This window comes from Flavobacterium sp. UBA4197 (assembly GCF_002379575.1).
GTDB lineage: Bacteria > Bacteroidota > Bacteroidia > Flavobacteriales > Flavobacteriaceae > Flavobacterium > Flavobacterium inviolabile.
This window is the reverse complement of record NZ_DFUB01000021.1, coordinates 57,672-115,342: the sequence shown is the minus strand read 5'-3', so window position 1 is coordinate 115,342 and position 57,671 is coordinate 57,672. Positions and strand designations below refer to the sequence as shown.

At 40.1% G+C, this 57,671-nt stretch carries 48 protein-coding genes and 2 tRNA genes (2 of these 50 cut by a window edge); 20 read left to right on the top strand and 30 right to left on the bottom strand.

What is annotated here, in order from left to right; all coding sequences use genetic code 11:
• The 6 genes from B3394_RS12450 to mutS all read right to left on the bottom strand — a co-directional run.
• Window positions 1–301: the 5' portion of a DUF1508 domain-containing protein gene (locus B3394_RS12450; RefSeq protein ID WP_177731948.1), read on the bottom strand. 38 nt of this gene lie to the left of the window's left edge; only the first 301 of its 339 coding nucleotides appear in the window; it begins with the start codon at window positions 299–301; the stop codon falls past the left edge of the window.
• 70 nt (window positions 302–371) lie between these two features.
• A complete protein-coding gene (locus B3394_RS12445; protein ID WP_262888438.1) occupies window positions 372–506 on the bottom strand; it encodes a hypothetical protein in 135 nt (44 codons plus the stop codon).
• A gap of 4 nt (window positions 507–510) precedes the next feature.
• Window positions 511–2,067 (bottom strand): OmpA family protein, encoded by a 1,557-nt coding sequence (locus tag B3394_RS12440; RefSeq protein WP_177731951.1) that lies wholly within the window; start codon window positions 2,065–2,067, stop codon window positions 511–513.
• Between the two features lie 238 nt (window positions 2,068–2,305).
• Window positions 2,306–2,391: transfer RNA gene (locus B3394_RS12435), tRNA-Leu, on the bottom strand.
• A gap of 15 nt (window positions 2,392–2,406) precedes the next feature.
• Window positions 2,407–2,479: transfer RNA gene (locus B3394_RS12430), tRNA-Gly, on the bottom strand.
• Window positions 2,480–2,624: 145 nt separating this feature from the next.
• Window positions 2,625–5,231 (bottom strand): DNA mismatch repair protein MutS, encoded by a 2,607-nt coding sequence (mutS, locus tag B3394_RS12425; protein ID WP_273245529.1) that lies wholly within the window; start codon window positions 5,229–5,231, stop codon window positions 2,625–2,627.
• Between the two features lie 159 nt (window positions 5,232–5,390).
• Between mutS and B3394_RS12420 the strand changes: the two genes are divergently transcribed.
• A complete protein-coding gene (locus B3394_RS12420; protein WP_286924091.1) occupies window positions 5,391–5,927 on the top strand; it encodes an RNA methyltransferase in 537 nt (178 codons plus the stop codon).
• Here the strand turns inward: B3394_RS12420 and folK are convergent.
• The gene (gene folK / locus B3394_RS12415; RefSeq protein WP_286924087.1) at window positions 5,924–7,060 is read right to left on the bottom strand and encodes a 2-amino-4-hydroxy-6-hydroxymethyldihydropteridine diphosphokinase; all 1,137 of its coding nucleotides are present in this window, start codon (window positions 7,058–7,060) and stop codon (window positions 5,924–5,926) included. The two genes, B3394_RS12420 and folK, sit on opposite strands and share 4 nt — an antisense overlap.
• 148 nt (window positions 7,061–7,208) lie before the next feature.
• On the opposite strand from folK, the gene sppA reads away from it, so the two are divergent.
• Both sppA and B3394_RS12405 read left to right on the top strand, forming a co-directional pair.
• Window positions 7,209–8,975, top strand: a complete 1,767-nt coding sequence (sppA, locus tag B3394_RS12410) for a signal peptide peptidase SppA (RefSeq protein WP_177731964.1) — start codon at window positions 7,209–7,211, stop codon at window positions 8,973–8,975.
• 190 nt (window positions 8,976–9,165) lie between these two features.
• A complete protein-coding gene (locus B3394_RS12405) occupies window positions 9,166–11,769 on the top strand; it encodes an AsmA family protein (protein WP_286924079.1) in 2,604 nt (867 codons plus the stop codon).
• 31 nt (window positions 11,770–11,800) lie between these two features.
• Here B3394_RS12405 and B3394_RS12400 read toward each other — a convergent pair whose 3' ends face one another.
• Window positions 11,801–12,595: a DUF2797 domain-containing protein gene (locus tag B3394_RS12400; RefSeq protein ID WP_177731970.1), complete on the bottom strand. Its 795-nt coding sequence runs from the start codon at window positions 12,593–12,595 to the stop codon at window positions 11,801–11,803.
• Between the two features lie 147 nt (window positions 12,596–12,742).
• Here B3394_RS12400 and B3394_RS12395 point away from each other — a divergent pair, with 147 nt between their 5' ends.
• Window positions 12,743–14,269 (top strand): GH3 auxin-responsive promoter family protein, encoded by a 1,527-nt coding sequence (locus tag B3394_RS12395; protein ID WP_177731973.1) that lies wholly within the window; start codon window positions 12,743–12,745, stop codon window positions 14,267–14,269.
• Between the two features lie 4 nt (window positions 14,270–14,273).
• A complete protein-coding gene (locus B3394_RS12390; protein ID WP_286924075.1) occupies window positions 14,274–14,423 on the top strand; it encodes a hypothetical protein in 150 nt (49 codons plus the stop codon).
• A 46-nt stretch (window positions 14,424–14,469) separates the two neighbouring features.
• Here B3394_RS12390 and B3394_RS12385 read toward each other — a convergent pair whose 3' ends face one another.
• The 4 genes from B3394_RS12385 to B3394_RS12370 form a co-directional block, all read right to left on the bottom strand.
• On the bottom strand, window positions 14,470–14,718 hold the full coding sequence (locus B3394_RS12385; protein ID WP_273245541.1) for a hypothetical protein: 249 nt from the start codon (window positions 14,716–14,718) through the stop codon (window positions 14,470–14,472).
• Window positions 14,719–14,924: 206 nt separating this feature from the next.
• A complete protein-coding gene (locus B3394_RS12380) occupies window positions 14,925–17,066 on the bottom strand; it encodes a S46 family peptidase (protein WP_286924067.1) in 2,142 nt (713 codons plus the stop codon).
• A gap of 103 nt (window positions 17,067–17,169) precedes the next feature.
• Complete coding sequence (locus B3394_RS12375; RefSeq protein ID WP_273245545.1) at window positions 17,170–17,619, bottom strand: GNAT family N-acetyltransferase; 450 nt, start codon at window positions 17,617–17,619, stop codon at window positions 17,170–17,172.
• Window positions 17,603–18,847, bottom strand: a complete 1,245-nt coding sequence (locus tag B3394_RS12370; RefSeq protein ID WP_286923896.1) for a 3-deoxy-D-manno-octulosonic acid transferase — start codon at window positions 18,845–18,847, stop codon at window positions 17,603–17,605. The genes B3394_RS12375 and B3394_RS12370 overlap by 17 nt, the downstream gene beginning before the upstream one ends.
• A gap of 177 nt (window positions 18,848–19,024) precedes the next feature.
• On the opposite strand from B3394_RS12370, the gene B3394_RS12365 reads away from it, so the two are divergent.
• Both B3394_RS12365 and galE read left to right on the top strand, forming a co-directional pair.
• Complete coding sequence (locus tag B3394_RS12365; RefSeq protein WP_177731987.1) at window positions 19,025–20,155, top strand: DegT/DnrJ/EryC1/StrS family aminotransferase; 1,131 nt, start codon at window positions 19,025–19,027, stop codon at window positions 20,153–20,155.
• A 36-nt stretch (window positions 20,156–20,191) separates the two neighbouring features.
• A complete protein-coding gene (gene galE / locus B3394_RS12360) occupies window positions 20,192–21,211 on the top strand; it encodes a UDP-glucose 4-epimerase GalE (RefSeq protein WP_286923888.1) in 1,020 nt (339 codons plus the stop codon).
• 29 nt (window positions 21,212–21,240) lie between these two features.
• Here the strand turns inward: galE and accD are convergent, their stop codons facing one another.
• Genes accD through B3394_RS12345 form a run of 3 tightly spaced genes read right to left on the bottom strand, consistent with a single transcriptional unit; the run spans window position 21,241 to window position 25,811 of the window.
• Window positions 21,241–22,095 carry an acetyl-CoA carboxylase, carboxyltransferase subunit beta gene (gene accD, locus B3394_RS12355; RefSeq protein WP_177731993.1) on the bottom strand — a complete coding sequence of 285 codons (855 nt, stop codon included), beginning with the start codon at window positions 22,093–22,095 and terminating at the stop codon, window positions 21,241–21,243.
• 42 nt (window positions 22,096–22,137) lie between these two features.
• Entirely contained in the window at window positions 22,138–23,205 is a 1,068-nt protein-coding gene (fbaA, locus tag B3394_RS12350) for a class II fructose-bisphosphate aldolase (protein ID WP_177731995.1), read from the bottom strand.
• 47 nt (window positions 23,206–23,252) lie between these two features.
• Complete coding sequence (locus tag B3394_RS12345; RefSeq protein WP_286923864.1) at window positions 23,253–25,811, bottom strand: BamA/TamA family outer membrane protein; 2,559 nt, start codon at window positions 25,809–25,811, stop codon at window positions 23,253–23,255.
• A gap of 36 nt (window positions 25,812–25,847) precedes the next feature.
• On the opposite strand from B3394_RS12345, the gene B3394_RS12340 reads away from it, so the two are divergent.
• Complete coding sequence (locus tag B3394_RS12340; protein ID WP_286923863.1) at window positions 25,848–26,576, top strand: TrmH family RNA methyltransferase; 729 nt, start codon at window positions 25,848–25,850, stop codon at window positions 26,574–26,576.
• Between the two features lie 3 nt (window positions 26,577–26,579).
• Here B3394_RS12340 and B3394_RS12335 read toward each other — a convergent pair whose 3' ends face one another.
• Window positions 26,580–27,281 (bottom strand): porin family protein, encoded by a 702-nt coding sequence (locus tag B3394_RS12335; RefSeq protein ID WP_177732004.1) that lies wholly within the window; start codon window positions 27,279–27,281, stop codon window positions 26,580–26,582.
• A 1-nt stretch (window position 27,282) separates the two neighbouring features.
• On the bottom strand, window positions 27,283–28,014 hold the full coding sequence (gene ubiE, locus B3394_RS12330) for a bifunctional demethylmenaquinone methyltransferase/2-methoxy-6-polyprenyl-1,4-benzoquinol methylase UbiE (protein WP_177732007.1): 732 nt from the start codon (window positions 28,012–28,014) through the stop codon (window positions 27,283–27,285).
• A gap of 184 nt (window positions 28,015–28,198) precedes the next feature.
• On the opposite strand from ubiE, the gene B3394_RS12325 reads away from it, so the two are divergent.
• Complete coding sequence (locus tag B3394_RS12325) at window positions 28,199–28,513, top strand: hypothetical protein (protein ID WP_177732010.1); 315 nt, start codon at window positions 28,199–28,201, stop codon at window positions 28,511–28,513.
• Window positions 28,514–28,595: 82 nt separating this feature from the next.
• Here B3394_RS12325 and B3394_RS12320 read toward each other — a convergent pair whose 3' ends face one another.
• The 6 genes from B3394_RS12320 to B3394_RS12295 form a co-directional block, all read right to left on the bottom strand.
• Window positions 28,596–29,081 carry a dihydrofolate reductase gene (locus tag B3394_RS12320; RefSeq protein WP_286923841.1) on the bottom strand — a complete coding sequence of 162 codons (486 nt, stop codon included), beginning with the start codon at window positions 29,079–29,081 and terminating at the stop codon, window positions 28,596–28,598.
• Window positions 29,078–29,419, bottom strand: a complete 342-nt coding sequence (locus B3394_RS12315) for a 2TM domain-containing protein (RefSeq protein WP_177732016.1) — start codon at window positions 29,417–29,419, stop codon at window positions 29,078–29,080. The genes B3394_RS12320 and B3394_RS12315 overlap by 4 nt, the downstream gene beginning before the upstream one ends.
• Window positions 29,420–29,464: 45 nt before the next feature.
• Window positions 29,465–30,289, bottom strand: a complete 825-nt coding sequence (locus B3394_RS12310) for a thymidylate synthase (RefSeq protein ID WP_286923840.1) — start codon at window positions 30,287–30,289, stop codon at window positions 29,465–29,467.
• Window positions 30,290–30,322: 33 nt separating this feature from the next.
• The gene (locus B3394_RS12305; protein ID WP_177732020.1) at window positions 30,323–30,949 is read right to left on the bottom strand and encodes a bifunctional nuclease family protein; all 627 of its coding nucleotides are present in this window, start codon (window positions 30,947–30,949) and stop codon (window positions 30,323–30,325) included.
• A 226-nt stretch (window positions 30,950–31,175) separates the two neighbouring features.
• Window positions 31,176–32,144: an electron transfer flavoprotein subunit alpha/FixB family protein gene (locus tag B3394_RS12300; protein ID WP_177732023.1), complete on the bottom strand. Its 969-nt coding sequence runs from the start codon at window positions 32,142–32,144 to the stop codon at window positions 31,176–31,178.
• 34 nt (window positions 32,145–32,178) lie between these two features.
• A complete protein-coding gene (locus B3394_RS12295) occupies window positions 32,179–32,925 on the bottom strand; it encodes an electron transfer flavoprotein subunit beta/FixA family protein (protein WP_177732026.1) in 747 nt (248 codons plus the stop codon).
• A gap of 252 nt (window positions 32,926–33,177) precedes the next feature.
• Here B3394_RS12295 and B3394_RS12290 point away from each other — a divergent pair, with 252 nt between their 5' ends.
• From B3394_RS12290 to B3394_RS12260, 7 genes are all read left to right on the top strand, one after another.
• Window positions 33,178–34,179: a pyruvate dehydrogenase complex E1 component subunit beta gene (locus B3394_RS12290; RefSeq protein ID WP_262888440.1), complete on the top strand. Its 1,002-nt coding sequence runs from the start codon at window positions 33,178–33,180 to the stop codon at window positions 34,177–34,179.
• 63 nt (window positions 34,180–34,242) lie between these two features.
• Window positions 34,243–36,756 (top strand): DUF5686 and carboxypeptidase-like regulatory domain-containing protein, encoded by a 2,514-nt coding sequence (locus tag B3394_RS12285; RefSeq protein WP_177732032.1) that lies wholly within the window; start codon window positions 34,243–34,245, stop codon window positions 36,754–36,756.
• A 112-nt stretch (window positions 36,757–36,868) separates the two neighbouring features.
• Complete coding sequence (locus B3394_RS12280; protein ID WP_177732035.1) at window positions 36,869–37,402, top strand: inorganic diphosphatase; 534 nt, start codon at window positions 36,869–36,871, stop codon at window positions 37,400–37,402.
• Between the two features lie 80 nt (window positions 37,403–37,482).
• Window positions 37,483–39,756, top strand: a complete 2,274-nt coding sequence (locus B3394_RS12275; RefSeq protein ID WP_286923827.1) for a family 20 glycosylhydrolase — start codon at window positions 37,483–37,485, stop codon at window positions 39,754–39,756.
• Window positions 39,756–40,751, top strand: a complete 996-nt coding sequence (locus B3394_RS12270) for an isoaspartyl peptidase/L-asparaginase family protein (protein WP_286923820.1) — start codon at window positions 39,756–39,758, stop codon at window positions 40,749–40,751. The genes B3394_RS12275 and B3394_RS12270 overlap by 1 nt, the downstream gene beginning before the upstream one ends.
• On the top strand, window positions 40,752–41,420 hold the full coding sequence (locus B3394_RS12265; protein WP_286923817.1) for a copper homeostasis protein CutC: 669 nt from the start codon (window positions 40,752–40,754) through the stop codon (window positions 41,418–41,420). It abuts the gene before it with no gap.
• Window positions 41,420–43,903 (top strand): beta-mannosidase, encoded by a 2,484-nt coding sequence (locus B3394_RS12260; RefSeq protein WP_286923811.1) that lies wholly within the window; start codon window positions 41,420–41,422, stop codon window positions 43,901–43,903. The genes B3394_RS12265 and B3394_RS12260 overlap by 1 nt, the downstream gene beginning before the upstream one ends.
• A 247-nt stretch (window positions 43,904–44,150) precedes the next feature.
• On the opposite strand, the gene B3394_RS12255 is transcribed toward B3394_RS12260, so the two are convergent.
• From B3394_RS12255 to B3394_RS12240, 4 genes are all read right to left on the bottom strand, one after another.
• Window positions 44,151–44,747, bottom strand: coding sequence for a DUF6705 family protein (locus tag B3394_RS12255; RefSeq protein WP_177732050.1), 597 nt, complete (start codon window positions 44,745–44,747; stop codon window positions 44,151–44,153).
• Window positions 44,748–44,758: 11 nt separating this feature from the next.
• A complete protein-coding gene (locus B3394_RS12250; RefSeq protein WP_286923806.1) occupies window positions 44,759–46,231 on the bottom strand; it encodes a hypothetical protein in 1,473 nt (490 codons plus the stop codon).
• Window positions 46,232–46,717: 486 nt separating this feature from the next.
• Entirely contained in the window at window positions 46,718–47,332 is a 615-nt protein-coding gene (locus tag B3394_RS12245) for a deoxynucleoside kinase (protein ID WP_177732056.1), read from the bottom strand.
• Entirely contained in the window at window positions 47,332–48,123 is a 792-nt protein-coding gene (locus B3394_RS12240) for a hypothetical protein (RefSeq protein ID WP_177732059.1), read from the bottom strand. Before B3394_RS12240 ends, B3394_RS12245 begins: the two co-directional genes overlap by 1 nt.
• Window positions 48,124–48,245: 122 nt before the next feature.
• Between B3394_RS12240 and B3394_RS12235 the strand changes: the two genes are divergently transcribed.
• The gene (locus tag B3394_RS12235) at window positions 48,246–49,124 is read left to right on the top strand and encodes a GLPGLI family protein (protein ID WP_273245580.1); all 879 of its coding nucleotides are present in this window, start codon (window positions 48,246–48,248) and stop codon (window positions 49,122–49,124) included.
• Window positions 49,125–49,225: 101 nt separating this feature from the next.
• Here the strand turns inward: B3394_RS12235 and B3394_RS12230 are convergent, their stop codons facing one another.
• Window positions 49,226–49,906, bottom strand: a complete 681-nt coding sequence (locus B3394_RS12230; RefSeq protein WP_286923802.1) for a response regulator transcription factor — start codon at window positions 49,904–49,906, stop codon at window positions 49,226–49,228.
• Entirely contained in the window at window positions 49,899–51,320 is a 1,422-nt protein-coding gene (locus B3394_RS12225; protein WP_286923795.1) for a sensor histidine kinase, read from the bottom strand. Before B3394_RS12225 ends, B3394_RS12230 begins: the two co-directional genes overlap by 8 nt.
• A gap of 142 nt (window positions 51,321–51,462) precedes the next feature.
• Between B3394_RS12225 and B3394_RS12220 the strand changes: the two genes are divergently transcribed.
• Window positions 51,463–52,308, top strand: coding sequence for a GLPGLI family protein (locus B3394_RS12220; protein WP_286923793.1), 846 nt, complete (start codon window positions 51,463–51,465; stop codon window positions 52,306–52,308).
• A 132-nt stretch (window positions 52,309–52,440) separates the two neighbouring features.
• Window positions 52,441–55,152 (top strand): TonB-dependent receptor, encoded by a 2,712-nt coding sequence (locus B3394_RS12215; RefSeq protein WP_286923776.1) that lies wholly within the window; start codon window positions 52,441–52,443, stop codon window positions 55,150–55,152.
• 55 nt (window positions 55,153–55,207) lie between these two features.
• Here B3394_RS12215 and metK read toward each other — a convergent pair whose 3' ends face one another.
• A complete protein-coding gene (metK, locus tag B3394_RS12210; RefSeq protein ID WP_177732074.1) occupies window positions 55,208–56,458 on the bottom strand; it encodes a methionine adenosyltransferase in 1,251 nt (416 codons plus the stop codon).
• Between the two features lie 311 nt (window positions 56,459–56,769).
• Here metK and B3394_RS12205 point away from each other — a divergent pair, with 311 nt between their 5' ends.
• Window positions 56,770–57,671, top strand: partial view of a T9SS-dependent choice-of-anchor J family protein gene (locus B3394_RS12205; protein WP_177732077.1) — the 5' portion only. The gene runs 97 nt beyond the window's last position; 902 of the gene's 999 nt are visible here — the first part of the coding sequence; it begins with the start codon at window positions 56,770–56,772; its stop codon lies beyond the right edge, outside the window.

The window sequence follows — 57,671 nt, the reverse complement described above, 5'->3', positions numbered from 1 at the left end:
CGGCTTCAACATTGCGCTGTATCTCTTCAATACCTTTCGCAATACGCAATTCGGTGGTGAATTTTCTGCTGGTAGCGCAAATCTGATCCTGAACCACCACTCTGAAAAAATACTTGCCGCTGGAAGTCTTAAATCGGAGAAATAACATCTTCTCAAAATAGATCTTCATGATCTGGATGTCTCTCACGCATTCTACTTTCTGATTGTAGCTGGCTCCGGTTAAAATTATCTTACCTTTCCTGGAAGTGTAATTAAAACGATACTGTCCGTTTTCTCTTTTTGTAATAACAAATGCTCCCATTTAGTGCTGCTTTCTTGTAAAATTCGGACGGCAAAACTAACAAAAAAGTCCCGATTTACGGGACTTTTCTTTATGCTTCTTTCTGCATTTCTTTCTTTTTCGCTACGTCGTTTTTAACATAACTTGATTTGCAGTTCCAACCTCCTGAGCATGATGCTGATAAAACGGAAACAGAAATAATTCCCGCTAAAATTAATTTTTTCATGATTCTATTTTTGTATTATAAATTCTACTCTTCTGTTTTTGCTTTCCTGCTCTTCGGAACAATTCCCTTTGCATTTAAACTTTAATTGTGTTTTACCGTATCCTTTGTAAGCCAGGCGGTTCTCACTAACACCGTGCTGTATAAGATAAGCGTAAGCTGCTGCAGCACGTTTTTCGGATAAGGTCATGTTGTAATCTGCTTTTCCTTTGGAATCCGTATGTGCATTGATGTTGATCTTCATGTCCGGATTCGCTTCCAGGGCATCGATAATTTTGTTTAACGAAAGCTCTGATTCTTTTTGTAGCGATGCTTTGTTAAAATCGAAATAGATATTCTCAATTTCAATAGCGCTGTCTGTTATGTTGGCTTTTGTCTGAACTAGGGCAATGTGTTTGTTGTAATGTGTGGCGTTACCGTCCGGTTTGAAAAATATAGTATTCGGCAGATAACCTTCTTTGTTTGTTTCGATGCTGTAAGCCGATAGCGGATTCATTTTCAGGGCAATGTTACCATGAGCATCAGATGTTGTTTTCTTGATGATTTCGCCAAACTCATTTTTAATAACGATGCTGGCATTGGGTAAAGCAGTTTTAGTGATGCTTTCTTCTACTACGGCATTGAAATTTTGTTCTAGTTCTACTAATTCGAATTTGTAAATGTCAAAATCGGACTTGTCGGCCTTTCTGTTCGAAGAAATATATCCCTTAGCGTTATTGCTGAAGGTAAACGCAATCTCATCATTATGAGTGTTGATGGTTTCTCCCAGGTTGGAACGATTGGTGATAGCCTTGTTTGTTAAAGAAACTCTGAAAACATCATATCCGCCAAAAGTCTCGTGTCCTTTGGAAGAAAAATAAATGTATTTCTGGTCTGCAGTAGCATAAGGATATTTCTCGTCTTTATCGGAGTTTACCGTCGGACCCAAATTGGTTACATTTTTCAATGTTCCGTCAGCAAGTACATCGGCACTGTAAATATCAAATCCTCCAAAACCACCTTTCATATCCGACGCGAAGTAAATCTTCTTGCCGTTAGCATTCATATAAGGCGTTTCGATTGAATAATCACCGTTTATTGATAGTTCCTGGATATCTTTCCAGTATCCTTTTGTTTCCAGGTCAAGCGTCGCCTTTTGAAGCGAATATTGATTAGGATTGTTTTCTTTCGCTTTTGTTAGGTAAATTGTTTTCTCATCCGGAGAAAAAGTCACTCCGCCTTCATCGGTATCGGCATCCAGTAATTTCGAGAAAATAACCGGACGTAAAAGATTTCCGTTTTTGTCAAGATCGGTACAGAAAAGATTGTTGTAAGGCGTGTTCGTTACCGGATCAACGGAAACTTTGGCAAACCCTCTTTTTTTGTTGGACAAAATAAGGTACTTGTTCATAAAGAAAGCTGTTCCTACTTCGGATAACTCAGTATTTACGCCTGAATCGAATGTAGTAAAGCTTAAACCGTTACTTTGCGGTAATTTATATGTTTTATTGGAATTACTCTGCCCCTGGGCGAATAATTGTGATGAAAATAATAAAGAACAAACAATAATTTTGAAGGGTTTCATTTTGCTATGTTATCAACGTTTCTGGTATAATCTTTATGGATGTGACGAATATATACCCGATTATTATGATTACGTTAATAAATCTTTAAACGGATGTAAATAATCGATAAAGTGCAACGGTGTAAAATAAAGACTACAATTTGAGAATTTCGTAAAACTTTAAGAAATAACAAAAGTGCGTGAAAATGTGATATTTATATAAATAAAAAAAGCTCCAAACGTTAGTTTGAAGCTTTTGTACTCAAGGCGGGACTTGAACCCGCACGAACATTACTGTTCACTGGATTTTAAGTCCAGCGTGTCTACCAATTCCACCACTCGAGCATTGTAAGGTAGTTGAGCGAAAAACGGGATTCGAACCCGCGACCTCAACCTTGGCAAGGTTGCGCTCTACCAACTGAGCTATTTTCGCATTTTCATTCTCTTTTTGAACTTCGCTATACTTGTTCTGTATTGCGGATGCAAATTTAGTACATAAATCTAATTACACAAGAAATATTCAGAAAAAAAACAAAACTTTTTTTTAATTTATTGATAACCTTTGGTTTAAAAATAAATTATTTTTTGGTTAACATCCGTTTAATCTCGTTTAGCTTCATTAAAGCCTCCACAGGAGTCAGCGTATTGATGTCAATATTGAGAATCTCTTCTTTGATTTCTTCCAGTAGCGGATCGTCCAGATTGAAAATACTCAGCTGCATTTCTTCTTTATCCGACTTAACACCGGCTAAAGCTTCGCTCGAATGATCTTTTTCCAGTTTCTTTAATAACTTCTGGGCTTTCTGGATTACCGTTTGCGGCATACCGGCCATTTTAGCCACATGGATACCAAAACTGTGCGCACTGCCGCCTTTTACCAGTTTACGGATGAATAATACCGTATCCTTTAATTCCTTTACGGAAACGTTGAAATTCTGAACCCCTTCAAAGATCACTTCCATCTCATTCAGTTCGTGGTAATGTGTGGCAAACAATGTTTTTGGTTTTGCCGGATGTTCATGTAGATATTCGGCAATGGCCCAGGCAATGGAAATACCGTCATAAGTACTCGTTCCGCGGCCGATTTCGTCCAGCAGAACAAGACTTCTGTTGGAAATATTATTCAAAATAGATGCCGTTTCATTCATTTCCACCATAAACGTCGATTCTCCCATCGAAATATTGTCGGAAGCGCCCACACGGGTAAAGATTTTATCGACTATGCCCATTCGCACACTTTCAGCCGGAACAAAGCTGCCCATCTGTGCCAGTAATACAATAAGGGCTGTCTGACGCAATATGGCTGATTTACCCGACATGTTCGGTCCGGTAATCATGATAATTTGCTGCGTTTTGTTGTCTAAGAAAACATCATTGGCAATATAAGGCGTACCCACTGGTAACTGCTTTTCAATTACCGGATGGCGTCCGTTTTTAATATCCAGTTCAAAACTCTCGTCCAGTACCGGCTGTATATAATTGTTTTCGATTGCCAGCTGCGTAAAAGAGGTAAGGCAATCCAGCTGCGCTACTAAATTAGCGTTTAGCTGAACTACTTTGATATAAGTCGAAATCCAGAGCACCAGCTGTTCGAATAGTTCTACTTCCAGTTTGTAGATCTTCTCTTCAGCGCCCAGGATTTTGCTTTCGTATTCTTTTAACTCTTCCGTAATATAACGCTCGGCATTCACCAAGGTCTGCTTGCGGATCCATTCGGCAGGAACTTTGTCTTTATGTGTGTTACGAACCTCAATATAATACCCGAAAACGTTGTTAAAGGATATTTTTAAAGAAGGAATTCCGGTTTTCGAACTTTCGCGTGCTTCCAGTGCTTCCAGGTATTCTTTTCCGGAAAAAGCGATACTGCGCAGCTCGTCCAGTTCTTCGTGGATTCCGGTTGCAATAGCGTTTCCTTTATTGATCGAAACCGGTGCTTCCGGATTTAAAGTCGCTTTGATTTTTTCACGCAGTACTTCGCAGGCGTTTAATTTGTCTCCGATATTTCGCAACGAAGCATTGGTGCTTTCCATTGCCAGCGTTTTGATCGGGACAATAGCATCCAGCGAGTTGCACATATATACAATTTCGCGCGGACTTACTTTTCCGGTAGCTACTTTTGAGATCAGACGCTCCAGGTCGGATATCTGTTTAATCTGATACTGTACTTTTTGTAACTCGTCTCCGTTTTCCTTGAAATAAGCCACTACTTCATGGCGGTCTTTAATGCGTTGCGCATCTTTCAGCGGAAGTGCCAGCCAGCGTTTCAGCAAACGGCTTCCCATAGGCGAAAGCGTTCTGTCGATAACGTCTAAAAGCGTTACGGCATTCGGATTCGTACTGTGGTATAATTCCAGGTTCCGGATTGTAAAACGGTCCATCCACACATAGGCATCTTCGGCGATACGGTGAATGGAAGTGATATGTTGTATTTTGTTATGCTGTGTTTCCGATAAATAATATAAAATAGCTCCCGAAGCGATTAAGCCCTCCGGAAGTTCTTCAATACCAAACCCTTTTAATGAATTGGTCTGGAAATGATTCGTCAGCGTTTCAAAAGCATAGTCTTCTTTAAAGATCCAGTCTTCCAGGAAGAAAGCATGGAAATTTTCGCCAAAAGCCGCTTTAAACTGATTTTTATGGTTTTTCTGAACCAGGATTTCACTCGGACTGAAATTCTGCAACAGCTTGTCGATATATTCTTCATTACCCTGTGAGGTTAAAAACTCTCCGGTAGAAACATCAAGAAAAGATACACCTAAAAGTTTTTTGCCAAAATGAACGGAAGCCAGGAAGTTATTGGATTTGGAGCTAAGCACTTCATCGTTTAGCGCTACACCCGGAGTAACCAGTTCTGTAACCCCGCGTTTCACGATGGTCTTGGTCATCTTGGGATCTTCCAGCTGGTCGCAAATCGCAACACGAAGTCCGGCTTTTACCAGTTTGGGCAAATACGTATTTAACGAATGGTGCGGGAATCCGGCTAAAGCGGTTTCAGAATCCGAACCGGCACCGCGTTTGGTCAGGGTGATTCCTAAAATCTGGGAAGCACGAACAGCATCGTCACCAAAAGTTTCGTAAAAATCACCCACACGGAACAGCAAACAGGCATCGGGATATTTCCTTTTGATTTCATTATATTGCTTCATTAGGGGCGTTTCTTTCGGAGTTTTTTCTTTTGTTGACAAGGCTTAAAGATTTAAATATTCGTAAAGAGCGAAATTAAGGATTTTTTATAATAGAAAAATAAGATGTTTTGAACATAATGTTTTAAAAGCAAAAAGAAAAACATTCGGGGATTCTGTCAAATTTTATAATTAATTTTGCCCTCAATTATTTACAACAAGATGAGAAAACTTGCCAATAGCGAATTAGAAAGAAAGAATGTAGCGGAATTTAAGGAAGCGGAAAAAACACCAATTATCATTATACTGGACGATATCCGCAGCCTGCACAATATCGGTTCGGTTTTTAGAACAGCTGATGCTTTTTTAATTGAAAAAATCTATTTGTGCGGTATCACGGCAACGCCTCCCAATAAAGAGATCCACAAAACTGCATTGGGCGCAACCGATACGGTAAGCTGGGAATATGCCAAAGACGTCCTGGAAGTAATTGAAAACCTGAAAAAAGAAAAGGTTGCTGTTTTTGCGATTGAACAGGTGGAACACTCCGTTTTATTGCAGGATTTCACACCGGAAACCGGTAAGAAATATGCACTGGTTTTTGGAAACGAAGTAAAAGGCGTTTCGCAGCAGGCAATCCATGAATGTGACGGAACAATTGAAATTCCGCAATTGGGTACGAAACACTCGTTGAATATTTCGGTTAGTGCCGGAATTGTGGTTTGGGATTTATTTAAAAAACTGCAGTTTCCCGGTTAAGACTGCATTTTTTCCTGGATCTGTTCCAGAATGCTCAGGTAATCTTCCTGGTTTTCCACAAAATCATAGTCGGAAACATCAATAATCAACACATTAAGGCTCGTCTGCGATTTGATATAATCCAGATAGCCGCGGTTAATTTTGTCCAGGTATTCTGCGGGAATTTCCTGTTCATAAGAACGGCCTCTTTTTTTGATGTTTTGCAGTAAGCGTTCTGTGTTTTGGTAGAGGTATACATACAATCCCGGTTTGGGCATTTCTTTATAGATAATGTCAAACATGGTTTTATACAGGCGGAACTCGTCCGACCCTAACGTCACTTTTGCAAAAATCAGCGATTTAAAAATGTGATAGTCGGCAACGATAAAATCTTTAAACAAATCAAACTGTGCCAGGTCATCCGACAACTGCAAATAACGATCGGCTAAAAATGACATTTCCAGCGGAAACGCATAACGGGCCTGATCTTTATAGAATTTGGGTAAAAACGGATTGTCGGCAAAACCCTCCAGAATCAGTTTGCCGTTAAAATCTTCGGAAATTTTGGTAGCCAGAGTCGTTTTTCCGGCGCCGATGTTGCCTTCAATTGCAATATAATTAAAATGATGCATTTCAAACTTCTCTACCGGAGAAACAAGCTTGCCGGCAATTGTGCAGTGGCTGGTGTCTGCTGTAGTGGCGATTAGCTCTGAAATACTTTTCTTTAAAACCGGATGTTCCCATTCCAGATTTAAATCTTTAAAAGGTAGTAATACAAAAAGACGGTTTTGCATTTGCGGATGCGGAATCGTTAGTTCGTTAGTAGTTATTACCGTTTCGTTAAAAGCAATAATGTCTACATCGATCATTCGTGCCTGGTAACCTTGCTGTTCGTTCCGGGTTCTTCCGAGCTTTTTTTCAGCAGAAAGAATCTTTTTAAGGATGGTTTCGGCAGAAAAATAAGTGTGAAGCACAATGGCGCAATTGTAAAAAGCATCACTTTCAAAACCCCATGCGGGTGTTTCGTACAGGCGGGATACGCGAATTACGGTTCCTATGCTTTTGTGGATCAGATTGATACACTGCTGGATGTTCTCCAAACGATTTCCCTGATTGCTTCCTAATGATAATACAACTTGATTCTGACTGCGCATACGGCAAAATAACTAAAAGAATTTTAGAATTGGAGTATATTTGTGGGAAGTGTTGATAAGTTCTTGATAAAGCCGGGCCAAACAGCTTTCTTTGACTTCTTTTGTAACATTTATCGAAAAAAAACTACTTATAGTAAAAAGAAATAAAATGAAATTTATAGGAAATGTAATCGCAACTGTAGTCGGACTATTCGTTTTTTTTATGATGTTGTTTTTTGGGATTGTGCTGATCGGAGCAATCTTTGGAGGCGATAATGATAAGATAAAAGTAAAAGATAATTCCGTCATAGAACTGGATTTGTCTGAAGTGACGCATGATTATGGCGGAAAATTTAACTTCACCGATTTTAATTATTTTGAAGCAAAACACGATGGTGTAGTCGATGTTTTAAATGCAATCGATGCGGCTAAAAAAGACGATCGGATCAAAGGGATTTCTATTGTAAACAATGCTTCCATGCTGGGAATGGCACAAAGAAAAGCCGTTCGTAACAAACTGGAAGAATTTAAAAAATCAGGAAAATTTGTTGTGGCTTACGCCAATGCCTATACGCAGGGAGAATATTATTTAGACTCTGTTGCCGATACACTTTATGTGAATCCGGTGGGAGAGCTGGACTTTAAAGGACTGTCTACAGAAATCTTATTCTTCAAAGATTTTCAGGAAAAATCAGGGATCAAGATGGAAGTTATCCGTCACGGAAAATATAAAAGTGCTGTAGAACCGTTTCTGGAAAACGAAATGAGTCCGGCAAACCGGGAACAAATGACCGTTTTATTAAACTCTGTCTGGACAACGGTAGTTGATGATATTTCGAAAAGCAGAAAAATACCGGTGGACAGTCTGAATGTTATTGCAACAAATCTTGGAGCAAGAACTCCGGAAATGGCAAAAAACAAAAAACTGATCGATAAGATTGGTTATGAAGACGAATTCCATGACGGTATCCGTAAAGCCTTAAAAGTTGAAAAAGGAGAAGAATACAATAAAGTGAACATACTGGATTATGCCCGTAATGTAGCGACGACCAATGAAGAGTATTCAACGAAAGACAGAATTGCCATTATTTATGCACAGGGTGAAATTTTATCGGGTGAAGGGGATGTAACCTACATTGGTGAAGGTTCAATGCGACGTTCTTTGGAAGCGGCCCGTAATGACGATAATGTAAAAGCGATTGTTTTGAGAATCGACAGCCCGGGTGGAAGTGCCTTAACATCGGAACTGATCTGGAGAGAAATTGAACTGACCAAAAAGAAAAAACCGGTAGTGGTTTCCATGGGTAACCTGGCAGCTTCCGGCGGATATTATATTGCCTGCAATGCCAATACTATTTTTGCAGAACCCAATACAATCACCGGTTCTATCGGGGTATTCGGAACCTTGCCGAACTTTAGTCCGCTGGCTAAAAAAATAGGGATCAATGCCGAACAGGTAAGAACCCATCAGAATGCGTCCGGATACAGCGTTTTTGAACCGATTGACGAGAACTACAAAAATGTGGTTTTAGAAGGTGTGGAAAACATCTATAAAACATTTGTGAGCCGTGTGGCAACCGGAAGAAAAATGACTTTCGCACAGGTAGACAGCATTGCGCAGGGACGTGTCTGGGCAGGAAGAGATGCAATCAAAGTAGGATTGGTAGACAAAATGGGCGGTATGGATGAAGCCATCAAACATGCAGCTTCTTTAGCCAAAATTAAAGAATACAAAACGGAAAGTTTCCCGGAATATGATAAAACGCTGCAGGACATGCTTCACAATTTTACCGGAATATCCATGTTCCAGGGAAGAGAAGCTTTGATCAAAGAACAGATAGGTGAAGAAAGCTACCAGATTCTGGAGCAGATCAGAAAAGCCAATCAGCAAAGAGGCGTACAGGCGTTAATGCCGTTCCAGTTAGTGATCCGATAATCCCCAACGTACTGTAGAAAAATGCTACAGCACAAACATCGGTAATCGTGTTGAAACAAAACGGGTTCCGGAAACGGACGTAATAACGTACTATTCAACGATTTTTATACTAAACCAACTTATTTTCTGTTCGCATTAAATAAGTTGGTTTAATTTTTGTAGTAAATTCGTAAGATAAATATTTCGAGTTATGTTAAAGAAAATTCTAAAAGGTTTCGGTGTGTTTTTATTGCTGTCAATAATCACCTTAGCCGCTGTTCCGTTTTTGTTTAAAGACAAAATAAAAGAATTGGTGGTAAAAGCCATTAATGATAAAGTGGATGCCAAAGTGGCTTTTGATGATGTGGATTTAAGCCTGTTTAAGAGCTTTCCGAATGCAAATGTTACCATTGATAAGATCAGCATCATTAATAAGGCGCCTTTTGCCGGCGACACCTTGTTTTATGCCGGTGAGGTAAACCTGAAAATGTCCATTAAGGAACTCTTTAAAAAAGACGGGGAAACGATGAAAGTGGACGGATTCTATTCCGAAAACGGAGTCGTGAACATCATCTTCAATAAAGACGGTGTGGGAAATTTTGACATTGCCTTAAAAGATGAAAAAGAAAATGACCCTTCAGAGAGTAAGCCGTTTGCGTTGAATCTTAAGAAATATGAAATAAAAAACCTGCGATTCACATATCTTGATGAAAAGTCAAAAATCAAAATGGTGGTCGATAGCCTGGATCATGAAGGAACCGGTAATTTTGCCGCGCAAAAGCTGGATCTGGTAACAAAATCATCGGCAAAATTATCATTGGTGATGGATAAGATGCAATACATGAAAAACGTATCGCTGAATCTGGATGCTGTTTTGGGTATTGATCTGGACAAACAAAAATATACCTTTAAAGAAAATAAGGCGTTGATCAATCAGCTGCCGTTGGAATTTGACGGATTTATTCAAATGCTGAAAAACGGGCAGGAATATGACTTGAAATTCAAAACGCCTACATCGTCCTTTAAAAACTTCCTGGGACTGGTTCCGGAAGCCTATGCCGGCAACCTGAATACGGTTAAAACAACCGGTGATTTTAAAGTAGACGGAACGGTTAAAGGAGCGCTTACCGATACAACAATCCCGAAATTCAATATTGAAATAGCGTCCAATAACGCTTCCTTCCAATATCCGGATTTGCCGAAATCGGTTCAGAATATTGTAATTGATACCCGGATCATAAACGAAACCGGATTGATGAACGATACGTATGTAAATCTGGATAAATTGTCGTTCCGGATCGATCAGGATGTTTTCAATGCGAAGGCAAACATTAAAAATATTTCACAAAACGCTTTGGTAAATGCCGAATTAAAAGGTGTTATCAACCTGGCTAATGTGACAAAAGCCTATCCGGTGAAACTGGAAAAACCGTTATCGGGGATTCTAAAAGCCGATGTAGTGACAAAATTCGATATGAAATCGGTGGAAACCAGCCAGTATCAGAATATTCAGAATTCCGGAAATATCAGCCTTACCGGATTCAACTATGCCGGTCCGGAAATGGCAAAACCAATTCAGATCAAACAGGCAACCGTTGCCTTTAATCCGAATCAGATCCGTTTGAACCAACTGGATGCGGTAACCGGAAAATCAGATATTAAAGTAACCGGAACACTGGATAATTTCTATGGTTTTGTATTTAAAAAACAAGTGCTGAAAGGAAACTTTACCATGAACTCCAATCAGTTGTTAGTGTCCGATTTTATGACGCCAACAACGCCTGAAGCGACAAAAGGTAATGCGAAGCCGAAAGAAGCTGTAAAAATTCCGGCCTTCCTGGATTGTGCCATTACGGCAAATGCCAATACGGTGGTGTACGATAACCTGACCCTGAAAGCCGTTTCCGGAAAAATGATCATTAAGGATGAAGCGGTAAAACTGGAAAATGTGAAAACCAATATTTTTGACGGTCAGATCGGGGTAAACGGTACTGTTTCGACTAAAGGTGCTGTGCCATCCTTTAATATGGATTTAGGACTGAATACCGTGGATATTGCCAAATCGTTTACGCAGCTGGACATGTTGAAATCCATTGCGCCTATCGCCGGAGTTATTAGCGGTAAACTGAATTCGACCATTAAACTGTCGGGTAACCTGGATGCTAAGGAAATGACGCCGGATTTAAAAACAATTTCCGGAGATTTAGTAGGGCAATTACTTTCGACTTCTGTTAATGCGAAAAATTCCAATTTACTGAATGCGCTGGACAGCAATTTAAAATTCGTAGACCTGGACAAGCTGAACCTGAACAACCTGAAAGCCCATTTGTCGTTCGATAACGGAAAAGTAAACGTAAAACCGTTCGATATTAAATACCAGGATATCAAAGTAACGGTTGGCGGACAGCACGGCTTTGACCAGAGCATGAATTATAACCTGAAATTTGATGTTCCGGCCAAATACCTGGGATCGGATGTGAACAAGCTTCTGGCAAAATTATCGCCTTCAGATGCGAATAAAATAGAAAGCGTACCGGTAAATGCTATCTTAACCGGGAACTTTAAAAGTCCTAAAGTATCTACCGACTTAAACCAGGCGGTTACCAATATTTCGAACCAGTTAATCAAGCAGCAAAAAGACAAGCTGATTAACAAGGGAACCGGGGCTTTGGAAAACCTTTTAGGAGGAGGGAAGAAGAATACCGGAACCGGAACTACGGCCGATACGACCAAAACAAAACCGAAAGACGATATTAAAAATGCCGCAACAAATGCCATTAAAGATTTGTTCGGTAAGAAGAAAAAACAAGAATAAAGAAAAAGCCCCCGCAATTGCGGGGCTTTTTTTATAACGTGATTTTTACAACATAACCTTCAAAAGTACGGATGTTAAAAACGGTGCCGTCTTCAAAAAGCAGGTATTGTCCTTTAATACCGGCTAATTTTCCGTTAAAAACAGGTGTTTTGTCAAGGCTTAAACTGTTTACTTTTTTCGGGTATTGTAAAACGGGATATTCCAGATGGTACATTTTTTCGGGTGTTGTGTGGAAATACTCTTTTACTTCATCGGGTAAAAGCGGTTCCAGTTTGTTGCGTTCGGAAATAATATCCATGGCTGGAATTTCATTCTGAAGCATTTTCCGCCAGTTTGTTTTGTCCGAATAATGATCCTTTAAAGCAACTTCGGTAATTCCGGCCAGGTAACGGTTCGGTACTTCTACTATCGGAACAGCCTCAATGGCGCCCTGATCGATCCAGCGGGTCGGAACCTGTGTTTTTCGGGTTACGCCCACTTTTACTTCACTTGAAAGTGCCAGGTAAACGATGTGCGGCTGTAACTGTACTCTTTTTTCATATTCCAGGTCGCGGTCTTCAATGTCCAGATGTGCGGTGCTTAGCTCCGGTTTCATGATCCAGTCTCCGGCTGAGGCACTCGACATAAAGCAGTCGTAGCAAAAACCCTGTCTGAAAATCTTTTTTTTCTTACCGCAATTCAAACATTGGTATCCCTGGAAGGAAATCTCCATTTCTTTATTGAGTAATTGGTTGACATTCAAAAAGCTATTTTCGAAAACAAGATAATATTGGATCGGGTTTCCTATTTCCGTTTGCATTTTTGTAAGTACGCCTTCGTATTGCATTTTGTAAATTCAGATTTAAGAGTTAGGATTTGCAGGTTAACAGCGTCGTTACTGCGGTTTTTTTATTATTTTTGGTAATGTTGTAAAAGTACAAACTTTGATTTGAATTATCCCAAAAACAAATCTTCTTAACCGGAATCTAGTATTATGGCATTAACAATAATTAACTCAATTGCTTCTTGGATATTAAAAAAGAGAATTCACCAGATGGAATTGTTTCTTAAATACCCGAATGAAGTACAGGAGGAATTGCTTTTTAGTTTGCTGAGAACAGCAGAAAATACAATTATTGGCCAGAAATATGAGTTTGGAACAATTAAGAGCTACAAGACCTTTTCGGAGCGTATTCCGGTATCGACTTATGAAGAGCTCGAACCGCTGATCGAAAGAACCCGGAAAGGGGAGCAGAACGTTTTCTGGAACACGCCTATCAAATGGTTTGCAAAATCCAGTGGTACCACCAATGCTAAAAGCAAATTTATTCCGGTGAGTAACGAAGCGTTGGAAGACTGCCATTATAAAGCCAGTAAGGACTTGCTGTGCCTGTATCTGAATAACAATGAAAACTCACAGCTGTTTACGGGTAAAAGCCTGCGGTTGGGCGGCAGTAAGCAGTTGTATGAAGATAACAATACTTTTTTCGGCGATCTTTCGGCGATCCTGATTGATAATATGCCTTTTTGGGCAGAATTCAGCAGTACGCCAAGTAATAAGGTTTCCCTGATGAGTGAATGGGAGTCCAAAATACAGGCGATCATTCACGAAACGGTTCTGGAAAATGTAACCAGTTTTGCCGGTGTTCCGTCATGGATGCTGGTGCTGCTGAACCGCGTATTGGAAGAAACCGGAAAAACCGATCTGTTTGAACTGTGGCCTAATGTTGAGGTTTACTTTCACGGAGGAGTGAGCTTTGAACCGTACCGGGAACAGTACAAGCGGATCCTGCCGAAAGCGGATTTTAAATATTATGAGATCTATAATGCTTCCGAAGGATTTTTTGCCATCCAGGATCTGAACAATTCCGATGATTTACTGCTGATGCTTGATTACGGGATTTTCTATGAATTTATCCCGATGGATACTTTTGGAACCTTACAGCAGCGAACCATCCGGTTATCGGAAGTGCAGCTGAATAAGAACTATGCGGTAGTGATTACGACCAATTCCGGTTTGTGGCGCTATTTAATAGGGGATACGGTTCGTTTTACTTCGCTGAATCCTTATCGTATTAAAGTTACCGGAAGAACCAAGCATCATATCAATGTGTTTGGAGAGGAATTGATGGTGGAAAACACAGACAGGGCAATCGCCAGGGCGTGTCATGAAACCGGCTCGGAAGTGATTGATTATACGGTAGCGCCTATTTTTATGAAAGGACGCGAAAAAGGAGCACATGAATGGATGATCGAGTTCCGTAAAAAACCGGAAAATATAGAGCTGTTTCGTAAAAACCTGGATGAAGCCCTGCAAAGCCTGAATTCCGATTATGAAGCGAAACGGTATAATAATATGACACTGAATCCGTTAGTGTTGAATGTGGCGCGAACGAATCTTTTTTATGATTGGTTGAAAGAACAGGATAAACTGGGAGGACAGCACAAAATACCAAGGTTGTCCAATAGCCGGGAATATTTAGACAGACTGAAAGCATTGCAATATATCCAAATAGAATGATGATATGAAAAAAGTGATAGGTTTCCTTGTGCTGGGGGCAGTTCTTGCCTCCTGCGGTCCCAAACGGATGGGGTGCGGACCAAGAAGATGTGAAGTAAAAACAATCGGGCATCCATCGGATAAAGTAATACAGAAAGCTGCCGAAAGGGCATAAAAAAACCTCGCAATAGCGAGGTTTTAAAATTCTTAGAAAGTTCTAATTATTTTTTTGCAGCGTCAGCAGCAGGAGCAGCAGCTTCAGTAGCAGGAGCAGCAGCAGCGTCAGTAGCTGGAGCAGCTTCAGTAGTAGCAGCAGCAGAATCAACAGTAGTAGCAGCAGCTTCTACAGCCTCTTCAGCAGGAGCAGCAACTTCTTCAGTTACAGGCTCTTCAGTTTTAGTTTCTTTACAAGAAACGAAAGAAACACTCATCATAGCTACTAATGCTAAGCTTAAAACAACTTTTTTCATCTTACTAAATTATAAAGGTTAATTATTAATTCGGAGCAAAGATATAAAATTTTTAATACGTAATAATATTTCGTAAAATATTTTTTCGCTCCGGTTTACTTTTTTTTTGAAAAATCAGATAATTATGGTCAAAAACGCCCGATTTCAAAGGGTTTAAGAGTGTAACTATCTGATTTTTAATGTTTTGTTAAAGTGTTAAAAAACGACTATTTTTTCTTGTTTTGTACCAGTTTCATCTCGTCAACAAGGTGTTTTGCGCCTGCATATTTGTCAATAATGAACAAAACATAGCGGATGTCCACCATAATGTTGCGGCAAATCGCCGGATCGTAGTAAATATCACTCATCGTTCCTTCCCAAACACGGTCGAAATTCAGTCCGATTAAGTTACCTTCCGCATCCAGAGCAGGGCTTCCGGAATTCCCTCCGGTAGTGTGGTTGGTTCCGATAAAGCAAACCGGCATTTTGCCTTTTTCGCCATATTGTCCGTAATCTTTATTGTTGTATAAAGTGATTAGTTTTTCCGGTACGTCAAACTCATAATCACCCGGTACATATTTTTCCATGACACCGTCCAGGAAAGTCATCGGTTCATACACTACCGCATCGCTTGGGTTGTATCCTTTTACTTTACCATAGGTTACACGCAATGTGCTGTTTGCATCCGGGAAAAGACGATCGTTAGGGAATAACTCCAGTATCGCTTTCATATAGGTGCGTTGTAAAGCAATATTTTTCAGATTTAACTCGTCATATTTTGGTGCTACATTTTTGTTGTAGCTGTCTGCCATTGCTTTTACCGTTTGATAGCCTTTGTCCTGGTTGATTTTTTCAATAACCGTTTTAGCATCACCGCTTAATAATTCTTTTAAACCGTTATAGCTGGTCAGTTTTGATTTTCCGTACACTTCTGCCGTCAGGTTTTTAGCATCAACCGTGTTGAAAGCTGCCGGTAAAAATTGTTTTGGCGACTTTGTGGAGTATAAGGTAATTAACTGTTCGAAAACTTTTTCATCAACATTGGCATTGAAGTCTTTATACAAATCTTCAAAACCGGCGATAAGATTGTTTTTTCTGTCGTTAAAAGCTTGTTCTCCTTTAGCGGTATACACCTGCTCTAACTGGTACAGACGGTGTCCGAAGCTCAGTAATTCAGTATTTTTTAGCACTACTTCTGTGAAATAATCCCTGCTCAGGGCATACGGAGCAATGTCGGCATAATTCTTTTTAAAGTCAGCCAGTAAGTTTCCGTATTCGGTTTGTTTACCGGATTTGTTCACTTTGTTCTGGAAGTCTTTTTCGAATTTCTGTTTGATGGCAACCGCATTGGATTTTTTTAAACCTTTGGTTTCTCCGATCCATTTTTTCCAGTAGTTGGCAATACTGGCATATTTGGAAGCATACTGGATTTTGATAGCATTGTCTTTACGCATAAATCCGTCCTGTACTTTTAAAGCCGCATCACGAACTTCAATTTTTGCAGGATTCAAGTCGTTTACAATCTGCTCCACAGCATACGATGGCAAATATTCCTGGGTTCTGCCCGGATATCCCATTACCATAGTAAAGTCGTTTTCCTTAACCCCTTTTATAGAAACCGGGAAGAAATGTTTTGGTGTATAGGGAACGTTGTCTTTGGAATATTCCGCCGGACGGTTGTTTTTGTCGGCATAGATCCGGAATAAAGAGAAATCTCCGGTGTGGCGCGGCCAAACCCAGTTGTCTGTATCCGAACCGAATTTTCCGATAGATGAAGGCGGTGCGCCAACCAAACGAACGTCTTTATAGGTTTCCGTTACAAAAAGGATGTATTGGTTTCCGTCATAGAAAGTTCTGATCTTGTTTTCCTGCCAGGATTCTTTTGGCAATGTTCTGCTCAGTATACCGATGTTTTCCTGAATTTTCTTTTGTTTGTCCAATTCGTTAGGAAGTGCGGCAACACCTTCTAACACCTTATTGGTTATATCTTCTATTTTTACAATGAACGTTACCACCAGGTCTTTGTTTGGTAATTCATCTTCCATTTTCATAGCCCAAAAGCCATTTGTAAGATAATCATGGTCGATTGTAGAGTGCGACTGGATTTCGCCATAACCGCAGTGGTGGTTGGTTAAAAGTAAACCTTTTGAGGAAATCACTTCGGAAGTACAGCCTCCGTTAAAATGCGGAACCGCATCTTTTAAACTGGATTTGTTTACATCGTAAATATCGGCAGCCGATATTTTCATCCCTAAGTTTTTCATCTCCTTTTCGTTCATTCCTTTTAGTAAGGAGGGAATCCACATTCCGCCTTGCTGGGCGTAAACGGGTAAAACGAACAATACGACAAGTAGTCTTAAAAATTTCATCTGTTTGTTATTTATTTGTTTGTAATGAATCAGCCGGAACGCTGTAATGAGCTCTGGTTAAAAGCACATCATAGGGTTACCGGTATTAATTGATTTTTGGTGTTTATGCTACAATATATTTCATCATTTTACGATGATGTACTGTAAAATTCTGGGCAAGATACAATTTTTGAGCATTTTCGTTATGGTTTTCCACTTCAAGGTAGATTACTTTTAACTTTAATTTAAGAGCTTCCGCTTTTATAAATTCGATTGCCTGTTTCCCGATTCCTTTTCCTCTTGCCTTTTCGGATAGGTATAGTTCATCCAGAAAAGCATACCGACCTTTGTATTCAAAACTGAATATAAAAGTGATAATGGTATAGCCAATCAGTTCGTTATCGGAATAGATCAGCCAGGCTCTTCCCAGGTTGTCATTACTGATAAACTCTGTAAACAGCGCTTCCGAAGTTGCCGGGTCGATATGGTAATTATCGATGGCATAAAAATCACGCATCAGGGTTACTGCTTCAGGAATGTCTGCTTTGGTTAACGGTTTAAAGATGGTGCTCATGTATAATGTGGTTTAAAATACTATTGGTTGCGTTTTTATTCATCTGTACGAAAGTGCTGCAAATATGCCCTTTTTCATAACGAATGTCCACATTGCGGATCAGGTCGGTGAACGCTTCGTTCAGTTCCTGCTGACCGGAAATGGGAATACAGCCTTCCATGTTCACCAAAGCGGTGGCTTCGGCAAAATGGGAATAGTTGGGGCCAATTACAATGGGTACGCCAAAAGTGGCCGGTTCCAGAATGTTGTGTACTCCGGGATTTCCAAAGCCGCCGCCAACGTAGGCAATGTCGGCATAACTGTAAATCCTGGTCAGTATGCCTATGGTATCGATAATAAAAACGTCATAACCGGAAAGGTCTTTTCCTTCTTTTTCAGAAAACAGTACCGTTTTTTTGGTAATGCTGTTTTGTAAGGATAATATTTGTTCCGGTTTGATGTTGTGTGGTGCGATGATGAATTTTACCGCATCGCTTGTGTTGTTGATATAATTAACCAGCAGGGTTTCGTCTTTTGGCCAGGAACTGCCAATCACAATTGCCGGACTGTCGTTTTTAAAGCTTTCGATAAAATCCAGGGTATTGTCGCGTTCCAGTATTGCAGCTACGCGGTCAAAACGGGTATCGCCGGAAACTTTTACGTTCGAAAAACCAATGCTTTGCAATAGTTGTTTGGATTTTTCATTCTGTACAAAAAAGTAGTTAAAGCTTTTCAGGGCATTTCTGTAAAAAGAGCCGTACCATTTAAAGAACGATTGTTTTTCCCTGAAAATCCCCGATATCAGATAGGTCGGGATATCCTGCTTTTTCAGCTCGTTCAGGTAATTCGGCCAGTATTCGTATTTAATGAAAAAAGCCATATCGGGATGAACGGCTTTCAGGAAAGCTACAGCATTGCTTTTGGTGTCCAGAGGCAGGTAAACCGTGGCATCGGCAGTAGTATTGTTCTTTCGTACTTCGTAGCCGGATGGCGAAAAGAAAGTAACGACAATTTTATGGCCGGGGAATTTTTCTTTTATTTTTTCCATTACCGGAAGTCCCTGTTCATATTCTCCCAGAGAAGCGGCATGAAACCAGATCGTTTTGTCAGATGGCTGTATTGCCGTTGCTAATGCCGGGAAAACAATTTTTCGGCCTTCCACAAAAAGTTTGATTTTCGGACTCAGTAAAGCAATGAATTTCAGGAGGAAACCAACGAATCGAACTAATAAATCGTAGAGAAAAAACATAAGCGAAAATTTGTGTCGCTAAATTACGGTTCTTTACGTTAATTTGATTGGTGTAAACTCATTAAATGACTATTTTTGCTTGTTTTAAAAACTTTTTTTCAGATGAAACAGGTCTTGTAATGGCATTTTTTTATTACAGTCTGAAAGCATGTGACAATAAAAACAATACGTAAACAGATGAAAAAAATACAAATGGTTGACCTGAAAGGTCAATATGAAGCGATAAAAGAAACTGTAAATCAATCCATCCAGGAAGTTCTGGATACCACAACTTTTATAAACGGTCCGCAGGTACACCAATTCCAGAAAGCATTAGAAGATTATTTAGAAGTAAAGCACGTTATTCCATGTGCTAACGGAACCGATGCGTTGCAGATTGCCATGATGGGGCTGGACCTGAAACCGGGTGATGAGGTAATTACCGCCGATTTTACTTTTGCCGCAACCGTGGAAGTGATTGCATTATTGCAGTTAACACCGGTTTTGGTAGATGTGGAAGTGGATACTTTTAATATTTCGGTAGACGCAATTAAAAAAGCGATTACGCCAAAAACAAAAGCGATTGTTCCGGTTCACATGTTCGGACAGGCGGCCAATATGGAAGCAATTATGGCTTTGGCAGAAGAACACAACCTGTATGTAATTGAAGATAATGCACAGGCAATCGGAGCCGATTATAAATATGCCGACGGAACAAAAAAGAAAGTGGGAACAATCGGGCATGTAGCCTCTACTTCTTTCTTCCCGTCAAAAAATTTAGGCTGCTATGGCGATGGCGGTGCTATTTTTACCAATGATGATGAACTGGCTTATAAATTGCGCGGTATTGTAAACCACGGAATGTACGTGCGTTACCATCATGATGTAGTGGGGGTTAACTCCCGCCTGGACAGTGTTCAGGCAGCGGTTTTAAATGCAAAACTGCCCAAACTGGATGCCTATAACGAGGCGCGCCAGCTGGCGGCTAAAAAATATGATGCGGCTTTAGCCAATCATCCGAATATTATTACTCCTTTTGTAAAAGGTGAAGACGGAAGTCATGTATTTCATCAATATACCCTGCGCATCCTTAATACCGACAGAAATGCTTTAATGCAGCATTTACTGGATAAAGGTATTCCTTGTGCCATTTACTACCCGATTCCGTTACACAGCCAGAAAGCTTATACCGATTCCCGTTATAAGGAAGAAGCATTCCCGGTAACCAATGAATTGGTTAATGAAGTAATTTCCTTGCCGATGCATACAGAATTAGACGATGAGCAAATTAAATTCATAACCGACAGTATTCTGGAATTCTTAGGATAGTATTCGTTAAAATCTGGTTTAATACTAAAAAAATAAATGAGAATAGTTGTAACAGGAGGTTTAGGTTTTATAGGTTCACATACCGTAGTAGAATTATACAATCAGGGTTTTGAAGTGGTTATCATCGATAATCTGTCCAATTCGTCAATTGATGTTTTGGAAGGTATTGAAAAGATCACCGGGGAAAAACCGGTATTCGTACAGCTTGATTTGCGCGATAAAACAAGTGTAGCCGGGTTTTTCAAACAGTATACCGATGTTGCCGGAGTGATTCATTTTGCCGCTTCAAAAGCAGTGGGCGAAAGTGTCGAAAATCCGTTACTCTATTATGAAAACAATATTGGCGCGCTGGTTTATTTGCTGCAGGAATTGCAGCAAAAAGAGCAGTCGTGTTTTATTTTCAGTTCTTCCTGTACGGTTTACGGACAGGCGGAAAAAATGCCGATTACCGAAAGTGCTTCGGTACAGCCGGCCATGTCGCCTTATGGCAACACCAAACGAATAGGAGAGGAAATCATCCGCGATGTGGCAAAAGTGTCCGGGATAAAGGCTGTTTTGCTGCGATATTTTAATCCTATCGGGGCGCATGCCACGGCAGAAATAGGCGAATTGCCGGTTGGTGTTCCTCAAAACCTGGTGCCATTCATTACCCAAACGGCAATAGGTTTGCGAAATGAATTGTCGGTTTACGGCGATGATTATCCAACAGCCGACGGTACCTGTGTGCGTGATTATATCCATGTAGTCGATCTGGCAAAAGCACATGTTGTGGCGATGAAGCGCCTGCTGGAAGATAAAAACCTGGAAAAAGTGGAAACCTTCAATGTGGGAACCGGAACCGGAAGCTCAGTTCTGGAAGTGATCCAGGCTTTTGAAAAAGTAAGCGGAAAACCACTACCCTATAAAATTGTAGGCAGGAGAGAAGGAGATATTGTAGAAGCCTATGCCAATACAGACAGAGCCAATGCGGTTTTAGGCTGGAAAGCAGAAGCTACTCTGGAAGAAGCTCTGGGTTCTGCCTGGAAGTGGGAACAGAAAATAAGAAATAAGTCATAAAAAAAGCCCGGTTTAACCGGGCTTTTTTATTATCGTACTGGCTGATCTAAAATCAGATCCAGGTATAGATTAATCTTGTCTTTCAATTCTTTTCTCGGTGTGATGAAATCAAGGAAACCATGCTCTAAAAGGAATTCAGATGTCTGGAATCCTTCCGGTAAATCTTTCCCGGTAGTATCTTTAACAACACGAGGTCCTGCGAAACCGATCAAAGCGCCCGGCTCGGCAATATTAACATCACCTAACATCGCATAAGAAGCGGTTGTTCCTCCGGTAGTCGGATCGGTACATAAGGAAATGTACGGGATTTTTGCTTCTGCCAATTGTGCTAATTTAGCCGATGTTTTGGCTAACTGCATTAGTGAGTAGGCCGCTTCCATCATACGGGCACCACCGGACTTGGAAATCATTACAAAAGGAACTTTGTGTTTGATAGAGTAATCGATCGCACGGGCAATTTTTTCACCTACCACAGCCCCCATAGAACCACCAATAAAGGCGAAATCCATACTGGCAACAACCAGGTCTTTCCCTTTCGATTTTCCAACAGCCGTTCTTACCGCGTCTTTTAACTTGGTTTTTTCGATAGCGTCTTTTAAACGATCACTGTATTTTTTAGTATCCACGAATTTTAATGGATCTTTAGAAGTCATGTTGGCATCCAATTCTTTGAATTCATTATTGTCAAATAAGATTTCAAAATATTCTTTACTGCCAATACGAACATGGTATCCGTCTTCCGGACTTACCCAAAGATTTTTAGCTAATTCTTCTGAATCAATGATTTTTCCGGTTGGAGATTTGTACCAAAGTCCTTTAGGAACGTCTTTTTTATCTTCTGTTGCGGTTTGAATTCCTTTTGCTGTTCTTTTAAACCAAGCCATAGTCTTATATTTGAATTAATCCCGAATGGTGTTTACTTTAAATTATAAAGTGTTAACGTTATTCAGGTCTTTAAACGCTTGCTCCAAGCGTGTGTTAAACGTAATTTCTCCTTCACGAACCCATTTTCTAGGGTCATAATGTTTTTTGTTAGGAACTTCTTCTCCTTCCGGATTCCCGATTTGAGTTCTTAAATAATCTATTTTTTCAATAACATAATCACGAACACCTTCTGTAAATGCAAACTGCAAATCGGTGTCGATATTCATTTTGATTACTCCATAGGTAATCGCTTCTCTGATTTCTTCTAATGTAGAACCGGAACCACCGTGGAAAACAAAGTCAACCGGATTATGGCCAGTGTTGAATTTTTGCTGAACATACTCCTGTGAATTTCTCAGGATTTTCGGGGTTAGTTTTACATTTCCGGGTTTGTAAACACCGTGAACGTTTCCAAATGCTGCAGCGATCGTGAAACGAGGGCTGATTTTCATCAGTTCTTCATAAGCAAAAGCTACTTCATCCGGCTGGGTGTATAATTTTGAACTGTCCACATCAGAATTGTCCACACCGTCTTCTTCACCGCCGGTAATACCCAATTCGATTTCCAGTGTCATTCCCATTTTGCTCATACGTTCTAAATAACGCTTAGAGATCTCAATGTTCTCTGCAATCGGCTCTTCGGAAAGATCGATCATGTGAGAGCTGAACAACGGTTTTCCGGTTTGTTTGAAATGCGTTTCACTGGCATCAAGCAGACCGTCAATCCATGGCAATAAATTTTTAGCACAATGGTCTGTATGTAAAATTACCGTAGCACCATAAGCTTCTGCCAGCGTGTGAATGTGTTTTGCTCCTGCAATTGCTCCTAATATAGCCGATTTCTGCCCTTCGTTAGAAAGTCCTTTTCCGGCATTAAAGGAAGCGCCTCCATTTGAAAACTGAATGATAACAGGTGCGTTTAATTTAGCAGCAGTTTCCATAACACCGTTGATAGTGCTTGATCCTGTTACGTTTACAGCTGGTAAGGCAAAGCCTTTTTCTTTTGCATAATTAAAAATCTCCTGAACCTGATCGCCTGTCGCTACTCCTGGTTTTATATTATGAGCCATTGTGTTGTTGTTTTAGTTTATTTCGACAAAAATAATAATTTCTAAAATTAGAACGGATAATTAATTCCAATATTTAAGACGGCACGGTTTGGAACGATATCTTTAAACCATCTTTCGCTCATTGCTTTGGCCGGATTGTAGGTTTTAAAGCCCACATCCAGACGGATTACAAAGAAGTTCAGGTCGTAACGGAAACCAATTCCGGTTCCTAATGCCATATCTTTTAACGATTTGAAGCCTTCAAATACACTTTCTTCATCGGTTACGTTGTCAAAAACGTTCCAGATATTACCGGCATCGGCAAAAAAGGCACCGTTTAATTTTCCGAAAATATTAAAACGGTATTCGGCACTCAAAGCGATTTTAAAGTTAGCCTCATTGAAATCGTTTAATCCGCCGCTGCGCCCCGGGCCTAAGCTGTAGGACTGCCACGCTCTGTTGTCGTTCGAACCTCCGGCAAAATAACTTCGGGAGAACGGAATGGAGTTGGAGTTGCCATACGGAATGGCTAATCCCACAAAACTTCTTGCGGCAAGAACCTGCTTGCTGCCAAAATCCCAGTTTTTGATAAAGTCTAATTCCCCTTTGATGTATTGTGAATATTCTACGTTAAAAAATTTCTTTCGGCCGTTAATGTCCGGTTCCTGGTTTTGTATTTTGGAAAACAGGCTTAAAGCATTTCCGGCAGATTCTAATTTCGTTTTAAACGTAAAAAAGTCATTGTCCGTAATGTTTGTTCTGCTCGATTTGGTATAGGTAATGTTGGACGCAAGTATCAGGTTGTTTTCGGTCAGACGCAAACGGCGTTCTTCAATACTGCGCACCACGAAATAATCATTGTCGTTTTGGGTCAATACCGTTTGCCCGTTTAGGACATCATTGATAAAACCAGCAGTTCCGCCTCCGGCTATGGTCAGGTTACCTTCGTTGTCCAGATAGCTGCCATCGTTGTTGTAAACGTGTGCCAGATCGTTCAGTCGGTTATAGGATGAACGGTAAACGCTGAAATAATTCCCCGGGTTTACGTTTCTCACATATTGCAGGTTTACCAGGTCAAAACGGATATTGGTATTTCTTTTCGGATTCCAGGTATAGTTGAATATTCCGGTAAAGTTCTCTTTGTCCAGTCCGATGTTTTGCTGACGCGACATACCAAAACTGATCTGTGTGGTCGGAAGCGTATTTTTTGGGATGATCTTTTCGGTGTTTAAAGGGAAAAAGATCCTTGGGAAGGATAGTTTTACATCGGCTCCGTATTCGGAAATATTGAAAAATACATTGTTCGGATTCGCAAGGTCGCGGGAGGAACCAATATTCCCTCTCAGGGCAATTTCCAGAATTTCGGCACCACGGAAAATGTTACGTATCGAAAGGGAAGTGCTACCCAGTATACCAAAATCCTGAATGTTGGAATGCATGAAATCCGCAGTAGCATTAAAGTTGAATTTCTTTCTTGGCGACAAAACGATATTGGCAATCAGCGACGTTCCGGTAGTATCGGTTTTGTCTTCTTCATACTCAATGTTCGGATAGTTGAAAACACGCAGATTACTCAGGGAACGGGATGTTAACTGTCTTCTGAAATCGCTGAATTTACTTCCTTTGGTGATGAAAATAGCATCGGTAATTGCTTTCGGGCGGTAATTCAGCTTGTCGGAACTGTATATGTTAAAGTTGTTGTATGTAATACTGTCGGCAACTTTTTCTTTGCTTTTATTGTTGCTGTTCCCGGTAAAGATATTTACCTGGCTGATGGTGTATAGTTTAAAAGGAACTTTAATTAATGAATCTCCTTTTTTTATCGTCTGGTTGTCAATAAGGAAATCCACATTTGCCTTATGTCCGGTCGCCACGGTATCCACATCATATTCGATGTTGGTTTCCTGGAAATAGTAAGCACCGTTATTTCTGAAATTGGTGGCAATACGTTTTCGCTCGTCAATAAAATTCTGGGAATTGTATTGTTTTCCTTTAACAATCAGGGACTGATCCTTGATTTTGTGAAACAACGAATCCAAAGCCGGTGTTTTAATAGATGTGGTGATACTGTCAATAATGTAGGGAGCACCCAGCTTAATGTTGTAGGCTATTTTTCCGCGTTTGTTTTCCAGCGAATCGATCTTATAGCTCACTTTACTGTTAAAATAACCGCTGTTGAAATAGTAGGATAAAAGGCGGTTTCGGGATTTTTGCGATTTTGTTTCGTCAATAATCACCGGTGGTTCTCCTGTTTTTTTAAGGAAGGTGCTGGCACCGGAAACAAAAAAAGACTGTCCTAGTCGCTGCACTTGTTTTTCAGACAATAGATCTTTTAAAAACTGGTGGCGTTTCGGTTTTTTTTGCAGCCATAACTGATAGTCGGCTTCGGGGCTTTTTCGGGCTAAATTGTACATTTGAAGTCTAAGACGGTAGCCCAGGATCGAACTGTTGGGTTTCTGGTAAAGCTGATTGAGGATTGCCTCGCTTTTTTCCTTTTTCCCGTCTACATTTACAGTATTCTCAATTAAAAGATACTGACCCTCGGGTACTCTTTTTACAAGAGAACAAGAGTATAAAATTGCACCTAATACAAGAAATAGTGCTATTTTTGATAAATTATTTTTCAAATCGTTTACAATAGTAAGTCAAAAATACATTTTTTTATGGTTAGTAAAAACCAAATCAAACTAATAACGAGTTTACAGCAAAAAAAATATAGGAAACAGCATAAAATGTTCTTTGCCGAAGGTATAAAGGTAATTCAAGAATTGCTGAATTCCAATTTTGAATTGTATCATTTGTTTACGGTTGAAGATCTTTTTCCGGATGTTCCGGAGCGTAAAATCACGTTTATTTCGGAAGCCGAATTAAAAAAAATAAGCGCTTTAACAACGCCCAATAGCTGCCTGGCATTATTCCTGATTCCGGATGAAAAACCGGTAGCGGAAGACGGACTGATCATTGCTTTGGATGCCATTCGCGATCCGGGAAACCTGGGTACGATTTTAAGGCTGAGCGATTGGTTTGGCGTTCAGCATGTGGTGTGTTCGAACGAAACCGTTGATATTTATAATCCCAAAGTAATTCAGGCTACTATGGGGTCTATTACCCGGGTAAATGTGGTGTATACTGATCTGGAAGCTTTTCTGGAAAAAACAAACCTTCCTGTTTTCGGAACCTTTATGGACGGTGCCAATATCTACAAACAAAGCCTTCCCGAAAAAGGGATCGTGGTAATGGGGAATGAGGCCAATGGTATTTCGGCTGTCATTGAAAAATTGGCGGCAAACAGGCTTTCTATTCCGCGTTTTGGCGACCTGCAGCAAACGGAAAGTTTAAATGTTGCCACTGCCACCGCTATTATTTTAAGCGAATTTAAAAGAGGACTTTAAATTTTAATGGAACGTAAAGTTGATGAAGATACCACGTGTTTTCATGGATGCTACATTTCCGGTCCATGGACTGTCCGGATTGTTGTCGCGGATTATCTCGTCATTGATTCCGAATACACCGCGGATGGACGGTGAAAATTTAAAATATTCCAGATAGAAATCAACACCCAAACCCAATTCATAATTAGTGGACCAGCGGGTCATTCTAAAACGATAAGCATAGTTGTCATCGGTTGCGTCGTGGTTACTGCCCAAATTCAGTGATTTGGAAAGACCGCCCACGACATAAGGACGAACGTTTCCAAAACGCTGTGAAGAGAATTTTAGTAATAACGGGAAATGGATATAGGTTGATTTTACTTCACGCAGCTGCTCAACCGGACGGGTAAGGCTGGGATCGTGGAAGGTTAAATCACGTTGCGTATAATATAATCCCGGTTCAAATCGAAGATCCAGATATTCCATAAGACGTAGGTTTCCAACCAATCCAACGTTAAAACCGGTAGTGCTTTTTACTTCAATATCGGTGCCTGGTTTGATATAGTCAAACTTAAAGTCATAACTGCTGAATCCTAAGAAATAGCCCCAGTGAACCCTTTGTTTGTCAAAGTTTTCCAGGTTGATAACAGGGTTTTTACTAAACATTGACTGCGCAAAGCCGTTTAGTGAAAGGATTAGCATGGAAATTAGGAGTAGTCTCTTCATATTATTTTTTTGACGCTGAGTAAATGGTTGCTGCTCCGAAAGTTTGCGGCGCATGTTTCACATCTATAAACCCAACTTTTCTCAAAATATTGTTTAACGCTTCACCATGAGGGAAAACTGAAGCCGATTCTGAAAGATAAGAATAGGCAACTTTGTCTTTAGAAAAGAGCTTTCCGATTAGGGGAAGTATGTTTTTTGTATAGAAATAATAGCCTTGTTTAAAAGGGAATTTTGTTGGAACGGAAGTTTCCAGTATCACGAAAACACCGTTTGGTTTCAGTACTCTCAGTATCTCGGATAATCCTTTTTCCAGGTTTTCAAAATTACGAACCCCGAAAGCCACGGTAATCGCATCAAAATAATTGTCTTCATAAGGAATGTTTTCCGAATCGCCCAAAACCATTTCGATTCTGTCTGACAGGTTTCTTTCGGCAATTTTTTTCTTCCCGATTTCAAGCATTCCCGAAGAAATATCCAAACCGATAATTTTTGATGCTGAAGTTTTTGTCATCAGTATTGCCAGGTCGCCGGTTCCGGTAGCAATATCCAAAACCGCCTGTGGTTTTTTATCGGAAACAATTTTTAAAACTTTGTTACGCCATTTGATATCAATTCCAAAAGAGATGACACGATTCAAATCGTCATACTTACCGGAAATGGTATCAAACATTTGGGTTACTTGTTCTTTTTTTCCTAATTCGGAATCTTTATAAGGCGTTATGTTTTTTGACATTCTAAAAGAAAATTTGAGACAAAGATAATAGAAAGTAAAGGATATAAAAAGAACTCATTTTGTTATTCCTGAATAATTAGTTAGTTGGGCCTCACTAAATTTAGTGAGATGAAAAATACAAGGATTTGGCGATTGTTTGGTGTTGTATTAATGTGGAATTTTACATCATACAAATTAATGAGCTATGTTATCAAAATTATTTTTATCTGAATTAAAATGGATGCTATTGGTACTGGTTGTTACATTGGTTCTGGTAGAAAGTATCAACAGCGGGGTTTTTAATCCTGCTGAATATGGGGTACCGCAAACGTTCTTTGGGTTAAATTTGTTTTTGGAAATTTTAGTTTTTTTTGTCTTTAGTACTTTTGTGGTATTTGGTATTAAAGGCTTTTTTGAGATGTATTCTCAGCGATTTGCCAATGTTATTATCTTCATTTCCGGAGTATTGTTAACAGTGGCAATTTTTATTTTATGTTATCAGGTACTTTCACTTGAATAAATTCAAAATGAAATTTGATATGCTTATTAGCTTATTTGTAATAAACTATCCCGGTAAGATGTTATCGGGATTTTTTATGCGGTTATTTTTTTAAATACGTCAGGAAGCTAAAATCAAAAGCGTGCTTTTCATCTTTCGAATGGAATTCTTCAAATACTAATTGCCACTCGTTCGGGTCTATTTCCGGGAAAAAAGCATCGGCTTCCGGTGAGGTGAACACTTTGGTCAGTTCAATTTTGTCGGCTATGGCAATGGCCTGTTTGTAAATTTCGCCGCCGCCAATTATAAATACATCTTCCTGTTCCGGACAGGCTTCTATCGCGGCATTAAGAGTGTTAACAACAATGCAGCCTTCCGGGGTTTGGTAATCGCTCTGGCGGGATATGATCACATGGGTACGGTTGGGAAGCAGCTTTGGCAGGCTTTCAAACGTTTTGCGTCCCATAATGATATAATGTCCGGTGGTAAGTTGGCGGAAACGTTTAAAATCGTCCGGCAGGTGCCAGATCATCTGATTGTCTTTTCCTAAAGCATTGTTTTCTGCTACAGCAGCGATTAAAGTGATCATTTTGCAGGGGACTCGTTGTTTTTGTTGAGGTCTTTTTCCAGTTGCTCTATTTTGCGTTCCTGTTTGAGCATCAGCTTGTCAATTTGAGCACGTTCCCATTTTTTATTCATAAAACTGTCTGTTATAAAAACACGAATAAAGTGCAATACAAATAAGAAAGCCCAAATGGTAATAACCCACAGGTACCAGTCTATTTCCGGTTTAACATTTAGTAATTTATTGGCTACAATACAGAAGATGCTTCCCAGAAAAAACAGGATAAAATGAAAGTACAAGCGTTTTTTTTGTTTCAAACGCTGTCTGGCATATTCATACAGTTCGTGTTGATTTATTTCCATACTTAAAGTTTTACGGAAATAAAGATAAGTAATTTCTTTTAAAAATTATATAGCAACAGCGCCTTTAATGTGCGGATGCGGGTCATAATCTTCCAGCGTGAAATCCTCAAATTTAAAATCGAAGATGTTTTTTATTTCCGGATTCAGGATCATTCTCGGAAGTTTTCGCGGCTCGCGGGTGAGCTGTAATTCCAATTGTTCGAAATGGTTGTTGTAAATATGGACGTCACCGAAAGTATGGATGAATTCACCGGCTTCCAAATTACAAACCTGTGCAACCATCATGGTAAACAGCGCATAGGAAGCAATGTTAAACGGTACTCCTAAAAATACATCGGCACTTCTCTGGTATAACTGGCAGGATAACTTGCCATCGGCAACATAAAACTGGAAAAAGGCATGGCAGGGTGGCAGTGCCGCCTTATTCTTGGCAACATTCTCTGCAAACGATTTTGACGTATCAGGCAATACACTCGGATTCCAGGCCGAAACCAGCATTCTTCTGCTGTTCGGATTGTTTTTCAGGGTGTCGATCAGTTCCGTGATCTGGTCGATTTCCTCGCTGTTCCAGTTGCGCCACTGATGCCCGTATATAGGGCCCAGATTGCCGTTTTCGTCTGCCCATTCATCCCATATCTTAACCCCGTTTTCTTTAAGGTAACCAATATTGGTATCCCCGTTTAAAAACCATAGCAGCTCATGAATGATCGATTTCAGATGCAGTTTTTTAGTCGTTACCATAGGAAAGCCCTCGCTTAAATCGAAGCGCATCTGGTAGCCGAAAACACTCTTGGTTCCGGTTCCGGTTCGGTCTCCTTTTTGATTTCCGTTTTCTAAAACGTGCTTTACTAAATCTAAATACTGTTTCATGGGTGCTGATTGGGTGTGTCGGTAATGGGTTATTTAGGATTCTTTTTTAGAAATCTCATCTCTGATTTTTGCCGCCTTTTCATAGTCTTCATTCTGAACGGCACTTTCCAATAAATCGTATAATTCCGAAAGACTGTACTGAGCGTAGGCTTCTCCGGTTACAGCTTCATCCTCGGTTAATCCGAAAGTTTCCGGACTGCTCAGCGGATCATCGTTTTCGTCTTTTTTTCCTTCTTCAATAGGATTCACTTTTAAATATATACCGGCTTTGTCCAGTATGTTTTTATAGGTGAATATAGGAGCGTTAAAACGCAATGCCAAAGCAATAGCATCGGAAGTACGGGCGTCGATAATTTCCTCAATACGATCTCTTTCGCAGATAATGCTTGAAAAGAAAACACCGTCAACCAGCTTGTGGATAATGACCTGTTTTACCACGATGTCAAACCGGTCGGCAAAATTTTTAAACAAATCATGGGTAAGCGGTCTGGGTGGTTTGATCTCTTTCTCTAAAGCAATGGCTATGGATTGTGCTTCAAAAGCGCCTATTACTATTGGTAATTTTCGTTCGCCATCAACTTCGTTCAAAATCAGGGCGTAAGCGCCATTTTGCGTTTGACTGTAAGAAATTCCTTTTATCGTTAATTTTACTAAACTCATTTGAGGGTTGCTACATTATTGCTTTAACGAACTGTTTAAAGTCCTTTTTTGTTTTATCTTTCTGCGGGCATATCATTTGCAACCGAAAACGGTGCGGTTATTACCGGAAAAAGGTTTGCAAAGAAAGCCTAAAATTTTCGCTTTTAAAAATAAAAAAAACGGGCTTACTAACAAAGATACTAAATCTTTAAATTAGAAAGCCCGTTTAATATATTTGTGTTAAAAATTATGAGTTGTGTGCTTTGAACTCTTTTAATTTTTCAACTAATTTCGGTACTACTTCGAATGCATCTCCTACGATACCGTAGTCGGCCACTTTAAAGAAAGGTGCGTCTGCATCCGGATTGATGACTACTTTTACTTTAGAAGAGTTGATTCCCGCAATGTGCTGGATCGCTCCCGAAATACCAATAGCAATATAAAGGTTGGCAGCAACCGGTTTTCCGGTTTGTCCAACGTGCTCACTGTGAGGTCTCCATCCTAAATCGGAAACTGGTTTTGAACAAGCCGTAGCGGCTCCTAAAACCGCTGCAAGATCTTCTATCATTCCCCAGTTTTCAGGACCTTTTAATCCACGACCTGCAGAAACAACGATCTCAGCATCTGCAATCGTTACTTTTCCGGTTACTTTTTCAACGCTTTCCATTTTTACAGAGAAATCAGCATCGTTTAAGCTTGGTGTGAAATCCTCTTCCGTTAATGAAGAAGCCGATTCGATCAAACCGAATGAGTTTTTAGCCAGACCAACCACTTTTACATCGGTAGTGATTTCAGTAATGTTGAAAGCTTTGTTAGAGAAAGCATTTCTTTTTACGGTAAACGGAGCTGTGCTTTCCGGTAAAGCCACCACATTGGAAGCATACCCTGCATTCAAGCCAACGGCAACAAGAGGTGCTAAGTATAAACTGTCTGTAGTTGAGGATAATACCACTACTTTAGTACCTTCTTTCTGAGCAGCCTGTTTGATAACATCAGCATAAGCTTTTGCGTTGAAAGAAGCCAGTTTGTCGTTTGCTACTTTTAAAACTTTGTCTACTCCATATTTTGATAAAGCAGAAACATCAGCAGCATTTACTGTAACAGCTGTTACTGTTGTTCCCATTTTTTCTGCAACTTTCTTAGCATAAGAAGCTAACTCGAAAGCTACTTTTTTAAATTTTCCTTCTGCTGATTCAGCATATATTAAAATTGACATGATCTTCTTTGTTTAATGTTTAATGAATGAAAAATTAGATAACTTTTGCTTCGTTATGTAAAAGGTTGATTAGTTCGTCGATGTTGTCCGGACTTACTAATTTTACTGCCGATTTAGCAGCAGGTTTTTCAAACTTAACAGCTTTTGTAGTGTTTTCTGCTCCAACCGGCTCAAGAATTGTAAGCGCTTTGGTTCTTGCAGTCATAATTCCTCTCATGTTCGGAATTCTTAAATCTTTCTCTTCAACGATACCTTTTTGTCCGCCTACTACTAACGGTAAGTTAGCGCTAAGGGTTTCTTTTCCACCGTCAATTTCTCTGACTGCTTTTACGCTGGTTCCGTTTACTTCAATACCAATACAGGAATTGATGAAGTCTGAACCAATTAAAGCAGCTAACATTCCCGGAACCATTCCGCCGTTATAGTCTAATGATTCTTTTCCGGCAATTACCAAATCATATCCTCCGTTTTTAACCACTTCGGCCAATTGTTTTGCTACGAAAAAACCATCGGTTGGTACTGCATTCACACGAATTGCTTCGTCAGCACCAATTGCTAAAGCTTTTCTTAAAGTTGCCTCTGCATCCGGTCCGCCTACGTTTACCACCGTTACATTTGCTCCTTGTTGTTCTTTAAACCAAATCGCTCTGGTTAAACCAAATTCGTCATTCGGATTTATTACGAATTGAACACCGTTAGTGTCAAATTCTGAATCGCCATTAACAAAGTTAATTTTTGAAGTAGTATCAGGCACATGACTGATGCAAACTAATATTTTCATTTTATTAAAGTTAAAGTTGATTATTTTTCGAGCAACGAAAGTAATGATTTTATTTCAATAAAAAACTATGCACGCATAATAAATGTCTTTTTTGTAATGAAAATGAGAATAAATTCTTAATAATTTTAAAAAATAATTGAAAATAAATGCTTTTTTGCGAAATCGGGACTTTTTTATGCTAACCAAAGAGAATGTTATAATTAAAAGAATGTTGAGGTTAAGTGATTTAAAATTTTTATTTTTGCGAATCAAATAAATAAGGATAAACGAAAATACATGAGAACGATACAGTTTAGAGAAGCGGTTTGCGAAGCTATGAGCGAAGAAATGCGTCGCGATGAATCGATATATTTAATGGGTGAAGAAGTAGCAGAATATAACGGAGCTTACAAAGCTTCCAAAGGTATGCTGGATGAATTCGGTCCGAAAAGAGTTATTGATACACCGATTGCAGAACTTGGTTTTGCCGGTATTGCAGTAGGATCTGCAATGAACGGAAACAGACCGATTGTGGAGTTTATGACTTTTAACTTTTCATTGGTTGGTATTGATCAGATCATTAACAATGCAGCAAAAATGCGTCAGATGTCTGCCGGACAATTCTCAATGCCAATTGTATTTAGAGGGCCAACAGCTTCTGCCGGACAATTAGCAGCAACACACTCTCAGGCTTTTGAAAACTGGTTTGCTAACACACCGGGATTAAAAGTAGTGGTTCCGTCAAATCCTTATGATGCAAAAGGATTATTAAAATCGGCTATCCGTGATAACGATCCGGTAATCTTCATGGAATCCGAACAGATGTATGGTGATAAAGGAGAAGTTCCGGACGGAGAATATACCATTCCGTTAGGTGTTGCCGAAATCAAAAGAGAAGGAACAGATGTAACCATCGTTTCTTTCGGGAAAATTATCAAAGAAGCGTATATCGCTGCCGATGAACTGGCAAAAGAAGGTATTTCCTGCGAGATAATCGATTTAAGAACAGTTCGTCCGATGGACCAGGAAGCTATCCTGAAATCGGTTAAAAAAACAAACCGTCTGGTAGTGTTGGAAGAAGCATGGCCTTTTGGAAGTGTGGCTTCAGAAATTACATACATGGTTCAGGAAAGAGCTTTTGATTATTTAGATGCACCTATCCAGAGAATCACTACTGCCGATACACCGGCACCGTATTCGCCGGTTCTTTTAAAAGAATGGTTGCCAAATGCAGGTGATGTTGTAAAAGCTGTGAAGAAAGTTACTTATAAATAAGAAAATATCATTTATATTTGGAGCTTCATCTGTGTCATGCAGATGAAGCTTTTTTTTTAGCTTATGAAGAAAATTTATTACGCAACACTTTTGCTCTTTTTGTTTTCCATAGGAATTAAGGCACAGACAAAAGTTAGTGGAACGGTATACGACGAATTAAATGAACCCATGCCTTTTGCAAGTGTTTATTTCAAGGGAACCACTATAGGAGTTACAACAAACGAGAACGGTAAATTTACGCTGGCATCAGAAAACAATCAAAAAATTCTGGTAGTCTCCTTCGTAGGCTATACCAATCAGGAAGTAGTGCTGAAAAACCCGGTTACGGAAAATTTAAAAGTCAAACTAACCACCGGAGAAGAACTTCAGGAAGTGTTGATCGTTAGTAAGCCTAAAAAACACTTGTCTAAAAAAGAAAATCCTGCCTATAGAATTCTACAGGGCATCTGGGCCAATAAAAAGAAAAACGGATTGAAGCTTGCCAAATCCTACGACTATAAACGCTATTCGTCTGTTAGTCTGGGGCTGAGTAATCTGGACAGCGTGTTCCTGCGCAAAATTGTAGGCAGCGGATACGACTCGGTAGCCGAAATTGTAAAAGAAGACAAACGTCAGGATAAATTTGTCATTCCGATCTATATGAAAGAAACAAACGAACATATATACGGAGATACAGCATTAGACAAAGAAAGAATTGACATGGAAGGGGAGCGCAGTACCGGACTGAACCAGCGGGGATTTATCTTTGACAGGGTCAGCAATACCTTTACCACTATTGATGTTTATGCAGACGATATCCAGATCCTGAATAAAGCATTTATCAGCCCGATTTCCACCCGGGGATACGGTGTATATGAATACCTGTTGAAAGACAGTATCATGGAAGGAGAGAAAAAGATCTATACGATTTACTTCTTCCCGAGACAATCGGAAGACCTGGTTTTTGAAGGAAACTTTAAAGTGACCGATAAAACGTTTGCGCTGACCGAAATCTCCATGCGTACCAATAAAAACATCAACCTGAGTTTGGTGCGTAATCTTTATTTCGAAAAATATTTTGAAACATTAAACGATACCATGTACCTGCCAACGCGGGATTATTATGAAGGGGACTTCACGTTGTTTACCAAAAACGACGATGAAAAAGGATTTTATGTGAAGAAGAATTTAGTGTACAACGATTATATTCTTAACGAACCCAAGCAGCCTTCATTTTACGATGAAAAAATCATCCAGGTGAGAGGGGACCAGTTTGAGCAAAGTGATGCCTACTGGAAATCACTGAAAGCCACGGAACTCAAAACCGATGAAACCCGGAAAGTTATTGAAGACCTGAAATCCAATAAAAAGGTAAAAGGCGTAACCGATATTATTACCGTTCTGTCAACAGGCTATGTGGGCGTTTTTGATGGTATTCAGGCCGGATTTTTATGGCAGCTGATTTCCAACAACAACGTGGAAGGACTGCGTCTTCGCGCCGGTTTCAGAACCTATAAAACAGATAACGACCGGTTCCGCGCAATGGTTTACGGCGCATACGGAACAAAAGATGAAAAATTCAAATATGGTGCGGAAGCAAAATACCTGCTGAGCTTTAAACCGAGAATTGTAGTAGGAGCATCCCATCTGGACGATAACCTGCAATTGGGCGGAAGACTGATCGAAACCGATGAATTGCTGCCGAAAAACCTGAACACCAATGTGATTATCGGGCGCGGAGAAAACTATTTCCTGTCGAGAGTAATGCGAACGTCGGTGAATTTTGACTTTGCTTTTAGCAATAACCTGCACATTAACGTATCTACTGTTCGTCAAAGAATAAAAGCAGCCGATCCGGAACATTTTTCTATTGATTACCTGGCACCGGATACCGGACTGATCCGAAACGAGCTGACCGATGTGACCAGTAATATTTCCCTGATTTACACGCCAACCCGTTATGTGTACGGTTTTGGAGTAGACCAGAAAATAGGAACAACCTTATATCCGACCATTGTTTTAAAATACATCCGCGGTAATAAAGGTGTTTTTGGAGGCGACTTCGATTATAATAAAATCCAGTTATCGCTGAACAAACCTATATTCCTGAGTAATTTCGGAATCCTGAGAACCAATTTCGAATTTGGAAAAGTATTCGACCCGGTTCCTTTACCGTTGCTTAATCCTATTTCGGCCGATCAGACCTTTTCGGTAGTACCGAACTCTTTCTCGTTGCTGAACTATTATGATTTTGTAACCGATACCTATTTCACAGCTCATTTTGAACACCACTTCAACGGATTTATCCTGAACAGGATTCCGTTGATAAAGAAACTAAAATGGAGAAGTTTACTGTTGTACCGGTTTGCATACGGAAGTATTTCCCAGAAAAATATCGACATGAACCGTTCTTTTATTCAATATGCGGCACCGTCCAATAAAGTGTACAGCGAATATGGTTTCGGGATTGAAAATATCGGATATGGTAATTTCAGACCTTTTAGAGTCGATTTTATCTGGAGAACAGATTTTACCAACGTAAACGGGAAAGAATCACCAGGTTTTGGCGTAAGATTCGGATTTTTCCCTGAATTTTAACAAAAACATCCGGTAAAGCTTTTCAAAAGCAGACTATTATGTGTAATTAAACTTGTAAAAAATCAATTTTATTTTACCTTTGCAGTCGCTAAATTTAGAACTAAAAGTAAAAATGAGTACAGCAAATATTGAATCATTCGATGCACTTATCGAAATCCCAAGAGGAAGCAGAAATAAATACGAATACGATTTTGAACAAAAAAGAATCCGTTTTGACAGAATGTTATATTCTGCAATGTTCTACCCGGCAGATTACGGATTTATTCCGGAAACTTTAGCTTTAGACGGAGATCCTCTGGATGTTTTAGTATTGTTTACAGAGCCATCTATCCCGGGATGTTTGGTGGAAGTGAAACCAATCGCTGTTTTCAAAATGGCCGATGACAAAGGACCGGACGAAAAGATCGTTTGTGTACCGGTTTCTGACCCGATCATGAATAAATTAAAAGATATTTCAGATATCAATGTTCATACAATCCAGGAAATAGAACATTTCTTCGCAGTATACAAAGACCTTGAAAACAAAAAAGTTGATGTACAGGGCTGGGGAGATGTTAACGAGGCAGTAGCCATGATTGACGAATGCTCGAAACGTTTTCAGGCATTAGACCAGGCCAAAAAAGATAGCTACTCTATCAAATTATAATTTCAGAAAGCCTCATAATTTTATGAGGCTTTTTTTGTAGTTTTAAATATTCTTAACAAAAACTACAAACACAACTCAAAATGTTTAAGCAATTAACATTTCTGTTTTTACTGCTGGCCAATAGTATATTTGCTCAGGAACTGCTGCCGCTGATTCCGCAGCCCAAAGAAATCAAAAAAGGAACCGGAAATTTTGAACTGAGTGCCGGAACCTTATTACTGCTCCCGGATAGCGCTTTTCAAAATGAAGCCGATTTGTTCAATCAGGCATTACAATCCGGTTACGGCTGGGAACTTCCGGTTGTTAGCAACAGTAAAAGTCCGTTAAACACCCTAACGATCGTCAAAGACACCGATGCCGCTTCGGCTCCGGAAAGCTATTCGCTGGAAATCACAAGCGCACAGATCCGGATTAAAGCAAAAGAAAATAAAGGCGTTTTTTATGCGCTGCAAACCATATTGCAATTATTACCGGTAGCCGCAAAAGACACGATTAGCATTCCGTGTGTGACAATAAAAGACGAACCGAAATACTCCTGGAGAGGAATGCACCTGGATACCGGGCGCCATTTCTTTACAAAAGACTTCATTAAAAAATACATCGATTATCTGGCCATGTACAAGATGAATACCTTTCACTGGCATTTAACGGAAGACCAGGGATGGCGTATTGAAATTAAAAAATACCCCAGATTAACAGAAATCGGAGCCTGGCGGAAAGGCTCCATGGTAGGACATTATAACGACCAGCGGTTTGATAACGAACGGTATGGCGGATTCTATACGCAGGAAGATATTAAAGAAATTGTAGCCTATGCCCAAAAACGGCACATCACCATTGTTCCCGAAATAGAAATGCCGGGACATTCGCAGGCAGCTTTGGCGGCCTATCCGGAACTTTCCTGTACCGGAGGACCTTTTGAAGTCGCCACACAGTGGGGCGTTTTGGATGAGGTGTACTGTCCGAAAGAAACCACTTTCGAATTTCTCGAAAATGTACTTTCGGAAGTCGTGGCTTTATTTCCTTCCGAATATATCCATATCGGAGGCGATGAGTGCCCTAAAATAAGATGGAAAAACTGTCCGCATTGCCAGGCACTGATCCAAAAAGAAAACCTCAAAGACGAACACGAACTGCAAAGCTATTTTATCCGGCGGATAGAACGGTTTTTGAATACCAAAGGAAAAAAGATTATCGGCTGGGATGAAATTCTGGAAGGCGGACTGGCGCCGAATGCTGCCGTAATGAGCTGGAGAGGAACCGAAGGCGGAATCGCCGCCGCCCGGCAGAAACACTTTGCGGTAATGACTCCCGGAGCCTACTGCTATTTCGACCATTACCAGGGAGAACCCAAAAACGAACCGGTGGCTATTGGCGGTTATACCACAGTAGAAAAAGTATATTCGTTCAATCCCACTCCGGAAGTGCTCACTCCGGAAGAAGCAAAATATATTTTAGGAGCACAGGGAAATCTCTGGACGGAATATATCAAAACTCCGGAACATGCGGAATATATGATTATGCCCAGAATGCAGGCACTTGCCGAAGTGGTCTGGGGAACGTCGCAGCCCGGCAAATACAATAACTTCCAAAAACGCCTGCTACAGCATTTTGCGGTATTGGACAAAAAAGGAATCCGTTACAGTAAAGCCCTGTTTGAAATCACGTCAAAAGTAAGCCCGTCCGACAATAAAAAAGGCGTATTGTTCTGGCTCAGATCGGCACAGGATAATAAAGGCATCCATTATACGACAAACGGTACACCGCCAACAGCAAAAGCGCCGGCGTATTCAAAACCGATTCCCATTACCCGAAACACGGTCGTAAAAGCGGCCTATTTTGAAAACGGAACGCAAAAAAGCGCCGTTATCGAACAGGCTTTTTACAGGACAAAATCGACCGGTAAAAAAATAACATTGGTCAGCCAGCCTCATGAAAATTACGGCATAGGCGGCGCCTTTACATTAGTAGATGGAATGAGGGGAAATATGGAAAAGTACGGCAGGGACTGGATTGGTTTCTGGGGGAAAGACCTCGAAGCGACTATTGATCTGGGCAAAAAAACGAAACTGACCAAAGTCACGCTGGATGTTTTGGCAAACGAAGGAAGCTGGATTTATTATCCTGAAAAAGTAACGGTACTGCTTTCCGAAAACGGGAAAGACTTTAAGCAGGTGAAAGTACTTTCGGCTGCGGAAATTAGCAGTTTAAAAGGAATAATTGCCATGAATATCGGCAAACAGCAGGCAAGATTTGTCAAAGTCATTGCCAGGAATGCCGGGAAAATACCCGATGGGAAAGCCGGAGCCGGAGCGGATTCATGGTTGTTTGTTGACGAAATAATGATAGAATAATGGGAAACAGAAGAAACTTTATAAAAACCACGGCAATGGCATCGGTAGCTGTTGCGTTACAATCCTTTAAAGCACAGGAAACGGCAGACAGTATTCCGGCAGCCGGAAAAGTTAAAAAACCGATCGTGCTTTCCACTTGGCGATTTGGTATTGCTGCCAATGAAGCTGCCTGGGAAGTGCTTAAGAATAACGGCAGGGCTCTGGATGCGGTAGAAGCCGGGGTGAAAGTACCCGAAGGCGACCCAAACGAACGAAGTGTAGGCTATGGCGGACGACCGGACAGGGACGGACGCGTAACCCTGGATGCCTGTATCATGGATGAATTTTCCAATATCGGTTCCGTTGCCTGCCTGGAACATATTAAACATCCCATATCGGTAGCCAGAGCCGTTATGGAAAAAACACCACACGTCATGCTGGTAGGTGAAGGTGCTTTACAATTTGCCCTTTTACAGGGATATAAAAAAGAAAACCTGCTGGTGGAGGCATCCGAAAAAGAATGGAAGGAATGGCTGAAAACCAGTAACTATAAACCCGTTGCCAATATTGAAAATCACGATACTATTGGAATGATTGCCCTTGACGGGGCCGGTAACCTGTCCGGTGCCTGTACAACAAGCGGTATGGCATTTAAAATGCATGGTAGGGTGGGTGATTCACCTATCATTGGAGCCGGATTGTATGTAGATAATGAAATAGGTGCCGCCACAGCCACCGGTCACGGTGAAGAAGTGATCCGGATTGCCGGCTGTCATCTGGTGGTCGAACTGATGCGGCAGGGAAGATCGCCGCAGCAGGCCTGCGAAGAAGCAGTGTCCAGAATTGTAAAACTAACCAAAAACAGAAATAAGGACCTGAAAGATATCCAGGTCGGGTTTATTGCGCTGAACAAAAAAGGAGAACACGGAGCTTATTGTGTTCAGGGCGGATTTAACTATGCGAAATATGATAATTCCGGTAACCGCTTAATTGATGCGGATTATTTTTTAAAGTAAATGAGAAAATTAGAAATAGCCTGTTTTAATCCGGAATCGACCGTGATTGCACAACAAGGCGGAGCAGACAGGGTAGAACTCTGCGATACGATACAGGAAGGCGGAACCACGCCGGCCTATGCCATAACGGAACAAACAAGAACAGCACTGGCAATCGATCTTTTTGTGATGATTCGTCCGCGGGGCGGAAACTTTGTCTATTCCGAAACGGAGCTGGAACAGATGCGGTCGGATATCCGCCAGTTTAAAAAAATGGGCGTTAACGGATTTGTATTTGGTGTCTTAACGGATAACAATGCCATCGATATCGCGATTAATACCGAACTGGTAACTTTGGCAAGTCCGTTTCCTTGCACGTTTCACCGCGCTTTTGATGAAGTTCCGGATGTATTCCGCGCTTTGGAAGAAGTGATCGAATGCGGATTCCAGACGGTTTTAACTTCTGGCGGCGCCAAAAATGTAACGGAAGGCAGCAATACCTTATCCGGATTGGTTGCCCGGGCAGCGAACCGTATTGTGATCATGCCCGGCGGTGGACTGCGTTCCACGAATATCCGGTCGCTTATGGAAACGACCCAAGCGGCTTATTACCACTCTTCGGCAATTACCGATGCAACGGCTGTTGCCAGTATTGATGAGGTTATGGCGCTCAAAAAAGCCCTGCAATAATGGGAAAGATTGTGTTTCGATGCCTGATCGTTTTACTGCCATTCCTGCTGCAGGCCCAGGTTTTGGAAAAAGACTTAAGTCACGAAAAATGGGTTTTTAAAAAAAAGGGAACAACCAGCTGGTTAACAGCAAAAGTACCGGGAACGGTCCACACGGATTTACGAGAAAACGGCGTGATACCGGAACCCTTTTTTGCAGATAATGAAAAAAAGTTACAGTGGATTGAAAACGAAGACTGGGAGTATCAAACCACTTTTACACTCACAAAAGAAGAAATAGCACAGGAAAATGTTGAATTGCAATTTGACGGACTGGACACCTATGCCAAAGTTTATTTAAACGACAAGCTCATACTGGAAGCCGATAATATGTTCCGGACATGGAAAGTCGCGGTCAGTAAGGAACTGAAAGCCGGAACGAATACGCTGCATATCCTGTTTGAATCGGCTGTTAAAAAAGGAAAATCGGAAGCTTCAAAATTACCCTATATCTTACCCGGAGATGAAAAAGTGTTCACCCGGAAAGCCCAATACCAGTACGGATGGGATTGGGGGCCGCGTCTGGTTACCGCCGGAATCTGGAAACCGGTAACCCTCCGGTTCTGGAATACCGGAAAGATCAATGCCATCCGGTATGCCCAAAAAATATTGCAGGAGGATAAGGCGCTGTTAGCGTTTACCGTAACGGTTGACAGCCGGAAAACCGGAACCTTTTATTTGACAATCAACGAGCGGCAGACAAAAGTCCGTTTGAAGAAAGGCAGCAATACTATAGGAGTGGAATATCCTATAGAAAACCCTAAAAGATGGTGGACAAACGGTTTGGGTGAAGCACATCTGTATCCTTTTTCGGTAAGTCTGGCAGATCATAAAAAGAAAACCCTTGCAACAAAATCCTTGCAGATCGGTTTGCGAACGGTTGAGCTGGTTCAGGAGAAAGATGATAAAGGAAAAAGTTTTTACTTTAAACTAAACGGCGTTCCTGTTTTTATGAAAGGAGCCAATTATATCCCGGTAAACAGCTTCCTGCCGCAAGCCGGCAAAAAAAGTTATGACAACATTGTAAAAGATGCAAAAGAAGCAAACATGAACATGCTCCGCGTTTGGGGCGGCGGGGTGTATGCCGATGACGCTTTTTATGATGCCTGTGATCAAAACGGGATTCTGGTCTGGCAGGATTTTATGTTTGCCTGTGCGATGTATCCCGGTGATGCTTCGTTTTTGGATAATGTAAAAAAAGAAACAATCGACAACGTGAACCGGTTGCAGCATCATACTTCGATTGCACTATGGTGCGGGAACAACGAAAATGATGAAGGCTGGCAAAACTGGGGCTGGCAAAAACAATATCAATATACCGCTGCGGATTCCACGAAAATCCGGAACGACTATAAAAAACTGTTTCATGAAGTCATACCGCAAACGCTGGACAGCCTGTCGGGTAAAGAGAAAAACATTTACTGGCCGTCTTCGCCTTCCATTGGGTGGGGGAAAGAACAAAGCCTGCGCGAAGGCGATTCCCATTATTGGGGTGTTTGGTGGGGAATGGAACCGTTTGAAATATACAAAGAAAAAGTCGGCCGGTTCATGTCGGAATACGGATTCCAATCCATGCCCGATCGGAGTACTTTTAAAGCAATAGCGAATCCAGACGACCGGAACCTGGAATCGGAAGCTGTGAAAAACCATCAGAAACATCCAACGGGTTATCAAACGATAAAAACCTATATGGCGCGTGATTTTGTCGTTCCGGATGCATTTGAGGATTATATATACGTTTCGCAATTGCTGCAGGCAGAAGGCATGAAAACAGCTATAGAAGCACATCGCAGGGCAAAGCCGTATTGTATGGGAACTTTGTACTGGCAGTTCAACGACTGCTGGCCGGTGACCTCGTGGAGTTCCGTTGACTTTAACGGGAACTGGAAAGCACTGCACTACCAGGTACAAAAGAGTTTTGAGAACATAATCCTGTCGGTAAACAAAGAAGTAGATGATTATGCGGTTTTTATTGTCAGCGATTTGCAGACTCCGCAACAGGGAACGCTGGAAATGGAACTGCTGGATTTTAAAGGCAGGGTGCTGTTTCAGGAAAAACAGGCAGTAACATTTGCCGGAAACAGCAGTGCAAAACAGGTTGTGCTGAATGCCAAGACCCTGGCGCGTTACAATACTAAAGAAATAGTCTTGTCCGTCCGGTTGCAGCTTCAGGATGGCAGTATGAAAAATGCCTTGTACTATTTTGAGAAAAATAAGGATTTGCTGTTGCCGAAACCTACTATTACCATTCAGAAAAAGGATGTCGGAACACTCGAAATTACTACCGATGTTTTGGCGAAAAATATTCAGCTGTCGGCAGAGGGAACCCATTTTAGTGATAACTACTTTGACCTGTTACCCCAAGAAAAACGACTTATAAAAATGACGGGTGAAGGAAAGCTGCCAGACTGCAAAAACCTTTATGAAGTACAGTCTAAAAAATAATAGTAAATACTTTTTGTTGAATATCAAGTTGTTTCGTTGTATTCATTATAAATATGCTTTAAGTGCTTTTTCTAATGAGTTTTTATTCAGATCAATTAGTTAGACATAAAAAATAGCTACTAACTTTTAGGATAAACCAGCAGGTATAATCTTGGATAAAGCTAAGTCTGTGAGTTCCTGATTTTAAGTGTTGAAAGAACGGTTTGCTTTCTGGCGGTTTGCAGGAACGGGGCAAACTGCCTGAAAATTACGGCTGTTTCGTCAAAATGTATTTTCCAATAGGTACACTTTCGTATCCTGCGGGTATTGGCGGAAGTTCGTCGGTATATACGTATGTTTCCGGCTTTAACCCCAGTTTCAGCTTTTCTGTGCCATTTTCTGTATAATATGATAAACTCATTCGTGCTCCCAAATACTCAACTACAGGGTCCTTAAATATTCCTATTACTACTTTACGCTGTCCCGGTAAGCATTCGTCACATCTCCTGATAATTGTAGCATAAATGTTATTTGCCCCGTAGGTTGTTGCATTTTGTTCAAGACTGTTAAGCGTATTGGTCTGCTGTGTTCCATTGTAGACAAATGAATATTCACCTACCAGTATATCGGTCATATAATCCCCGTAAGGAACAGTCACTTGATTTTTCTTCTTTAGTACTATGGTTAATGAAGTGGTTCCATCGCTATATTTCCATGTCCCCTGAAATTTATTCAGATCATTATCAATGTCTTTATAATATCCCCCGGTGATCGCATCGGAAGAAAGATATAGCGGATATTGATTTTGAGAATAACTTACAATTGTATTGATAAGAAGTACTATTATTACAAGTGTTTTTTTCATGTTTTAGAATTTTATTGGTTACATGGTATACTTGTTACCTCGTTTGGAGTATTCGGGTCTATTATTACCTTAGACCAGTTAGGATTTGCGCCGTAAAGATCATTATTGCTGGCTTGATAAATAGCGATATCCAGATTGTATTTATCGTTTACAAATTTTATAAATTCCCTTAGGAGTGTGTTTTGATCCACATCCCATGGCTTTCCATTTTTTTCATATATTTCCTGTAATTCATCAATGAACTTTCTTTTGGCTGTAGCATTCTGAAATTTAACAGAGAGTGCAGATAGTGCCTGAAGATTGTTCGGGATCAATGCATAGGTGTTGTCGGGAGCAACCATAATATTGGTCACAGGATAATCAATCGACTGGATGTTAATACTATTACTCATCGCTATCTGATAAGGAATAAACAAATCGTCTGCTGAAAACATTGGATAACTGGAATCTTCATCTTCTATTTTTACAGGATGATTATGTACAACACCAAAAGTAGTAGGATATACTCTTATAATACCACTTCTGGTTCCTGAAATTCCAGGGCGCAATGAAACATTCTTATTCGTTTTGTTATATTCCAAAGAGTATACCGTTTCTAAGTTGTTCTGCAAATTATTTTTCAAATAATTTAATCCGTTCTTAACAATTTTTTGTTTCAGAAGATTTCCCAGTTGTACACAGGGGTTTGGTGATACTGATGTAGCATTGGGATCCATTTCTTCAACTGGTGCAGTTGTAAAATCAGGGCAACGCAGACAATTATTAGGTGGAGTTAAAATATCCCCATCGGTTGGTACCTCTCCGTCTCCTCCACCTCCAGATCCACCCATTCCATCACCACCAGAGTAACCACCTGCACCTCCTCCGAAACTTCCTCCTCCTGCCGTCATATCACAAGTTGTTGTTGTAACACCATATAGATATTCGTTATTGTTGCAATTCGGTCCGGCAACATGTACGGGTCCTATGGCATTTCCTGACGAATGTTCTTTACACATCATGATAGTAGCCGTGACACAATGCAATGTTCTCTCTGCCGGCTCTATGTTATATTTGATAGGACTGATGTGGATATCTCCTTTAAAGTAAAATGATCCGTGCACATTACTTAAGCTTAAAGGTGTAGATTTTGTATACTTCACGATATAGGCACTTGTCTGCTCCAGACTATCAACGTTTATAACCAGGTTCTCAAAATAGGCAGGACTATTATGCTCCTTTGTTATTTTAAAGGTGTAGGAAGTCCTGTTGTCAGCCTCTATTACCTTTGCACCATGTGGCACAATAGTAAAACCATACTGGGCTTCCATCATTGTGCGGGATTTTTCCTTAGTGGTGTAAATTTTATTGTAGGCAGCCATAAACTTACGCTCACCAAGTAGTTCATCCAGAGAGGCTTCCCTGATTTTGATCTTTGCTGTATAGTTTTCCCTGCGGACTACTTCCTCGTTCAGCTCGCAGCCTGCCAGCAGCACCAGGGTCATAAAAAGCCATATTTTAAAAACAGTTTTCATAAATTGTTATAAAAATGTGTTTGCAAATATTACTCCCTGAAAAACAAAACAATTACGGAAAATCCGTAATTAAGGTATTTTGTACCCAAAATGAGTATAAATGCGTAGTAAAACCTTTTATTTTTCTTACAACAGGTATCACGAATACTTAAAATAGTATAGACTAACAGGTTAGCGGCTTCAGAGTCAAACCGTATCACGATGGGGATAATGGTTTGTAATACAGAAAAACACTGTGCTATTGACGGTGTCACCCCTTTTCGGTCAAGTGTTCCGGTAGGGGGGTGAGGTATGGCAGTAAAAGTTTCTTTTCACCCGCGACAGAACGGGTATAAAATGATGCACCAAATGTATAAGTATGTAGGAGTGTTATATCACCTAAAAAGAAAAACGATTGTAAATAAATGATTTACAATCGTTTTTAGTTGTTTTGATGTATTTGTGTAAACTTTTATTCTAAAATAAACCGTTGATTTCGGCATCAATTCGGTTGATGATGTTTCCAAGATCTTCCGGATTGTCTACAAAATTGATATTGTCTACATCGATGATCAGCAATTTTCCTTTGGTATACGTTTGGATCCAGGCTTCATAACGTTCGTTTAACCGGCTTAAATAATCAATAGAAATGGTATTTTCATATTCACGCCCTCTTTTATGAATCTGGTTAACCAGGTTCGGAATGGAACTGCGCAGATAGATCAATAGATCCGGCGGAGCGACCAAACCTTCCATTAATTCGAAAAGAGACGTATAATTGCTGAAATCACGATTTGTCATTAATCCCATAGCATGAAGATTGGGTGCAAAAATATGTGCATCTTCATATATGGTTCTGTCCTGTATGATTTTTTTACCGCTTTCGCGAATTTGTAAAACCTGGCGGAAACGACTGTTTAAGAAATAAATCTGAAGGTTAAATGACCAACGATCCATTTGGTGGTAAAAATCGTCCAGATAAGGATTGTCAACCACATCTTCAAAATGGGGTTCCCATTTGAAATGTTTTGCTAAAAGTCGGGTTAATGTTGTTTTTCCGGCGCCAATGTTTCCTGCTACAGCTATATGCATTATGGTAATATGATTTTATAATTCTTGATTTCGTTATCGGTAAAAATAGATAAAATTTGCTCTTTATAATAAAAACTTTCAATGCTTTTTTCCAGTATCGGAACAATTTGAGCCGTTTGATTTTCTAAATTATAAAGGGACAACAGATTGCCTTTTTTTAATAAAACCTGAGAAGTGCTGATAAATTGTATCGCATCGGCTTCCGGTGCTTTTCCCAGGAAGCTGATCTTTCCGAAAATATTGGAAACATAACAGTTCTGATTCCCGTCTATCCAGTAAAAATAATTGTAATCCGACTGGTATTGTACCGGAGTGTCTTTTATGGGCGATGAAACAGCGCTAAAGGTATTTTTGTAAATATCGTACAAACCCAGTTTCTGGGAATTCTGATCAAACAGCCACAACCGGTTTTGCGATGCTAGGCTCACGGCTGTCGGAAAAAGCTCCGGGTTGCTTTCTGAAAAATTTATTTTTGTGGTTTCATTTAACTGATTGTCCAGCAATACGGCAGCATTAAAAGATTTATAATACAAAACGATCTGCAAGGGACTCTGTAAATCCACCTGTTTGATTCGTCCGAAAGTCAGGTTGCGGTACTGAAACTTTTGCGTCGCATTGCTCTTCCGGAATTCGTTATCTTTGATGGTATAGGAAAAGCCAAAAGGATCTTTCCCTACAAAAACAGCTCCTTCGGTATTGTCACTGGCAATAAAAACTGCGTCAATGCTTTTTTGCTGGGCAAAAGCAAGGGAACAACAGGATAAAAAAAGATAGAGGAGTATTTGCTGCATAATGATGCAAATTACGAATAAACCTTTTATGATATAAAAAGTCCAATACAAAAATAATTTTTGATTGTAACAAAATCAAGGCTGAGAAGTCTTATGAGATAAACAAACCAGACAATAACATTATGAAAAAGAAAATAGTAACCGCGATTGCAGTATTCGGCTTTGCCATCACGTCGTTTGCCCAGAATTTTCAGGGAATGGCGGTTTATGAATCCAAAACAACAATATCCGATTTCAAAATGGAGGGAAGGGACATCACGCCCGAAATGCAGAAAATGATCCAGGAGCGAATGAAAAAAATGCTGGAGAAAACATTTGTCCTGAATTTTGACCGTTCCACTTCAATCTATAAAGAAGAAGAAAAACTGGATGCACCCGGACAACAGGGACCAGGCTCCCGAATGATGAACTCGATGATGGGAAGCGGCGGTACTTTCTTTAAAAATGTAAAAGAGAAAAGCTATACTGTTGACAAAGAATTTATGGGAAAAGAATTCTTAATTGTGGACAGCTTACCCAAACTGAACTGGAAACTGGAAAGTGAAACCAAAAAAATAGGTGATTATAACTGTTTTAAGGCAACAGCTGTAAAGCCGGTTAGCCAGTCCGATTTCCGAAACTTCAGAAGAAAGAAAGAGGATACGAAAAGCGATGAGGCTAAAAAAGAGAAAACAACAAACTTTATGGAAGATTTCGAAATGCCGAAAGAAGTAACCATAACGGCCTGGTACACTCCGGATGTTCCGGTTAACCAGGGACCGGAAAGTTACTGGGGATTACCGGGACTGATTTTGGAAGTAAATGACGGTAAAACGGTAATTGTTTGCTCTAAGGTTGTGTTGAATGCAAAAGATAAAGTGGAAATAAAAGCCTCTAAAAACGGTAAAGTCGTAAAACAAAAAGAATACGACGATATTGTAGTGAAAAAAATGGAAGAGATGCGGGAAATGTCCAAAGGACAACAGGGCGGGAACAGAATGCAGATGCGAATGGGCCGATAGTTTTCAGTACTATATATGACCAGACCGGTTTCTCCTGATTGTAATAATCATACGGGAAACCGGTTTTTTTATTATAATAATACGGATGTAGAAAAGAACGCTTAACAGATCAGTTTATAACCTCTTCCGCGAATGTTAATGATCTGGATACTGCTGTCCAGTGTCAGTTTTTTTCGCAATTTTGAAATAAACACATCCATACTTCTGCCGTTAAAAAAATCATCTTTACCCCATATTTTATTTAAGGCAAACGACTTGTCTACAATTTCATTTTTGTTTTCCAGCAGCAGTTTTAAAACCAAAGCTTCCCGGTGGGTTAAATAAAAAACCAGTGCCTGGTGCTCTAAAGTCTGCTTGTTGTAATTAAAACGGTAACGGCCAATATTCAGCTGTTCCTCCGGATTGCTTTTACCGGTCCGGCCTAACAGGGCATGGATTCTGACGATTAATTCCTCCATACTAAAAGGCTTTTTCAGATAATCGTTGCCGCCATATTGAAAACCGTCCACCACATCCTGAACCTGCGATTTCGCACTTAAAAAAATAATCGGAATTGTCTTGTCTTTTTTCCGGATTTCCTGGGCGAGTGTAAAGCCGTCTTTTTTCGGCATCATTATATCCAGAACGATTGCATCTGGTTTTTCATGTATAAAATGAGCCAAAGCCTCTACACCGTTTAGACAGTGCGTTACTTTAAAATCCCGGGTTTCCAGGCTTTCTTTGATAATCAGGCCCAGAGTGGCTTCATCTTCTGCCAGTAAAATAGTCACCTTGCTACTCATGAGGAATGAAAATTTTAAAAGTTGTTTGTGTTTCTGCGATGAGGTCTATTTTGCCACCGTGTTTTTCGACAATGTTTTTACAATAATACAGACCGATGCCAAATCCTTTTTCGTCATGCTGATTGTTTTTGGGTACCCTGTAAAACTTCTCAAATATTTTCTGACGGTGGATCTTGTCAATGCCTTTCCCGTTATCCGAAACGGCAATCTCCACACCGGCATCCGTTTTTTGCAGGGTAACGGTAATGCAGTCGCCACCGTATTTCAGGGCATTGTCGATGAGGTTTGAAATGACATTTTCAAAATGAAATGTATCTGCAAAAATAATCACGGGTGTATCCGGATTGTGGAATACAATTGCTTTATCGGTATTGATCCGGAACTTGTCAATAGCGGTGTTTATCAGTCCGATAAGCGCAACCGGTTCTTTTTGCAGCCTTAGCTGGTCGCTTTCTAAAATGGACGTTTCCAGTATTTTCTCTACAATAAGGTTTAATTTAGACAAATGCTGATTGGAAATTTCAAGGTACTTCTTTGTTTTTTCGGGTTCATTGTCCGAATTGAACTTTTCAATACCTTCCAGAGCACTGTTCACAACGGCTATAGGCGTTTTAAGCTCATGGGAAACATTACTGATAAAATCGTTTTTAATGATTGCAAGCTGTTTCTGTTTGCGGATAATATGCAGCAAATAAAAAAGACAGAAAACAATACTCAGCGATAACACCAGCGATAATATAATGCCCAGCATACCTTCCTGTAAGGCCGGGTAAAATATATCCGGGAAAAACAGCTCGATATTGCTGTTCTGAGGCAGGAAGGAAGACTTGGAACGCGTGGAGAAAAGGTACTTTTTGTCTTCCGGATTATGGTATTGCGATACGGTATTGAAATGCACTTTATAAAGCAAGGCATAATCAAAATCAAGGTTTTTCCGGGCAAACTCTTTATCGATGTATTGGGCGATTTTTTTTAGATCAACGCTGTCCTGCCGCACCGAGATCACAATCTTTTCGGCTAAAACCCGGACATCTTTAATATTGTCCGGTTTGGGAAGTCCGGCTTCGTTGGAAATGAAAATAGTGGTCGCTTTTTTCCGTTTTGGTGCGGTGGAATCCGTATGAATTTCGGTATGGTAAAAATTAATGTTTTTGGCATCGCGCTGTAATTTCGAATGGATCGGCATTGGAAGTGCCACATCTTTGCCGGTAGTCGAATAAATAATATTGGACTTTGCCTTGTCATTGTAATAATTGTCGATACTGCTGTCTAAAGCACTTTGGGCAGCAAGGATAATACGCTGCTTATTGGTATCATAATTATTGATATTCCAATATATCTGAATGATTACAGTAATCAGGACCACTGTAACTGCAATCAGAAGCATACCGTTATGACGAAAAAAGGATTTCATAAATCAAATGTAAGAACTGTTCGCCTACTTTTTTTACCGTTAACACACGTTAACACTAATTACAATCCGGTTAAAACTCGCTTTGTTAGTTTTGATTACTCTTTACAGCGTAAAAGAAATAACTAACATAATAAAAATAATCATGATTCGAATTAGTATTATCATTGTAGGATTATTGTTGTTGAGCATCGGGAAAATCTTTGCTCAGGACTTTAGCGGTATGGCGGTTTATGAAACCAAAATGACTGCCCCGAAAATAACATTTTCCGGAAGCGGAATAACCCCGGAAATTGAAAAAAGCCTGGAAGAAAAGGTTAAAAAGAATTTTGAAAAAACCTATACCCTCTCTTTTGACAAGTCGGCGTCACTATATGAAGAAGAAGAAAGACTGAAATCGCCTTTGAGCAGCAGTGGCGGCAGCGGCATGCAGATCACGGTTGGCGGCAGCGGCAAAAAATATAAAAACATAAAACATAAAAGATATGCACTGGCAACGGAAATAATGGGCAAAGAATTCCTGATTAAAGACTCCCTGCCTAAACTGAACTGGAAACTGGAAAACGAAACCCGGAAAATCGGCGATTATACCTGTTATAAGGCAACCCTGGTGCGGAAAGTGGAAAAATCCGGCTTTAAAGACAAGGAAAGTTCCGGAAAAGCCAAAACGACTTCCCTGTTAAAAGACCTTGAATCACCCGATTCGGAAACGATAACAGCCTGGTATGCACCGGAAATTCCGATTAGCCAGGGACCTGATGATTACTGGGGATTGCCGGGTTTAATACTGGAAATAAACGAAAAGAAAAGTGTTATTCTCTGCTCTAAAATTGTTTTAAACCCTAAAGAAAAAAAAGAGGTGAAAGAGCCTAAAAACGGTAAGGTGGTAACCCAGAAAGAATATGACGCAATATTGGAGAAAAAAATGGAAGAACAGCTGGAATCGTTCCAAAACAGTAAAGGAAAAACGATCATCAGAGTAGGAGGATAAGGCGGGAAAAATATTAATTGCCTGATAATAGCGAATTAAAGTAACAAAAGGAATTTTTTTTCGTCTAAGAGATTGAACCTTATGCGGTTTTTAAAGTCTTATCAGCACGATATCAGAAAAGCGAAAATAAAAATGAGAAAATATTTACATTTAATTGTTTGTTTATTGTCTATTGCCGGTTATGCCCAAAACGTAAAATTTGAAGGCACGATAAAAGATACCACAGGCGTACCGCTGGAAATGGCGAATATTATGGCAATCAATCAGGAAACCAAAGCCATGGATTCCTATGCGATTACCAATGATGCCGGAAGATTCCAACTGGTGTTAAAAGCCAATACCAGTTATACCATAAAAGCCAGTTATATCGGATTCAATGCTTTTGAAGAAACGGTAAAAACGGGTACAACCGCCATCAGCCGGGTTATTGCGCTGCGGGAAGGTATCGATTTACAGGGCGTGCAGATTGTAAAAGAAATGCCGGTAACGATAAAAGGCGATACGATTGTTTACAATGCCGATTCGTTTAAAAACGGAACAGAGCGAAAACTGGAAGATGTGCTGAAAAAATTACCCGGCGTTGAGGTTAATGCCGATGGTGAAATTGAAGTAGAAGGCAAAAAAGTACAGAAGGTCATGGTGGAAGGTAAAGACTTTTTTGACGGTGATACTAAGATTGCGACAAAAAACATTCCTGCCGATGCGCTGGATAAAATCCAGGTACTGCGAAACTATAACGAAGTATCCAACCTGAAAGGACTGGAAAATAATGAAGAAAATGTAGCCTTGAATATCAAGCTGAAAGAAGGGAAGAAAAACTTCTGGTTTGGGGAAATGATGGCGGGAATCGGAGCTGGGCATAAGGAAGACCGGCATATCCTGAATCCGAAACTGTTTTATTACAACCCGAAATACAGTGTGAACGTTATCGGGAACCTGAACAATATCGGGGAACTGCCGCTCACGATGCAGGATTATTTTAAATTCTCGGGCGGGTTCAAGAACATGATGCGAAAAGGAGGAACCAATTTTAACGTGTCTTCGAACGATTTGGGAATATTGGGACTGCGCAACAACAGAGCCAAAGAAATAGACGTTAAATTCGGTGCGGCAAACTTTAGCTATAATCCTTCCAAAGCCTGGACGATTAGCGGCTTTAGTATTTTTTCTGCCAATAAAACCGATCTGGAAACCAATTCGAGAACAGTCAGAACCGATAAACTGCCAGACGGAACATCGGCTACCGTTACCGAAGAGCGCCAGGAACTGACCCGGCAGAAAACCAACCTCGGCATGCTGAAACTGAGCTCAAGCTATGTGCCTTCCGATAAAGTACATTTTGACTATGACGGCTTCTTTAAAATTTCCGATCAGAAAGAATCGAACAGCGTTTTTTCGAGTTTGCTGGATGACATCTATACCAATAAAAAACAAAAACCGTTTTCCATTAATCAGAACCTGAATTACTATTATACGCTGAACAATAAAAACGTATTTGCTTTTGAATTGCAGCATTTGTACCAGGAAGAAGACCCGTTTTATAACGCCAACCTGAAACTACAGCCGTTCCAGTTATCCGGTTACCTTCCGGGACAAAACCGGAATGATGTAACACAGAACCGCTTTGTGAAAACCAATAAAGCAGATGCCAAGTTTGATTACTACTATATGCTGACGCCGAAAAGCAATATTAATGTAACGGTGGGTAATACCTATTCGCATCAGAACTTTAATTCGAATATTTTCCAGATCCTGGACAACGGGAATACCAATAATTTAACCGATCCGCAGAATAATAATGAGGTGAATTACACCTTTAATGATGTGTTTGTAGGATTGCATTATAAGTTCATTACCGGGAAATTCACCTTTAATCCGGGATTCAGTCTGCACAATTATACGATGAATAACCAACAGCTGAACAGTGAGTTTAAAAATGATTTCGTTAGAGTGTTGCCCGATTTTTATGCCTTGTATCAAATTAAAAAGTCGGAAACCCTGACCTATAATTTCTCATTGGCGAATAATTTTACCGACATTAGTAAAGTAGCCGAAGGGTATGTTTTTTCCAATTACAACAGCTTGTTCAGCGGTAACAGAATGCTGGAAAACTCGCTGTCGCAAGTGCATTCCCTGCGTTACTTTAAATACAATATGTTCAATTTCGAAAACATCTTTGCGAACATTACCTATACCCGTCAAACGGATGCCGTAAAATCCAAAGCCTTTTTTGACGGTGTGAACCAGGTATCGTCTTCGGTAAACATGAATTCTGCTTTTGCAGATGAGAGCTTTTCTGCCAGTGCCAATTATGGAAGATCGTTCTGGAGATATTACAAAGCTTCTGTGGGCGGAAACTTTAACTGGAGTAAGAATAACAACATCAGGGTGTTCCAGGGCGGTGTGGAAGAAATCCAGACAACCGATTCGTATACGCAGAATTACAACGTGAAACTGGCAACAAACTTTAAAAGAATCCCGAATATCGAACTAGGATACGGCTTTACTAAAAATGATTTTTTCAGTGATACCTTCTTTGTCGACAGCCCTTCGGTAACGCTGGAATATTATTTCCTGGATGCCTTTTCATTTACTTCCGATTATACTTTTTACCACAACAGGAACAAGGATAATACAATTAACAACGAATATGATTTCCTGAATGCCAGTCTGATCTACCAGAAGAAAGACAGCAAATGGGAATACAAACTGTCGGCAACCAATTTGCTGAATACCACTTCCCTGAACGACAGCAGTTTCAGTCAGTTGGGAGGTTCCAGCAGTTTCTCACAATATATCATACAGCCGAGGTATATTATTTTAAGTCTGAAATATAACTTATAGCATCCTATAAAAAAAGCCTGCATCGAGCAGGCTTTTTATTTTATAAAAACGTTGGTTACAAACCGAAAGCTTCTTTTATAGTCGCTACGTAATCCAGTTTTTCCCATGTGAACAATTCAACGGTAACTGTTTTCTCTTTTCCGCCCGGAGCGATAAAAGTTTTGGTAACGGTTTCCGGAGTTCTTCCCATGTGTCCGTATGCAGCAGTTTCACTGTAAATAGGGTTTCTTAATTTTAAACGTTGCTCGATAAAATAAGGACGCATATCAAAAATAGCTTCCACTTTTTTAGCGATCTCACCATCGGTTAAGTTTACTTTCGAAGTACCGTAAGTATTGATGTAAATACCCATTGGTTTAGCAACACCAATAGCATAGGATACCTGAACTAAAATCTCATCGGCTACACCGGCAGCCACAAGGTTTTTAGCGATATGACGGGTTGCATAAGCCGCACTACGGTCTACTTTACTCGGATCTTTTCCGGAGAAAGCACCACCACCGTGAGCTCCTTTACCACCATAGGTATCTACGATAATCTTTCTTCCGGTTAATCCGGTATCTCCGTGAGGACCACCAATAACGAATTTTCCGGTTGGATTGATATGATACTGGATCTTATCGTTGAATAAATGAGCATATTGAGGGTTCTGCGCGATAATACGGGGAATTAAAATCTCAATAATATCTTTTTTGATTTTTGCCAACATTGTTTCCTCATCAGCAAAATCATCATGTTGTGTAGAAATTACAATAGCATCGATACGAACCGGTTTGTTATTGTTGTCATATTCTAACGTTACCTGCGATTTTGCATCCGGACGTAAATAGGTGATTTCGTTATTCTCACGACGTAAAGCTGATAATTCCTGAAGTAATTTGTGAGAAAGGTTTAATGCTAATGGCATAAAATCTGCCGTTTCATTTGTAGCATAACCAAACATCATTCCCTGGTCGCCTGCACCTTGCTCTTCTTTGCTGGAACGGTCAACACCCTGGTTAATATCCTGAGATTGCTCGTGAATAGCAGAAAGTACACCACAAGAGTTGGCCTCAAACATGTACTCGCTTTTGGTATAACCGATTTTTTTGATCACTTCACGGGCAATTTGCTGCACATCAAGATAAATCTTCGACTTTACCTCACCGGCAAGAATAACCTGCCCGGTTGTTACTAACGTTTCACAAGCTACTTTCGATTCCGGATCGAAAGCTAAAAAATTATCAATTAAAGCATCAGAAATTTGATCGGCAACCTTATCTGGATGTCCCTCACTAACGGATTCTGACGTAAATAAATAAGCCATAAAATTAGATTTTTAATAATTAAGCGAGGAAAAAATATTGCAGGTAATGCCTAAAGAAGTATGTACTGCTTTAGCATTTTTTAGTACCAAAAACGAAATCTGGTAATAGAGGTTGCAATCAGTTCAAATTTTTCCTCTGAAATTTGTTGCAAATGTATGAAAGAGTTTTTTAAACTAAATAAAAAATAACAAAAAAAAATAACAAGAAGAGCAGTAGTTGTGAAAAAGGTAAGTTTAACAATTGCGAATTGTTCTTTAATGTATTTAAATTATTACATTGCCGTCACAATAACTCTTAAAAAATAATAAACATGAAGAAAACTTTACTTTCTCTTTTATTTTGTGTTCCTTTTTTAGGTCAGGCACAAAATCTTTACAATTACGGATTCAACGGTACAACGGCCGACATGACGACTGCAGGTTGGGTAAGAACAAATCAAAGTACATCTGCTTCTACCACACTTTGGACAGTTGGTTCTTATACTCCGGTTGTAGTTAATACCCTGGGAGTACCACCGGTACAGGCTACTCCGTTTCAGAATCAGGCGTATACAAACGGTCAGACCTGCCCGATACCAAACGGACAGGATGGAACGCCAAACACATTTGCATTGGTTAACTTTACCAGTACATCAAGTTCTGCTACTTCGGGAGCAACAATCAGTAACTGGTTAATTTCTCCTGTTGTTACCGTACAAAACGGGGATATTATTACCTTCTACTCAAGATTAGGGAAATACTCCGCTACCGGTGCAGCATCTTTTGCAGATAATTTACAATTGCGAATGAGTACTAATGGTGCTGCAACTGTGAATCCTGCAGGAGGACCAACAAACCTTGGTGATTTTACAAACCTGTTGGTAGAAATCAATCCGGCATTGAACCTAACGTCTTACCCGACAACGTGGACGCAGTTTTCATATACCGTTACAGGATTATCAGGACCAACTGCAGTTAAATTAGGTTTCCGTTATTTTGTAACAAATGCAGGACCTAACGGTTCTAACTCGGATATTATCGGAATCGATACATTCTCTGTAGACAGACCATTAGGAACAAGCGATTTCTTTGCTAAAAACTTTACCGTTTTCCCTAACCCGGCAAACGATGTATTGAATATCACGGCTAAAAACAATACCGAGATCAAAGGAATTCAGATCACGGACTTGAACGGAAGAGTGGTGAAAAAAATGAATCAGCAAACACAAGCAGA

Excerpts from the sequence above, each read along its gene's own strand:
- B3394_RS12340 (WP_286923863.1), top strand. The coding sequence starts at position 25,848 with ATGGTTAGTAAAAACCAAATCAAACTAATAACGAGTTTACAGCAAAAA.
- B3394_RS12235 (WP_273245580.1), top strand. The coding sequence starts at position 48,246 with ATGAAAAAGAAAATAGTAACCGCGATTGCAGTATTCGGCTTTGCCATC.
- B3394_RS12310 (WP_286923840.1), bottom strand. The coding sequence starts at position 30,289 with ATGAAACAGTATTTAGATTTAGTAAAGCACGTTTTAGAAAACGGAAAT.
- B3394_RS12400 (WP_177731970.1), bottom strand. The coding sequence starts at position 12,595 with ATGCAATACGAAGGCGTACTTACAAAAATGCAAACGGAAATAGGAAAC.
- B3394_RS12245 (WP_177732056.1), bottom strand. The coding sequence starts at position 47,332 with ATGCATATAGCTGTAGCAGGAAACATTGGCGCCGGAAAAACAACATTA.
- B3394_RS12380 (WP_286924067.1), bottom strand. The coding sequence starts at position 17,066 with ATGAAATTTTTAAGACTACTTGTCGTATTGTTCGTTTTACCCGTTTAC.
- B3394_RS12315 (WP_177732016.1), bottom strand. The coding sequence starts at position 29,419 with ATGGAAATAAATCAACACGAACTGTATGAATATGCCAGACAGCGTTTG.
- B3394_RS12300 (WP_177732023.1), bottom strand. The coding sequence starts at position 32,144 with ATGTCAATTTTAATATATGCTGAATCAGCAGAAGGAAAATTTAAAAAA.
- B3394_RS12230 (WP_286923802.1), bottom strand. The coding sequence starts at position 49,906 with ATGAGTAGCAAGGTGACTATTTTACTGGCAGAAGATGAAGCCACTCTG.
- metK (WP_177732074.1), bottom strand. The coding sequence starts at position 56,458 with ATGGCTTATTTATTTACGTCAGAATCCGTTAGTGAGGGACATCCAGAT.
- B3394_RS12385 (WP_273245541.1), bottom strand. The coding sequence starts at position 14,718 with ATGAAAAAAGTTGTTTTAAGCTTAGCATTAGTAGCTATGATGAGTGTT.
- B3394_RS12215 (WP_286923776.1), top strand. The coding sequence starts at position 52,441 with ATGAGAAAATATTTACATTTAATTGTTTGTTTATTGTCTATTGCCGGT.
- accD (WP_177731993.1), bottom strand. The coding sequence starts at position 22,095 with ATGGCTTGGTTTAAAAGAACAGCAAAAGGAATTCAAACCGCAACAGAA.
- fbaA (WP_177731995.1), bottom strand. The coding sequence starts at position 23,205 with ATGGCTCATAATATAAAACCAGGAGTAGCGACAGGCGATCAGGTTCAG.
- B3394_RS12395 (WP_177731973.1), top strand. The coding sequence starts at position 12,743 with ATGGCATTAACAATAATTAACTCAATTGCTTCTTGGATATTAAAAAAG.
- B3394_RS12250 (WP_286923806.1), bottom strand. The coding sequence starts at position 46,231 with ATGACCCTGGTGCTGCTGGCAGGCTGCGAGCTGAACGAGGAAGTAGTC.
- B3394_RS12255 (WP_177732050.1), bottom strand. The coding sequence starts at position 44,747 with ATGAAAAAAACACTTGTAATAATAGTACTTCTTATCAATACAATTGTA.
- B3394_RS12285 (WP_177732032.1), top strand. The coding sequence starts at position 34,243 with ATGAAGAAAATTTATTACGCAACACTTTTGCTCTTTTTGTTTTCCATA.
- sppA (WP_177731964.1), top strand. The coding sequence starts at position 7,209 with ATGAAATTTATAGGAAATGTAATCGCAACTGTAGTCGGACTATTCGTT.
- B3394_RS12265 (WP_286923817.1), top strand. The coding sequence starts at position 40,752 with ATGAGAAAATTAGAAATAGCCTGTTTTAATCCGGAATCGACCGTGATT.
- B3394_RS12335 (WP_177732004.1), bottom strand. The coding sequence starts at position 27,281 with ATGAAGAGACTACTCCTAATTTCCATGCTAATCCTTTCACTAAACGGC.
- B3394_RS12390 (WP_286924075.1), top strand. The coding sequence starts at position 14,274 with ATGAAAAAAGTGATAGGTTTCCTTGTGCTGGGGGCAGTTCTTGCCTCC.
- B3394_RS12445 (WP_262888438.1), bottom strand. The coding sequence starts at position 506 with ATGAAAAAATTAATTTTAGCGGGAATTATTTCTGTTTCCGTTTTATCA.
- B3394_RS12370 (WP_286923896.1), bottom strand. The coding sequence starts at position 18,847 with ATGTTTTTTCTCTACGATTTATTAGTTCGATTCGTTGGTTTCCTCCTG.
- B3394_RS12320 (WP_286923841.1), bottom strand. The coding sequence starts at position 29,081 with ATGATCACTTTAATCGCTGCTGTAGCAGAAAACAATGCTTTAGGAAAA.
- ubiE (WP_177732007.1), bottom strand. The coding sequence starts at position 28,014 with ATGTCAAAAAACATAACGCCTTATAAAGATTCCGAATTAGGAAAAAAA.
- B3394_RS12270 (WP_286923820.1), top strand. The coding sequence starts at position 39,756 with ATGGGAAACAGAAGAAACTTTATAAAAACCACGGCAATGGCATCGGTA.
- B3394_RS12280 (WP_177732035.1), top strand. The coding sequence starts at position 36,869 with ATGAGTACAGCAAATATTGAATCATTCGATGCACTTATCGAAATCCCA.
- folK (WP_286924087.1), bottom strand. The coding sequence starts at position 7,060 with ATGCGCAGTCAGAATCAAGTTGTATTATCATTAGGAAGCAATCAGGGA.
- B3394_RS12275 (WP_286923827.1), top strand. The coding sequence starts at position 37,483 with ATGTTTAAGCAATTAACATTTCTGTTTTTACTGCTGGCCAATAGTATA.
- B3394_RS12225 (WP_286923795.1), bottom strand. The coding sequence starts at position 51,320 with ATGAAATCCTTTTTTCGTCATAACGGTATGCTTCTGATTGCAGTTACA.
- B3394_RS12440 (WP_177731951.1), bottom strand. The coding sequence starts at position 2,067 with ATGAAACCCTTCAAAATTATTGTTTGTTCTTTATTATTTTCATCACAA.
- B3394_RS12420 (WP_286924091.1), top strand. The coding sequence starts at position 5,391 with ATGAGAAAACTTGCCAATAGCGAATTAGAAAGAAAGAATGTAGCGGAA.
- B3394_RS12325 (WP_177732010.1), top strand. The coding sequence starts at position 28,199 with ATGTTATCAAAATTATTTTTATCTGAATTAAAATGGATGCTATTGGTA.
- B3394_RS12405 (WP_286924079.1), top strand. The coding sequence starts at position 9,166 with ATGTTAAAGAAAATTCTAAAAGGTTTCGGTGTGTTTTTATTGCTGTCA.
- B3394_RS12295 (WP_177732026.1), bottom strand. The coding sequence starts at position 32,925 with ATGAAAATATTAGTTTGCATCAGTCATGTGCCTGATACTACTTCAAAA.
- B3394_RS12375 (WP_273245545.1), bottom strand. The coding sequence starts at position 17,619 with ATGAGCACCATCTTTAAACCGTTAACCAAAGCAGACATTCCTGAAGCA.
- B3394_RS12305 (WP_177732020.1), bottom strand. The coding sequence starts at position 30,949 with ATGAGTTTAGTAAAATTAACGATAAAAGGAATTTCTTACAGTCAAACG.
- B3394_RS12220 (WP_286923793.1), top strand. The coding sequence starts at position 51,463 with ATGATTCGAATTAGTATTATCATTGTAGGATTATTGTTGTTGAGCATC.
- B3394_RS12260 (WP_286923811.1), top strand. The coding sequence starts at position 41,420 with ATGGGAAAGATTGTGTTTCGATGCCTGATCGTTTTACTGCCATTCCTG.
- galE (WP_286923888.1), top strand. The coding sequence starts at position 20,192 with ATGAGAATAGTTGTAACAGGAGGTTTAGGTTTTATAGGTTCACATACC.
- B3394_RS12365 (WP_177731987.1), top strand. The coding sequence starts at position 19,025 with ATGAAAAAAATACAAATGGTTGACCTGAAAGGTCAATATGAAGCGATA.
- B3394_RS12240 (WP_177732059.1), bottom strand. The coding sequence starts at position 48,123 with ATGCAGCAAATACTCCTCTATCTTTTTTTATCCTGTTGTTCCCTTGCT.